This is a genomic window from Ramlibacter paludis (assembly GCF_022012305.1).
GTDB classification, from domain to species: Bacteria; Pseudomonadota; Gammaproteobacteria; order Burkholderiales; family Burkholderiaceae_C; genus Ramlibacter; species Ramlibacter paludis.
The window spans coordinates 218,837-275,461 of record NZ_JAKLTM010000002.1 but is presented as its reverse complement, the minus strand read 5'-3'; the positions used below and the strand labels follow the sequence as shown (position 1 = coordinate 275,461).

Genomic DNA, 56,625 nt, shown 5'->3' with positions numbered 1-56,625 from the left:
GTGGGCGCCTTCGTCGCGACGCTGGGCCTGCCGCAGGTGAACCCGCGCAACGAGCAGCTCAAGGCCTGCCTGGAAGGCGCCTTCGGCGCGGGCTACGACTACACCTACCTCTATCCCGGCATCCAGAAGGTGGTGCAGGCCGCGGGCCGCGTGATCCGCACGCAGGAGGACGAAGGCGTCGTCTACCTGATCGACGACCGCTTCGCGCGGCCGGCGGTGCGCGAGCTGCTGCCGGCGTGGTGGCGCGTCCAGCCGGCACTCGCCTGAGGGTGATTTAATATGTATACTTATTAAATCCCACCAGCCTGCGAGGAGCGCCGCCATGCAATTCCACCAGAACGGTTTCCGCCCCGGCGACCCGCGGGTGGAGGACGCCTCCCCGCTGGCGGCCCCGCACACCGAGGCCGTGCCGGCCGAGGTGGACGTGCTGATCGTCGGATGCGGCCCCGCCGGCCTCACGCTGGCGGCACAGCTCGCGGCCTTTCCCGACATCCGCACCTGCATCGTGGAGCAGAAGGACGGCCCCTTGCAGCTGGGGCAGGCCGACGGCATCGCCTGCCGCACCATGGAGATGTTCGAGGCCTTCGGCTTCGCCGGCCGCGTGCTGGAAGAGGCCTGCTGGATCAACGAGGTCACCTTCTGGAAACCGGACGCCCGCGAGCCGGCCAAGGTGGTGCGCCATGGCCGCGTGCAGGACACCGAAGACGGCCTGTCCGAGTTTCCGCACGTGGTGCTGAACCAGGCGCGGGTGCACGACTTCTACCTGGAGCGGATGCGCCATTCGCCGAGCCGGCTGGAGCCGCACTATGGCCGCCGGCTGGTCGACGTCAAGATCGATGACGCGGTGATGGTGCGACTGGAGCATGCCGGCAGGGAAGAAACGGTGCGCGCGCGCTACGTCGTCGGCTGCGACGGCGCGCGCAGCGCGGTGCGCAAGTCCATCGGCCGGCATCTCGTCGGCGACTCGGCCAACCAGGCCTGGGGCGTGATGGACCTGCTGGCCGTGACCGACTTTCCCGACATCCGCTACAAGTCCGCCGTGCAGTCCGCCGAGGGCAACCTGCTGGTGATCCCGCGCGAGGGCGGCTACCTGGTCCGGCTGTACGTGGAGATGGACAAGCTGGGCGAGGAGGAGCGCGTCGCCGATCGTGGCATCACCGTGGAACACCTGATCGCGAAGGCGCGGCGCATCCTGCATCCGTACACGCTGGAAGTGAAGGAAGTGCCGTGGTGGTCGGTCTACGAGATCGGCCAGCGCATCTGCGACAAGTACGACGACGTGCCCGCGGGCGAGGCGAGGCAGCCGCGCGTTTTCATCGCCGGCGACGCTTGCCACACGCACAGCCCGAAGGCGGGGCAGGGCATGAACTTCTCGATGCAGGACACCTTCAACCTGGGCTGGAAGCTGGCCGCCGTGCTGCGCGGGCAGGCCGCACCTGCGCTGTTGGACACCTACAGCGCGGAGCGGCAGGTGGTCGCGCAGCAGCTGATCGACTTCGACCGCGAGTGGGCGAAGATGTTCAGCGAGCGCGACGTCGACCCGAAGGAGTTCCAGCGCTACTTCGAGCAGCACGGCCGCTTCACGGCGGGCGTGGGCACGCATTACCGGCCTTCGCTGGTCACCGGGGAGGCGACGCACCAGCAGCTGGCCACCGGCTTCGTGATCGGCACGCGCTTCCACTCCGCGCCCGTGGTGCGCATCACCGATGCCAAGCCGGTGCAGCTGGGGCACGCCGGAAAGGCCGATGGGCGCTGGCGCCTGTATGCGTTTGCCGGCCAGGATGCGGCAAGCCTGCACGGGCTCTGCCGCTTCCTCGCGGAGTCGTCGGACTCGCCAGTGCGCAAGTACACGCCCGCGGGCCAGGACGTCGACGCGATCTTCGACCTGCGCGCGATCTTCCAGCAGGACCACCGCGAACTGGCGATCGAAGCGATGCCGGCCTTGCTGCTGCCGCGCAAGGGCCGCCATGGACTGCACGACTACGAGAAGGTGTTTGCGCCCGACTCGAAGAACGGCGCGGACATCTTCGACCTGCGCGGCGTCGACCGCAAGCAGGGCGCGCTGGTGGTGGTGCGGCCGGACCAGTACGTCGCGCACGTGCTGCCGCTGGCGGCGCAGCGCGAACTGGCTGCGTTCTTCGCGGGCTTCATGCTGCCTGCATGAGGCGCGCCGGCCGGCGGAATATGCATCGAACTATTTGTTCGTTCGTTTTTCGCCGCCTTGCCGGGACAATGGCGTCCATGGTTTCCGAAATGCGCTGTCGCGCCTGATCGCCCTCGCGGCGTCCCGTTCCCTCCATTCACTCGGCTCCGATCGCCCCGCGCACGCCGCGGGGCCGGGCCGTCTTTCGCTCCAACAGAACAAAGCATGATCGAACTGCAAGGCATCGTCCAGGCCTACGGCGCCCACGAAGCGCTGCGCGGCGTGGACCTGGAGGTCGCGCCGGGCGAGGTCTTCGGCATCATCGGCCGCAGCGGCGCGGGCAAGAGCTCGCTGGTGCGCACCATCAACCTGCTGAACCGGCCGAAGAGCGGCAAGGTGTTCGTCGGCGGCCGCGAGCTCACGGCGCTGCCGCCCGCGCAACTGCGCGAAGCGCGGCGCGAGATCGGGCTGGTGTTCCAGCACTTCAACCTGCTGTCCTCGCGCACCGTGGCGCAGAACGTCGCCCTGCCGCTGGAGCTGGCCGGCGTCGCCCCGCTCGAGGCGCGCAAGCGGGTGGACGAACTGCTGGACCTGGTCGGCTTGGCCGGCATGCGCGACCGCTATCCGGCGCAGATCAGCGGCGGGCAGAAGCAGCGCGTGGGCATCGCCCGGGCCCTGGCCAACCGGCCCAAGGTGCTGCTGTCGGATGAGGCGACGTCCGCGCTGGACCCCGAGACCACGCGTTCCATCCTCGGGTTGCTGCGCCAGATCAACCGCGAATTCGGCCTGACCATCGTGCTGATCACGCACCAGATGCAGGTGATCAAGCAGGTGGCCGATCGCGTCGCCGTGATCGATGCGGGCCGCATCGTCGAATCGGGCCCGGTGCTGGAGGTGTTCACGCGGCCGCGGCATGCCACCACGCGCAGCCTGATCGAGGAGATCGTTCCGCAGGCGCTGCCCGAGGGCGTGCTGGCCCGCATCCGCGCGCTGATGTCCGGCGGCCCCGCGGACGAGAGCCAGCTGCTGCGCCTGGCCTTCGCCGGCGACGGCGCCGACCGGCCCCTGCTGTCGAACGTGATCCGCGACCACGGCATCGACCTGAGCATCGTGCATGGCCAGGTCGATGAAGTGCAGGGCCAGCCTTTCGCCTCGCTGGCTGTGCTGGCCCGGGGCGCGCGCGAGAAGCTGAATGCCGCGACGGCGCAATTGCGCGGCGCCGGCGTCGTCGTGGAGGAGGTGGCCCATGTGGGATAACTTCACCCCTGCGATGCTGGAGCTGTTTGCCACCTCGCTGTGGGAGACGCTGGTGATGGTGGGCATCTCCGGCATCGCCGGCTCGCTGGTGGGCATTCCGGTCGGCGTGCTGCTGCGGCTGACGGACCGCGGCGGCGTGCTGCAGAACGGCGGCGTCAATCGCGTGGTGGGCGGCATCGTCAATGCGCTGCGGTCCACGCCTTTCATCATCCTGCTGGTGGCGATCATCCCGCTCACGCGGCTGATCACCGGCTCGTCGATCGGAACCGCCGCGGCGGTGGTGCCGTTGACGCTGGCCGCCGCCCCCTTCATCGCGCGGCTGGTGGAAGCCTCGCTGCGCGAAGTGGACCACGGCCTCGTCGAGGCGGCGCAGGCCATGGGCGCGACCACGGCGCAGATCGTCTTCAAGGTGCTGCTGCCCGAGGCCCTGCCCGGGATCGTCGGCGGCTTCACCATCACCCTGGTCAGCCTGACCGGCTATTCCGCGATGGCCGGCGCCATCGGCGGCGGCGGCCTGGGCGACCTCGGCATCCGCTACGGCTACCAGCGCTTCCTGCCGGAAATCATGCTGGCCGTCGTCGTGGTGCTGGTCCTCTTCGTGCAGGCCGTGCAGAGCCTGGGCGACTGGGCGGTGCGCCGCCTGAGCCACAAATGAACGCGTCCTCCCTCTTTCATCTCACAAGGAAAACAAGCATGAACAAGCGTACCCTGCTGAAGACCACCCTGGCCCTGGCCATCGCCGCCACCGCCAGCTCGGGCCTGCTGGCCCAGGACAAGCCGATCAAGATCGGCGCCACCGGCGGCCCGCACGCCCAGATCCTGGAGCAGGTGAAGAAGGTCGCCGAGCGCGACGGCCTGAAGATCCAGATCGTCGAGTTCAGCGACTACGTGCAGCCGAACGCGGCGCTCGCCGCCGGCGACCTGGACGCCAACAGCTACCAGCACAAGCCTTACCTGGACCAGCAGGTGCAGGACCGCGGCTACAAGTTCGTCTCCGCCGGCTACACCGTCAACTTCCCGATCGGCATCTACTCGAAGAAGGTCAAGAGCCTGAAGGACCTGAAGGAAGGCGCGCGCTTCGGCATCCCCAACGATCCCACCAACGGCGGCCGCGTGCTGCTGGTGCTGCAGGACCAGGGCCTCATCAAGCTGAAGCCGGGCGCGGGCCTGAAGGCGACGCCGCTGGACGTGGTCGAGAACCCGAAGAAGCTGAAGATCGTGGAACTGGACGCCGCGCAGCTGCCGCGTTCGCTCGACGACCTCGATGCCGCCGGCATCAACACCAACTACGCGTTGTCGGCCGGCCTGACCCCGGGCAAGGACGCCATCGCCAAGGAAGGCGCCAAGAGCCCTTACGTCAACATCATCGCCGTGCGCGAGCAGGACAAGGACAAGCCCTGGGTCGCCAAGCTGGTCAAGGCGTACCACTCCGAGGAAGTCCGCAAGTTCGTGCAGGACGAGTTCAAGGGCGCGGTGATCCCCGGCTTCTGAGCGGGGAGGGTGGGGTCGCTGATCGCGAACCCACCCTAGGAACGCAAAGCGATCGCCTCCATCACCCGTTCCAGTGCCTGGCCGCCGCCGAAGCTCACCTGCTGCGGCGGGGCGCCGCCGGCGGTGATGCGGATGGCGCAGTACTTCAGCTCGGGGATCTTGGCGACCGGATCGAACTTGTCGTTGGTCACGCGGTTGATCGCGGCTTCGTAGTAGCAGAAGGGCACGAACACGGCGCCGCGCGGCGAGCCGTCGTCGGCGCGGCCGTAGAGCGTGACCTGGCCGCGGCGCGATTCGATCGTCAGCAGCTCGCCGGGCTTCACGCCGAGTTCGGCCAGGTCCAGCGGGTGGATCAGGGCCACGGGATCGGGCTCGATTGCGTCGAGCACGGTCGCACGCCGCGTCATGCTGCCGGTGTGCCAGTGTTCCAGCTGGCGGCCGGTGATCAGCACCATCGGGTAGTCGGCATCGGGCCGCTCGGCGGCCGGGATGATGTCCGCCGGCACGAAGCGGGCGCGGCCGCCTTCGCGCGGGAAGTCCTCCTCGAACACCACCGACTGGCCCGGGTCGCCTTCCTGCATGCAGGGATAGGTGACCGCATGTTCGCGATCGAGGCGCTCCCAGGTGATGCCGCCGATGCTGGGCATGGTGTGCCGCATCTCGTCGAACACTTCCGAGACGTGCTGGTAGTTCCAGTCCAGGCCCAGGCGGCGCGCCAGTTCCTGGATGATCCACAGGTCCTGCTTCGCGTCGCCTGGCGGGTTGACGGCCTGGCGGCCCATCTGCACGAGGCGGTCGGTGTTGGTGAAGGTGCCATCCTTCTCGGGGAAGGCGCTGGCGGGCAGCACCACGTCCGCCAGGCAGGCGGTCTCGGTCAGGAAGATGTCCTGCACGACCAGGTGCTCCAGCTTGGCGAGGGCTTCGCGCGCGTGGTTGGCATCGGGGTCCGACATCGCGGGGTTCTCGCCCATCACGTACATGCCGCGCACCTTGCCGGCATTGGCCGCGTGCATCACTTCCACCACGGTCAGGCCGGGCTGGTCGTCCAGCGAGCCGGGGGCGAGCTTCCAGTGCTGCTCGAAGCGCGCGCGCACCTGCGGCTCCACGACCTTCTGGTAGTCGGGGAACATCATGGGGATCAGGCCGGCGTCGGACGCGCCCTGCACGTTGTTCTGGCCGCGCAGCGGATGCAGGCCGGTGCCGGGGCGGCCGATCTGGCCGGTCATCAGCGCCAGCGCGATCAGGCAGCGTGCGTTGTCGGTGCCGTGCACGTGCTGCGACACGCCCATGCCCCACAGGATCATCGAGCCCTTGCTGGTGGCGTAGGCGCGGGCGACCTCGCGCAGCGTGTCGGCGGGGATGCCGCACAGGGGCGCCATCGCTTCGGGGCTGTAGCCCTCGAGGTTCTTGCGCAGTTCCTCGTAGCCGGTGGTGCGGTCGGCGATGAAGGCCGGATCGGTGAGGCCTTCCTCCACGATCACGTGCATCATGGCGTTGAGCATCGCCACGTCGGTGTCGGGCTTGAACTGCAGGTGCCGCCAGGCCAGGCGCGTGAGGTCCGACTTGCGCGGATCCATCACGACCAGGCGCGCGCCGTTCTTGGCCGCGTTCTTCATCCAGGTGGCGGCCACCGGATGGTTCACCGTGGGATTGGCGCCGATGATGACGATCAGCTCGGCTTGCGTGACGTCCATCACCGGGTTCGACACGGCGCCGGAGCCTATGCCTTCCAGCAGCGCGGCTACCGAGGAAGCGTGGCACAGGCGCGTGCAGTGGTCGACGTTGTTGCTCTTGAAGCCGGTGCGCACCAGCTTCTGGAACAGGTAGGCCTCTTCGTTGCTGCCCTTGGCCGAGCCGAAGCCGGCCAGCGCCTTCGGGCCGTGCGTGTCGCGGATGCCGCGCAGCTTGCTGCCGGCCAGCTCCAGCGCTTCTTCCCAAGTCGCTTCGCGAAACATTTCGTGCACGCGGTCCGGGTCGAAGGTCGCCTTCGGGTCCTTGGGCGCGTCGGCGCGGCGGATCAGCGGCTTGGTCAGGCGCTGCGGATGGTGCGCGTAGTCGAAGCCGTAGCGGCCCTTGACGCACAGGCGCCCATGGTTGGCCGGGCCGTCGCGGCCTTCGACGAACAGGATCTTGTCGTCCTTGACGTTGTAGGTGAGCTGGCAGCCCACGCCGCAATACGGGCAGACCGAAGCGACCTGCTTGTCGGGGACGGGCAGGGCGGCGCCGCGCGCGGGCATCAGGGCGCCGGTGGGGCAGGCCTGCACGCATTCGCCGCAGGCCACGCAGGTGGAGACGCCCATCGGGTCGTCCTGGTCGAACACGATCTTGGCCTGCTCGCCGCGGAAGGCGAGGCCGATGACGTCGTTGACCTGTTCGTCGCGGCAGGCGCGCAGGCACCGCGTGCACTGGATGCAGGCGTCGAGGTTGACGGCGATGGCGGGATGCGAGAGGTCGGGGCCGACCTGGCCGCGCGAGGGGAAGCGCGGCTTGCCGACGCCGAGCTTGGCCGACCACTCGTCCACTTCGTTGTGGCGCGTGTACTCGGCTTCCGGCATGTCGGATTGGAGGAGCTCCAGCACCATCTTCTGCGCCGCCACGGCGCGCTGGCTGTCGCTGGTGACTTCCATGCCGGCCGCGGGCGCGCGGCAGCAGCTCGGGGCCAGCACGCGCTCGCCCTTGATCTCCACCATGCAGGCGCGGCAGTTGCCCACCGCGTCGAGGCCGGGCTTGTAGCAAAGGCGCGGAATCTCCACGCCTTCGCGGTCGGCCACCTGGATCAGCGTCTCGCTGGCCCGGGCCTCGACCTCGCGGCCATTGAGCTTGAAGCGCACGACGGGGGCATCGATGGATGCGAGTTCGGCGCGGGTGACGGCATTCATTGTTTCATCCCAATTCGTGCGGGAAGTACTTCACCACGCAATCCACCGGATTCGGGGCGGCCTGGCCCAGGCCGCAGATGGACGCATCGCGCATCACCTGCGACAGCTCCGCCAGCAGCGGCAGGTTCCACTTCGGCTGCTGGATCAGCGCATAGGCCTTGGCCGTGCCGGCGCGGCAGGGCGTGCACTGGCCGCAGGATTCGTCGCGGAAGAAGCGCATCAGGTTGCGCGCCGCGGCCGTCGCCGTGTCCTTGTCCGACAGCACCACCACCGCGGCCGAACCGATGAAGCAGCCGTGGGGCTGCAGCGTGTCGAAGTCGAGCGGGATCTCGTTCATGCTGGCCGGCAGGATGCCGCCCGAGGCGCCACCCGGCAGGTAGGCATAGAACTTGTGCCCGGCGGCCATGCCGCCGCAGTACTCGTCGATCAGCTCCTGGATGGTGACTCCAGCGGGCGCCAGCTTGACGCCCGGCGAACGCACGCGGCCCGATACCGAGAAGGAACGCAGGCCCTTGCGGCCGTTCGCGCCCTGGCTCGCGAACCAGTCGGCGCCGCGCTCCAGCAGCTCGCGCACCCAGAACAGCGTCTCGAAGTTGTGCTCCAGCGTCGGCCGCCCGAACAGGCCGACCTGCGCCACGTAAGGCGGACGCAGCCGCGGCATGCCGCGCTTGCCTTCGATGGATTCGATCATCGCGGACTCTTCGCCGCAGATGTAGGCGCCGGCGCCGCGGCGCAGCTCGATGCGCGGCAGGCCCGCCGACGGCGGATCGGCGCGCAGGCGATCGAGCTCCTGCTGCAGCATCGCGCGGCAGCCGTGGTATTCGTCGCGCAGGTAGATGTAGATCGCATCGATGCCGACCGCCCAGGCGGCGATCAGCATGCCTTCCAGGAAGCGGTGCGGATCGCGTTCCAGGTAGACGCGGTCCTTGAAGGTGCCGGGCTCGCCTTCGTCGATGTTGATGGCCATCAGCCGCGGCGCGGGCTCCGCGCGCACGATGCGCCACTTGCGGCCGGCCGGGAAGCCGGCGCCGCCCAGGCCGCGCAGGCCGCTGGCCTCGAGCGTGGAAATCACGGATTCGACGTCGCGCTTTCCGCCCAGGCACTGCTCCAGCAGGCTGTAGCCGCCGGAGGCGCGGTATTGCGACAGGCCGACGTAGCCTTCGGGTTCGTGCTGGATCGCGCCATCGCGCACCAGCTCGGCCACCTTCTGCGGGGTGGCGCAAGGCACGGGGTTCTGGCCGACGACGGCGGCCGGCGCCTGTTCGCAGCGGCCGATGCAGGGCGCGGGGATCACCCGCACTTCGCGACCCAGCACCGAGGGCAGCTTCTGCAGCAGCTGCTGCGCGCCCGCGAGTTCGCACGACAGGCCGTCGCAGACGCGGACGGTCAGCGCTTCCGGCGCCTCGTCGCCTTCGCGCACGATGTCGAAGTGGTGGTAGAAGGACGCCACCTCGAACACCTCGGACTGCGCCATGCGCATTTCCTGCGCCAGCGCCGCGAGGTGCGGCGCCGACAGGTGGCCGAAGTGGTCCTGCAGCTTGTGCAGGTGCTCGATCAGCAGGTCGCGCTGGCGCGAGCCGTCACCGAGCAGCTGGCGGACTTCCGCCAGCGCCTGGTCGCCGGGCTTGCGCCCCTTCGGGCCTGCGCGCTTGCGCTCCCGCAGCAGCCCGGGGGCCGCCGCGATGGGGATGATGCGTTTCTGCACAGGCCTCCGATCACAGCAGGCCGGCGGCGCGGGCCCACTGGTACTTCGCGCCCAGCACTTCCACCGGCAGTTCGGTGGAGTAGGCATAGGCCGGGATGCCGTTCTCGTACAGGTACTGGGCGGCCTCTTCGACCTCCACGTCGCCGGCGAGCGAAGCCACCACGGGCTTGATCTTGCCCTTCTCCTTCATCTCGTTGACGATCTGCACCATGTTCTTCGCGAACACCATGGGCGGCGTCACGATGGTGTGCCAGTAGCCCAGGATCAGCGCGTGCACGCGGTCGTCTTCCAGGCCCAGCTTGACCGTGTTGACGTAGGTGATGGGCGGCTCGCCGCCGGTGATGTCCACCGGGTTGCCGGCCGCGCCGAAGGGCGGGATGAACTTGCGGAAGGCCGCGTCCAGGTCGTCCGGCATCGGCTTGAGCAGCTTCAGGCCGTTGTCGACGCAGGCGTCGGACAGCAGCACACCCGAGCCGCCGGCGCCGGTGATGATCACCACGTTCTCGCCCTTGGGCGTGGGCAGGATGGGCACGCCGCGCGACAGCTCCAGCATCTGGCGCAGGCTGCGGGCGCGGATCACGCCGGACTGCTTGAGCACGTCCTCGTAGATCTTGTCGGTGCCGGCGACGGCGCCGGTGTGCGACGCGGCGGCGGCGGCGCCCATGGCGGTGCGGCCCGCCTTGAGCATGATCACCGGCTTCTTCTTCGAGACGCGCTTGGCGACTTCGGCGAAAGCGCGGCCGTCCTTCAGGTCTTCGGCGTGCTGCGCGATGACCTTGGTGTTCTCGTCCTGTTCGAAGAAGAGCAGCAGGTCGTCTTCGTCGATGTCCGACTTGTTGCCCAGGCCGACGATCGCCGACACGCCCATCTTGGCGGAGCGCGAGAAGCCGATGATGGCCATGCCGATGCCGCCGGACTGCGACGACAGCGCCGTGGAGCCCTTGACGTCGTAGGCCGTGCAGAAGGTGGCGCACAGGTTGGCCGGCGTGTAGTAGAAGCCGTAGATGTTGGGTCCCATCAGGCGGATGTTGTACTCGCGCCCGATCTTCTGCAGTTCTTCCTGGCCTTCGATGTTGCCCGTCTCGCCGAAGCCGGACGGAATCAGGATGGCGCCGGCGATCTTCTTCTCGCCGCATTCCTTCAGCGCGCCGGCCACCAGCGGGGCGGGAATCGCGAACACCGCGGTGTCGATCTCGCCCGGCACGTCCTTCACGCTCTTGTACGCGGTCAGGCCCATGATCTCGCCGCCCTTGGGCGTGATCGGGTAGATCTTGCCCTGGTAGCCGCCGTTGATCAGGTTCTTCATGACCGAGTTGCCGATCTTGCCGGCCTGGTCGGACGCGCCGATGACCGCCACCGCCTTCGGCTTCATGATGCGGTTCATCGACTTGACGACTTCCTTCTCGTCCGGGCGATAGCGCGGCGCCTTGGGCGTGAAGTTCACGACGATGCGCACGTCGGCGGCGATGGCGCCGGTCTCGGACGCGAACACCGGGTTCAGGTCCATCTCGGAGATCTCGGGGAAGTCGCTGACCAGCTGCGACACCCGCACGATGGTGGACTGCAGCGCCTCGCGGTTCACCGGCTTGCCGCCGCGCACGCCCTTCAGGATCTCGGCGGCCTGGATGCCGTCGAGCATCGAGGCGGCATCTTCCTGCGTGGCCGGTGCCAGGCGGAAGGTGACGTCCTTCAGCACCTCGACCAGCACGCCGCCCATGCCGAAGGCGACCAGCTTGCCGAAGCTGTCGTCGGACATCGCGCCGATGATCGTTTCCTGGCCGCCCTTGATCATCTGCTGCACCTGCACGCCGACGATCTTCGCGTCCTTCTTGTAGTTTTTCGCATTGGCGATGATCTGCTCGTAGGCGGTGGCGGCGTCGTCGGCGCTCTTCACGCCCACGACCACGCCGCCGGCCTCGGTCTTGTGCAGGATGTCGGGCGAGACGATCTTCATCACCACCGGGAAGCCCATGGAGGAAGCGAGCGTCATCGCTTCCCTCGCGGAGCCGACCACGCCTTCCTTGGGCACGGCGATGCCGTAGGCCTCGCACACCACCTTGCCTTCGGGGGCGGTGAGCGAATCGCGCCCTTCCTTCTTCACCGCGTCGAGGATCGCGCGGACCTTTGCCTTGTCGCCTTGGAAGTTAGCCATGGTTGACTCCTTGAAAATGGTTTAGATGACCTTGGCTGCGCGCAGCTCTTCGACCTGGTCTTTCGAGTAGCCCAGCTGCGCCAGCACTTCCTCGGTGTGCTCGCCCAGCAGGGGCGAGCGCGTGACTTCGGTTTCGCTGTCGGAGAGCTTGATCGGGTTGCCCACCGACAGGTACTTGCCGCGCTTGGGGTGGTCGACTTCGACGACGGTGCCGGTGGCGCGCAGCGCGGGCTCCTCGGCGATCTCCTTCATCGACAGGATCGGGCCGCAGGGGATGTCGTACTTGTTGAGGATCTCCATCGCCTCGAACTTGGTCTTGGTCTTGGTCCACTCCTCGATGCGCGAGAAGATCGTCTTCAGGTGCGGCAGCCGCGCCTTGGGCGTGGCGTAGCTCGGGTCGGTGATCCAGCTTTCCTCGCCGATCACCTTGCAGATCGAGGCCCACACCGGTGCCTGCGTGATGAAGTAGATGTAGGCGTTGGGGTCGTGCTGCCAGCCCTTGCACTTCAGGATCCAGCCCGGCTGGCCGCCGCCCGAGGCGTTGCCCGCGCGCGGCACGGCTTCGCCGAATTCGGTCTCGGGGAACTGCGGGTACTCCTGCAGCACCTTGGTGCGGTCCAGGCGCTGCTGGTCGCGCAGCTTGACGCGGCACAGGTTCAGCACGGCGTCCTGCATGGCGGCCAGGACCTTCTGGCCCTTGCCGGTCTTCTCGCGCTGGAACAGGGCGGTGACGATGCCCAGGGCCAGGTGCAGGCCGGTGCCCGAGTCGCCGATCTGCGCGCCGGTGACCAGCGGGGGGCCGTCGTCGAAGCCGGTAGTGGAGGCGGCGCCGCCGGCGCACTGTGCGACGTTCTCGTAGACCTTGCAGTCCTCGTACGGACCGGGGCCGAAGCCCTTGACCGAGGCCATGATCATGCGCGGGTTGATCTGCTGGATGCGCTCCCAGCTGAAGCCCATGCGGTCCAGCGCGCCGGGCGCGAAGTTCTCGACCAGCACGTCGCACTGCTTGATCAGCTCGATCAGGACTTCCTTGCCCTTGGGGTTCTTGGTGTCCAGCGTGATCGAGCGCTTGTTGTGGTTCAGCATCGTGAAGTAGAGGCTGTCCACGTCCGGGATGTCGCGCAGCTGGCCGCGGGTGGCGTCGCCTTCTCCCGCCTTCTCCACCTTGATCACGTCGGCGCCGAACCAGGCCAGCAGCTGCGTGCAGGTGGGGCCCGATTGGACGTGCGTGAAGTCGAGGATCTTGACGCCGTCGAGTGCTTTGCCCATGTTGTTGGTTCCTGTCGTAGTTTGAAAATCTTTGAAGGGGCTGGAGGCTGGAGGCTAGGGGCTAGGGAGGCGAGACGGGGTGTTTCCCTAGTCTCCAGCCTCCAGCCTCTAACCCCTTGTTTCTCACGCCTTCTTCTTCGCCATCGCCGGATTCAGCGACGTGATGCGGCCGCTCTCGGTGCCGGCGGTCTCGTCGATGATCGCGTTGATCAGCGTCGGCTTGCGCGAGGACACGGCCTCGGCCAGCGCCTTGCGCAGTTCCTCGGGGTTCTTCGCCACCACGCCGACGCCGCCGAAGGCCTGCATCATCATGTCGTAGCGCGCGTTCTTCACGAACTGCGTGGGCGCCATCTCCGGGCCGCCGCTCGCGTTGACGTCGGTGCCCTTGTAGATGCCGTTGTTGTTCATCACGACGACGCACACCGGCAGGTTGTAGCGGCAGATGGTTTCCACTTCCATGCCGCTGAAGCCGAAGGCGCTGTCGCCTTCCACCGCGATCACCTGTTCGCCGGTGACGGCGGCCGCCGCGACGGCGAAGCCCATGCCGATGCCCATGATCCCCCAGGTGCCGACGTCGAGGCGGCGGCGCGGCTCGTACATGTCGACGATGGAGCGGGTGAAGTCCAGCGCATTGGCCCCTTCGTTCACCAGGTAGGCCTTGGGGTTGTCCTTGACCGTGTCGCGGATGACGTTGAGCGCGCTGTGGAAGTTCATCACCGGCGGGTTCTTCGCCAGCGTCTCCGCCATCTTGGTGAGGTTCTTGTCCTTGCGCTCCGCGATGGCGCCGGTCCAGTCGGCCGGCGGCTTGTTCCAGCCGGAGCCCATGGCCTGGTTGAAGGCGGAGATGCAGGAGCCGATGTCGCCGATCACCGGCGCGGCGATCGCGACGTTGCTGTCCGCTTCGGTCGGCGAGATGTCGACCTGGATGAACTGCTGCTTGCCGGCGTCCTTCGACGAGGAGCCGCCCCAGGTCTTGCCCTTGCCGTGCGACAGCAGCCAGTTCAGGCGCGCGCCTACCAGCATCACCACGTCGGCTTCGGCCAGCACGTAGGAGCGCGCCGCGGACGCGGACTGGTTGTGGTTGTCCGGCAGCAGGCCCTTGGCCATGGACATCGGCAGGTAGGGAATGCCGCTCTTCTCGACGAAGGCCTTGATCTCGGCATCGGCCTGCGCGTAGGCGGCGCCCTTGCCCAGGATCACGAGCGGCTTCTTCGCGTTCTTCAGCAGGTCGACGGCGCGCATGACGGCGTCGGGCGCGGGGATCTGCTTGGGCGCAGGGTCCACCACCTTGATCAGCGACTTCTTGCCGGCTTCGGCATCCATCACCTGCGCGAACAGCTTGGCCGGCAGGTCGAGGTAGACCCCGCCCGGGCGGCCCGAGACCGCGGAGCGGATGGCACGCGCGATGCCGACACCGATGTCCTCGGCATGCAGCACGCGGAAGGCGGCCTTGCACAGCGGCTTGGCGATGGCCAGCTGGTCCATCTCCTCGTAGTCGCCCTGCTGCAGGTCGACGATCTCGCGCTCGCTGGAGCCCGAGATCAGGATCATCGGGAAGCAGTTGGTGGTGGCGTTCGCCAGCGCGGTCAGGCCGTTGAGGAAGCCGGGCGCCGACACCGTGAAGCAGATGCCGGGCTTGCCGGTGATGAAGCCGGCGGCGGCCGCGGCGTTGCCCGCGTGCTGCTCGTGGCGGAAGGAGATGACCTTCATGCCCTCGCCCTGCGCCTGGCGCAGGAAGTCCGTGATCGGGATGCCGGGCAGGGCGAAGATCGTGTCGATGTCGTTCAGCTTCAGTGCGTTGATGACCAGGTGGAAGCCGTCGGTCGTGTCGCGATCTTGCGTGTCAGTACTCATGGTCGAAGGGTCCTGGTTGGGAGTGCGAGAATGGTAGAAGTCGGCTTCAGGAAACCCTCTTGACCGCAGTCAAGTTTCGAAGAATCGGCTGCGCCTTCAGGGGAATCCCTCGCATCCATCCATGTCCTCGATCGAAAAGCACCCCGAACGCAACGTCATTCGCGTGCAGCTGGCGCGCAACGTGGCGCTCAAGACGATGTCCGCCGCCCAGATGGCGGAGCTGGAACCCCTGCTGGTGGTGGTGGATTGCCAGAAGGGCGAGGCACTGCTGAACCAGGGCGTGCACGAGATGGAGCAATACTTCATCCTCGACGGCATCCTCAAGCGCGTGGTGAGCAACCAGGAAGCCAAGGAGATGATCCTGCGCTTCGCCGAGGAAGGGCAGATGGAAACCAGCTATGCCGCGTGGCGCCTGGGATCGCCCGCGCCGTACAGCATCGTCTGCGTCACCCGCGCGCGGGTCGCCAAGCTGCCCTTGCGCGACTGGGTCGCCTTCCTCGACCGCCATCCGGGCCTGAAGCAGGCCTTCGAGTACGAGGTGATGCACCACATGAGCGAGATCATGGCGCACACGATCACGCTGCACCTGCTGGATGCGCCGGGCCGGGTGAAGCGCTTCCTGCGCAAGCACCCGGACCTGGAAGAGCGGCTGCCGAAGAAGGAAACGGCGTCCTACCTCAACCTGTCGGCGGAGACACTCAGCCGCCTGAAGGCCCGGGGCAAGATCTAGGTCTTGGCGTAGGTGAACTTGCGGGACACCTTCATCAGGTGCAGCTGGTTGTCCACCTTGCCGATGCCGGCGACGCCGCTGGCCACGCGCGCGGCTTCCGTCTTTTCCTGCTCGTTCACCACGATGCCGCTCAAGGCCACGCGGCCGGCGCGCGAATCGATCTGCACGTCGACGTTGCTGGTGGATTCGTTGGCCTTGAGTGCCGCCCGCACGCGCGCCGACAGTGCAAGGCCGGCCAGCGTTTCGCGCGACTCCTCGGTTTCCTGGAATTCCGGACGCCTGGCGAGTTGCAGGATCGTGTCCACGCAGCTGTCCACCGAAAGCCGGTCGGTGTTCAGCACCATGTCGTAGAGCAGCGGGTCGCCCCAGGTCACGCCGAACTGCGCGTTCATGCGCTGCGCATGCGCGGCGTCGCTGCGGCGCACTTCGGATTCGGCCGCCTCGCGGTCGTCGGTGCCCAGGTTCTCCATCAGCCAGGCCACGCGCTGCTCGAAAGGCCGCGTGACGCGCACGCGCAGCACGTGCCGCACCGGGCGCAGCAGGCAGGTGGCGCCCCAGCCGCGCAGCACCACGTTGCCGCGCTGCGCCTGCGCGAAGACTTCCTCGGCGGTGTAGACGGCGACCTGCTGCTTGTCCGTGGCGATGCGCTCCACGAGGCCGGCCTTGCCTTCGCGCAGCCGGCGGATCAGGCTGGCCGGCACCTGCATGCGGCCGGCGACGTTCTCCACCACCTCGTTGCGTTGCACGGTGAGCCCGCCCGCTTCGGCCAGGCGCAGCGCCACGTCCTTCGCGAGCGAACCCATTTCCTGCGTGAGGGCGATCACCGGCATGCTCGGCTCCTGTTGCGCTATCGGTCGTTCAATCCACCGGCTGCTCGGCGGCGAACGCGGGCGCCTTGGGCTTGCGCACCTTGGCCAGCAAGCGCGAGACCAGCGGCCACACCAGCAGCAGCAGCGCCAGGCCGGTGATGGTGCCCACCAGCGGGTTGGACACCATGATCATCAGGTCGCCCTGCGAGACCAGCATGGCCTGGCGGAACGAGTCCTCGGCCTTGTCGCCCAGCACCAGGGCCAGCACCAGCGGCGCGAGCGGGTAGTCGAGCTTCTTGAACACGTAGCCGATCACGCCGAAGGCCATCATCAGCCACACGTCCAGCATCGCGCTGTGCACGGTATAGGCGCCGATGGCGCAGATCACCACGATCACCGGCGCGATGATCGAGAACGGGATGCGCAGGATGGACGCGAACAGCGGCACGGTGGTCAGCACCACGATCAGGCCGGCCAGGTTGCCGAGGTACATCGAGGCGATCAGGCCCCAGACGAAGTCCTTCTGCTCGACGAACAGCAGCGGGCCGGGTTGCAGGCCCCAGATCAGCAGGCCGCCCAGCAGCACCGCGGCGGTCGGCGAGCCGGGGATGCCCAGCGCCAGCATCGGCAGCAGGGCGCTGGTGCCGGCGGCGTGCGCCGCGGTTTCCGGCGCGATCACGCCTTCCATCTGGCCGGTGCCGAACTTGGCGCCGTCCTTGGACATCTTCTTGGCCAGGCCATAGCTCATGAAGGAAGCGGGCGTGGCGCCGCCGGGCGTGATGCCCATCCAGATGCCGACCAGCGAGCTGCGGATGGAGGTCATCCAGTACTTCGGCAGCTGCTTCCAGGTTTCCAGCACCACCTTCGGGCTGATGCGGGCGCTCTTGCCGGAGAAGGCCAGGCCTTCCTCCATCGACAGCAGGATCTCGCCGATGCCGAACAGGCCGATCACCGCGATCAGGAAGTCGAAGCCGCGCATCAGGTCGGGAATGCCGAAGGTCAGGCGCAGCTGGCCGGTGACGGTGTCCATGCCCACGGCGGCCAGCGCGAAGCCGATCGCCATCGAGGCCAGGATCTTGAAGGGCGAGCCCTTGCCCATGCCGACGAAGCTGCAGAAGGTGAGCAGGTAGACCGCGAAGAATTCGGGCGGCCCGAACTTGAGCGCGAACTTCGCCACCAGCGGCGCGAGGAAGGTGATCATCACCACCGCGACGAAGGCGCCGACGAAGGAGGAGGTGAAGGCCGCCGTCAGTGCCTGGCCCGCGTTGCCCTGCTGCGCCATCGGGTAGCCGTCGAAGGTGGTGGCCACCGACCAGGGCTCGCCCGGGATGTTGAACAGGATCGAGGTGATGGCGCCGCCGAACAGGGCGCCCCAGTAGATGCACGACAGCATGATGATCGCCGAGGTGGGCGACATCGTGAAGGTGAGGGGCAGCAGGATGGCGACGCCGTTGGCGCCGCCGAGTCCCGGCAGCACGCCGATGAGGACGCCGAGCGTGATCCCCACCAGCATCAGGAGCATGTTCATCGGCGTCAGGATGACGCTGAAGCCATGGAACAGGGCGCTGAGTTCGGTCATGGAGTGATGGCCTTGTGCGACGGGCGGCGGGGCTTCAGTAGCCGAGGAAGGCGAGGGGATCGAAGGCGCCCTTGGCGAGCGGCACCTTGAACCAGACTTCGAACAGGAAGAAGAACAGCACGGCGATGATCACCGCGGTGGCGACGCTCTTGGCCTTGTTGAACTTGCCCAGCACGATCATGAAGCCGGCGATGTAGATCGCCGAGGCCACGTAGATGCCGATGAACTGCACCGCCAGCACGTAGACCAGCGCGGGCACCAGCACCATCAGCACGCGGCGCAGCTGCTCGCCGTCGACGAAGATCTCGGTGTTGCGCTTCTTGCCGAACAGGGCCTGGTAGGCCGCGCCGAGCGCGGACACGCACAGGATGAGGCCGATGTAGAAGGGGAAGTAGCCGGCGCCGGGTCCGTCGCTGGTCCAGCCGGAGCCGAGCTTGCGGCTGCCGAACACCACCACCAGGCCCAGCACGAGGATCAGCAGCGCGACCGCTGCCTCGACGGCGAAGGTGGGCACGCCCCGCCGTTCGACGGCGGGCTCCTGTAGCGTTTCCATGGAATCTTGTCTCCGAAGAAAAACCCCCGCGCGCGGCGGGGGTGGGGATGCCTTATTGCGCGAGGAAGCCGGCGCTCTTCATCAGTTCGCGGTGCTGCTGCTCCGCGGTGCCCAGCCACTGGACGAACTTGTCGCCGTCCATGGAGGTCTGGTTGAAGGCGCCCTTCTCCATGTAGTCCTTCCACTCGGGCGTCTCGCGCACCTTCTTCAGCAGGTTGACGTAGAAGTCGGTCTGCTCCTTGGTCACGCCGGCCGGCATGAAGATGCCGCGCAGCATGGTGTAGGTGGTCGGCACGCCGGCTTCCTTGCAGGTGGGCACGTCGCCCCAGGCCTGGGTGTCGGTGATCTTGGCCTTGTAGGGCATGCGCTGGTCGTCGAAGACGCACAGGGCGCGCAGCTGGCCGGCGCGCCATTGCGCCACGGCTTCGATCGGGTTGTTCACGGTGGAGTCGACGTGCTTGCCCACCAGCTGCACCGCGACCTCGCCGCCGCCCTTGAAGGGCACGTAGATGAACTTGGTGCCGGTGGCCTTCTCGATGCCCACGGTGAGGATCTGGTCCTCCTGCTTGGAGCCGGTGCCGCCCATCTTCATCTTGCTCGGGCCGGCGGCCTTGACCGCGGCCAGGTAGGACTTGGCGTCCTTGTACGGCGTTTCGGCGTTGACCCACAGCACGAAGTTGTCCAGCGCCATCATGGACACCGGCGTCATGTCGCGCCAGTTGAAGGGCACCCCGGTGGCCAGCGGCGTGGTGAACAGGTTGGACAGGGTGACGACGATCTTGTGCGGGTCGCCCTTGGCGCCCTTGACGTCGAGGAAGCCTTCGGCGCCCGCGCCGCCGGACTTGTTGACCACCACCAGCGGCTGCTTCATGAGGTTGTGCTTCACCACCACGCCCTGGATCAGGCGCGCCATCTGGTCGGCGCCGCCGCCGGTGCCCGCGGGCACCACGAACTCGACGGGTTTGGTGGGTTCCCACGCGGCCTGCGCTGCGGGCGCGGCGAGCAGGGTGGTGGCAAGGAACGTGGCCGCGGCAGTCGATAGCCGGGTCCTGAGGGTCGCTCGTCTCGTCATCGAATTTGTCTCCTGTGCTTCTGGAATACCCCGGCGCGTTCTTCTCGTGGAACACGTCGCCTGGTGGGGCCGCGACATATGCTCCGACGATCCGGGCCCGATTCTCTTGACTGCGGTCAAGTTTGCGGAATTCAGGGGAGCTTCTAGGGTTTGTCCGGGTCGGGGCTTAAGCAGATGCCGCAAGGCGCAGCGCGCCCCGCTGCCGGGCCATGGATTGCGCGAGCAGCTTCACCAGCGCATACACGGTGTCGATGTGCGGCGTGGGCGTCGCCGCCATGCGCGCGAGCTCCACCACCGAACCCACCAGCGCATCGATCTCGGGACTGCGTCCCGCTTCGATGTCCTGCAGCATCGAGGTCTTGTGGTGCCCCACCTTCTCGGCGCCGGCGATGCGTTTCTCGAGCGGCACACGCATCTGGATGCCCAGGCGCTGCGCCACCTCCTGCGCTTCGCGCATCATGTTGGCGGCAAGCTCGCGCGACAGCGGAAAGCCGCAGATGTCGGCCAATGTCGCATGCGACAGGCCGCTGATCGGGTTGAAGCTGAGGTTGCCCCAGAGCTTGAGCCAGATCTCGCTGCGGATGTCGGCCAGCACCGGCGACTTGAAGCCGGCGCGCGTGAAGACTTCCGCGATGCGCGTCACGCGCTCGCTGCTGCTGCCGTCCAGTTCGCCGAGCGGCAGGCGGTCGCCTTCGATCTGCCGCACGACGCCGGGCGCCTCGAGTTCGGCGGCGGGGTAGACCACGCAGCCGATCACGCGGTCCGGCGGAATGCGGTTGGCGAGCGGCACGCCGGCATCGACCGTGTGCACCTGCCGGCCTTCCAGCGGTCCGCCGTGGCGATGGAAGTACCAGAAGGGGATGCCGTTCTGCATGGTGACCACGGGCGTGTGCGGCCCCAGCAGGCGCGGCAGGCAGTCGGCGACGTCCTGCACCTGGTGGGCCTTGACGGCCAGGATCACCAGGTCTTGTTCGCCCGCTTCCGCGTAGTCATCGGTGGCGCGGATGCCGCGCACCGCGTGGGTGCTGCCGTCGGCCAGCGTGAGCCGCAGGCCGTCGCGCCGCAGCGCTTCCAGGTTGGCGCCGCGCACGAGGAAGGTGACGTCTTCCCCGGCCCGCGCCAGCTGGCCGCCCACGAGGCCGCCGATGGCGCCGGCCCCGATGACGGCGATCCTCATGACCGCCGGGCGGCCTGGCAGCGGGACTTGGCGGCTTCGATGGCGTTGACCAGGAAGTCGGCTTCGTAGGCGCGCAGCAGGTGGGCCTGCTCGCTTTCCAGGTAGGCGCGCACGCCTTGCGCGCCGCTGCCGGGCAGGCGCGCGTAGGTGGCGGCGTCCCAGCTCCAGTTGAGCCCCAGCTCTTCGAAGGCCGCGTTGTAGGCGGCGAGGTGGGCTTCGGCGTGCGGGTCGGCGGGGATGTTGGCGTGGGCGGCGTACATGCGGTTCTCCTGGTGGCGTGGTGCAAATCTAGGCCGCTTCGTCGATAAGCGACAGTCAAACTATTTGATGGTTTCCATTCCTTCGGGCTTATAGTTGCGGGCATGCGCCACGCCACCCTTCGCCAGCTCAAGGTGTTCGAATCGGTCGCCCGCCACCGCAGCTTCTCGCGCGCCGCGGAGGAGCTGCACCTCACGCAGCCGGCGGTGTCGACGCAGGTGCGCAAGCTCGAAGACCATGCGGGGCTGCCGCTGTTCGAGCAGCTCGGGAAGAAGATCCACCTCACGCCCGCGGGCGCGCAGATGCTGCAGTCCAGCCGCGAGATCATCCAGAAGTTCCAGGAGGCCGAGGAGGCGATGGCCCAGTACAAGGGCGTCTCCGGCGGGCGGCTGAACGTGTCGGTGATCAGCGCCGGCGACTACTTCTTTCCCCGCCTGCTGGTGGAGTTCGCGCAGCGGCACCCGGGCGTGACGCTCAACCTCGGCGTGTGCAACCGCGAGGAGCTGCTCGCCCAGATGGAAGCCAACCAGACCGACCTGGCGGTGATGGTGCGGCCTCCCGCGGACGCGGATGCGGACACGGTAGCCGAACCCTTCGCGCCTCACCCTTACGTGGTGATCGCCTCGCCCACGCACCCGCTGGTGGGCAAGAAGCGCATCCCGGTGACGCGCCTGGCCGGCGAGCCTTTCATCGTGCGCGAGAAGGGTTCGGACACCTGGGCCTCCATGGAGGAGGCCTTCGGCGAGCGGCTCGGCGAGCTGACGATCGCCATGCAGATCAAGAGCATGGAAACGATCAAGCAGGCCGTGATGGCCGGCATGGGCGTGAGCTTCCTGTCAGCGCACACGGTCAGCCGCGAGCTGCGCGAGAAGAGCATCGCCGTGCTGGACGTGCAGGGCTTCCCGCTGATGCTGAACTGGTACGTGGTGCACCGGCGCACCAAGCGCCTGCCGCCGGTGGCGCAGGCTTTCAAGGCGTTCCTGCTGAAGGACGGGGCCGGGTTGATCGATGCGGCCATGGGCCTGCCGAAAAGAAAGCCGTAGGGTGGGTTCGCGCGAGCGACCCCACCACGCTAGGACCGCACCAGCACCCGCCACCCTTCCGACGCCACCAGCCCGCGCTGCTTGGCGAACTCGCCGGCGCTCATCTTCCCGCCGCCGTCCGGCCGCAGCTTGAAGATCTCGATGATCCCGCCTTGCGACCACACGGCGATCGACTGCTCGGTCGCGCCGACGATGTCGCCGGGCCGATGGCCGCCCGGCACGAACTTGCCGACCCTGTGCTTGCGCGCGTCGTACACGCGCACCTTCACGCCGGCCAGCTGCGTCCAGGCGCCCGGCGCCGGGTTGCAGGCGCGGATCAGGTCGTAGACGTGGTCCACCGGCGCAGCCCAGTGGATCTGGCACTCGTCGTCGTGCATCCAGCCTTCGTAGGTGGCCTGCGCCTCGTCCTGCAGGTGCTCCACGTGCCGGCCCTGGATCACCATGTCCGCCGCTTCCTGCAGCGCCGCGACGCCGAGCGGGAACAGCTTGTTGAAGTAGACCTCGCCCAGCGTTTCGTCGGGCCCGATGTCGCAGGACTTCTGCAGCACCACCGGGCCTTCGTCCAGGCCGTCGGTGGGACGGAAGATGGTGACGCCGGTTTCCTTCGCGCCCAGCGCGATCGGCCAGCTGATCGACGAAGGACCGCGGTGCTTCGGCAGCAGCGACGGATGGAACTGGATGGTGCCGAAGCGCGGGATGTTCACGAACTCCTGCGGCGCGAACTGCAGCACGTAGGCCATGATGCCCAGGTCGGCATCGAGCGAACGCATGGCCTCCACGGCCTCGGGACTGCGCAGGCTGGCGAAGGTGAACACCTGCAGGCCCAGCGCCTGCGCGTCGGCGCGCAGTGCGTCGGGCTTGGTGCCCGGCTTGTCGGGAACGCAGAAGACGCCGGCAATGGTGTCGCCGCGGGCGATGAAGCCTTCCAGGACGGCCTTGCCGAATTCCTGTTGCCCGATGAATGCGATGCGTGCGATGGTCGTTCTCCCTGATCAACGCAAGAGGAAATAGGCCGCCAGCCCGTACAGCACGACCGCGAAGACCTTCTTCAGCGGCCGGATGTCCATGCGATGCGCCGTTCGCGCGCCCAGCGGCGCCATCGTCATGCTGGCCAGCGAGATGATCACCAGGCCCGGCAGGTACAGGTAGCCGACGGCGCCGGGCGGCATCTGCGGCAGGCCCTGGCCCGCATAGATGTACCCGATGGTGCCCGCCAGCGCGATGGGGAAACCGAGGGCCGACGAGGTGCCGACCGCGTCGTGGATCTTGATGTTGCACCAGGTCATGAAGGGCACCGAAACGAAGGCGCCGCCGGCGCCGACCAGCGAGGACAGCCCGCCGATCACCGTGCCGACGCCGAAGGTCACGGCCGGCCCGGGCAGGGTGCGGCTCGGTTTCGGCTTGCGGTCCAGGAACATCTGCGTCGCCGAGAACGCGACGAAGATCGCGAACAGCACGCCCAGCAGCTTGCCGGGCAGGGCCACCGCGAGCTGCGCGCCGAGCAGCGAGCCGACCAGGATGCCCGGCGCGAGCACCTTCACCACCGGCCACAGCACGGCGCCGCGCTTCTGGTGCGCGCGCACCGAGGACAGCGAGGTGAAGCAGATCGTGGCCAGCGAAGTCGCCACCGCCATCTTCACCGTGATGTCGGCGGGATAGCCCTTGGACGTGAGGATCATGGTGAGGAAAGGCACCATGAGCATGCCGCCGCCTATGCCCAGCAAGCCGGCCAGGAAGCCGGTGCAGGTGCCGATCAGGAGCAGTTCGAGAATGAGTTGGGGCTGCAGCAGCGACATCGTTGTTGTTGGTGCCGCGCTTGCGGCGGCAGCCCGCATTGTCGCAAAAGGAAAACGGGCTGCCGGAAGGCAGCCCGTCGGGTGTGGGTGTCTGCGAGTGCCACCGGACCGCATCCTGAACCGGAGTTCAGGTGGGCGAGGTCAACCAGGCATTGGGTTCATCTGACGCGAGATGATCACGCTTGCCGGCGATGTTCCAAGCCCGCGCTCAAAGAGCATTGGTTCAAGGAAATATAAAGCCCGATACGCACTGCAGACGGGTTCATTCTAGGACGCAAAACGGCGCGCGGTGCAAAGCGGATGTGAAGCCGTGAAAGATTTGAGGGCTTGACAAGAAATGCGCAAGCTCAACTGATTTCTGCGTGGCGGCCGCCACGCGCGCGCAGCGCTAGATCAGGCGACCGTCGTCGCCCAGCGCCTGGTCCAGCCGCACCATCAACTGCGCGAGCCGCACGTCGTCCGCCAGGTTGCGGATGCCCGTCACCGTCTGGTCGTTGCTCGCGAAGCTCGCGGCGTGCAGCACCGGCGCGGGCCGGTCGGCGAGGTCGAACGCGAGGTTCAGCGCCGCCAGCACCGCGATGCGATCGCGCGCCTTCACCTTGCCGGCGTCGCGGATCTTGCACATGGCGGTGTCGACCTTTTCCACGGCCTCCAGCAGGCGCTGCTCGCCGCCGGCGGGGCATCCGAGCAGGTAGCTCTGGCCCATGATCTGCACTTCGAGCTGCTTCATGCGGGCGTGTTCAGGTCGGGCAGGCGTTCGAGCAGGGCGTCGACGCGCGAGCGGGCCGCGGACAGGCGCGACTTGAGCGAGTCGCGTTCCTGCGTGAGCAGCTCCACCTGCTCGGTGAGCAGGGCGTTGGTGCGCTGCAGCTCCTCGTAGCGCACGAGAAGACGCTCGACGCGCTCGACGAAGGGGTCGATCTGGGAGCCACTGGCCATGCGCGGATTGTAGGGTTTTGTGACGTAATCGGCTTTAGAATCAATGCGTTGGTGCTCGCGGTGTGGTTCGCATGCCGCAGTTCAACGGGAAGCAGGAGGCACGTGCGCCACGCGCGCGCAAGCCAACCTGCGCTGCCCCCGCAACGGTAAGCGGAGGGCGGCGCCGCCACCCGCGGCGCCGTCCGCTTCCATCCTCGCAAGCCACTGGGCGCCGCCTGAAACAGCGCGCCTGGGAAGGCGATGGAAGTTCTTCCGCCAGCCCGGATACCGGCCAACGAGGCGGCCGCGCGTTCATCCGCGCGGCCATGGCGCCCAATGCGCCGGCGGGGAAGCCGGCGCGGGCAACCGACGGATCCCTTCATTCAATGCAAAAGAAAGTGCCTTCTCCGCACGCGCGCGCCTGGTTCCTGGCCGCAGCGGCATCCTTGTCCGCGTCCGCCTTCGGGCAGAACGTGGTGCTGCCCGAGGTGCGCGTCACCGCGCCGCGCTTCGCCGACACCGAGCGCACGCTGCCTTACGGCGTGAGCGTGATCACCGCCGACGAAATCCGCGCCAGCGGCGCGAGCAACGTCAACGAAGCCATCATGCGGCTGCTGGGCGTGCCCGGGCGCGCGGACTTCTACGGCGGCGGCGAGTACAGCCTGGACCTGCGCGGCTTCGGCACCACCGCCGACAACAACCAGGTGATCGTGGTCGACGGCGTCCGCATCTCCGAGGCCGACCTGGGCGGCACGCGCCTGGTCGGCATCCCGATCGAATCGGTGGAGCGCATCGAGGTCCTGCGCGGCAGCGGCGCGGTGCTGTACGGCGAAGGCGCCACCGGCGGCGTGATTGTCATCACCACCAAGGCCGGCCGCGGCGTCCAGCAGGCGAACAGCGGCTCGGTGTACGGCGCCGTGGGCAGCTACGGGCTGCGCGAAGCCCGCGCCGATGCGCACCTGGGCACCGGCGGCCTGGTCCTGGACGTCAACGCGCAGAAGCGCAAGACCGACGGCTACCGCGACAACGCCGCCTCCGACGTCGAGGCCTTCAGCGGCACCGCGCAGTGGTCGGGCGACTGGCTGCGCGTCGGCGCGCGCCTGTCGCAGGACGACCTGGACGCACGCCTGCCGGGCGCGCTCAGCACCGCGCAGTACGCGGACAACCCGCGCCAGGCGAGCCGTCCCGACGACTGGGCCACGCTGAAAGGGCAGCGCGGCGCGCTGTTCGCCGCGGCCGAACTGGGCGGCTGGCAGCTGGCCTTCGATGCGGCGCACCGCGAGAAGGAACTGCGCAGCCTGAACGCCGGCTTTGCCTACGACTACGACATAGCGGCCAACAACTACGCGCTGCGGGCGAAGCACGAAGGTACGGTGGCCGGCCTGAAGAACGCTTTCGTGGCCGGCGCCGACTTCGACGACTGGCAGCGCGACGTGCTGGGCGCCTTCGGCGCGCGCGCCAGCCAGCGCTCGCGCGGGTACTACCTGAAGGACGACGTCACGATGGCGACCGGCACGCGCTTCTCGCTGGGCGCGCGCACCTCGCGCATCAGCAAGGACAACACGAGCTCGGGGACGGGCTTCGACGACAGCCCCACGGCGTGGGAGCTGGGCGTGAGCCATCCGTTCAATGCCGCCGTGACCGCCTATGCGCGCATCGGCACGAGCTTCCGCCTGGCCAACGTCGACGAGTTCAACTTCACTTCGCCGGGCCTGGTGCTGCAGCCGCAGACCTCGAAGGATGCCGAAGCGGGCCTGCGCTACGCCTGGGCCGGCGGCAAGCTCGATGCGCGCCTGTACAGCAGCCGCCTGGAGAACGAGATCGGCTTCGATCCCAACGCGCCGGGTCCTTTCGGCTTCCCGGGCGCCAACGTCAACTTCGATCCGACGCGGCGCGAGGGCCTGGAGCTGGATGCCAGCCACGAACTGACGCGTGCCTTCGCGCTGCGCCTGAATGCGGCCTGGCGGCAAGCCACGTTCCGCTCCGGCCCGTACGCGGGCAAGGACGTGCCCCTGGTCCCGCACGCTTCCGTGGCGCTGCGGGCCGACTGGACGCCGCTGGCCGGCCACCGCTTGAGCGGCGGCGTGAACTGGGTATCGTCGCAACATCCGGACTTCGCCAATGCCTGCGCCATGCCCGCCTACGCCACCGCCGATGCGCGCTACGCCTACCAGTTCCGGGCGCTGGAACTTGCCCTGGGCGTGACCAACCTTTTCGACCGCAAGTACTTCACGCAGGCCTTCGGCTGCGCGGCCGGCCAGGTGACGTCCATCTACCCGGAGGCGGGCCGCGCCTTCACCGCCTCGGCGCGCTACCAGTTCTGAGGACGCCCATGGCCATCGCCATTCCGCGCGGCCCCCGCCGCATCGTCTGCCTCACCGAGGAAGCGACGGAGTGGCTTTACCTGCTGGGCGAGGAGGCGCGCATCGTCGGCATCTCCGGCTACACCGTGCGCCCGCGTAGGGCGCGCGAGGAGAAGCCGAAGGTGAGCGCCTTCCTCAGCGCGAAGATCGACAGGATCCTGGAGCTGAAGCCGGATTGCGTCTTCGGCTTTTCCGACCTGCAGGCCGACATCGCCGCCGAACTCGTGAAGAAGGGCGTGCAGGTCACCATCTTCAACCAGCGCAGCGTGGAGGAGATCTTCGCCATGCTGTACCAGGTGGCGGCGATGGTGGGGCGCGCCGACGACGGCTTGCGCCTGCTCGAAGGCATGCGCGCGCGGCTGCTGCAGGTCGAGGCGGCCGGCCGCGCGCTGGCGCGGCGGCCGCGGGTGTATTTCGAGGAATGGGACGAGCCGCACATCAGCGGCATCCGCTGGGTGTCCGAGCTGGCGGGCATCGCCGGCGGCGACGACGTGTTTCCCGAACTGGCGCTGCAGTCGCTGGGCAAGGACCGGATCATCGCGGACGGCGCGGAGATCGTGCGGCGCAACCCGGACATCATCATCGGCTCCTGGTGCGGCAAGAAATTCCGCGCGGAGAAGGTGGCGGCGCGGCCCGGGTGGGAGGCCGTGAATGCGGTGCGCGACGGGCAGCTGTTCGAAATCAAGAGCGCCGACATCCTGCAGCCGGGACCGGCGGCCTTGACGGACGGCGTGGAGCAACTGCACCGCATCGTCGTGGCGTGGAGCAAGGCGCATGCTTAGGCGACTTGCGCTCATGCTGGTGCTGCTGGCCGCGGGAACCGCGCATGCGGCGATCCAGGTCCGCGACGACCGGAACGCGACGGTGTCCTTCGCGGCACCGCCGCAGCGCATCGTCTCGCTGCTGCCTTCGCTGACCGAATTCGTCTGCGCGCTGGACGCCTGCTCGCGGCTGGTCGGCGTCGACGACTACTCCAACTTCCCGGCCGCGGTGCGCAAGGTCCCGCATGTCGGCGGCCTGGAAGATGCGCGCATCGAAGCCATCGTGGCGCTGCGGCCCGACCTCGTGCTGACGCCGACGTCGTCGCGCGCGCTCGACCGGCTGCAGGCGCTGGGCCTGAAGGTGCTGGCGCTGGAGCCGCGCACCTTTGCCGACGTGCAGCGGGTGCTGGGCATCCTTGGCCCCGTACTCGGAACCGCTGACGCAGCCGTTACGTGGCGGCGCATCGAGCAGGACTTGGCCGCGGTGGCCCGCTCGCTGCCGCCGGCGCTGCGCGGCACGCGCGTCTACTTCGAAGTGAGCGGCGCGCCGTATGCCGCAGGCGAATCGTCCTTCATCGGTGAACTGCTCACGCGCATAGGCGCCGCCAACGTCGTGCCGGCCGCGCTCGGGCCCTTCCCCAAGCTCAATCCCGAGTTCGTGGTGCGCGCGGATCCCGAAGTGATCTTCGTCGAGCAGGGCGAGGCCGCCGGCCTGCCGCAACGGCCCGGCTGGCGCGCCATCCGCGCGGTGCGCGAGCAGCGCATCTGCGCCTACGGCAGCGCGCAGGCGGACGTGCTGGCGCGGCCCGGCCCGCGCATGGCGCAGGCCGCGCAGCTGATGGTGCAATGCCTGCAAGGGCGCTTCCCGGAGGCGGCCAGGTGAGCGCCGTGCTGCGTTCGCCCGCGCCGCTCGGCGGCGTGCTGCTGGCAGCCAGCGCCTTGCTCTGCGCGGTGGGCATCGCGGTCGGCAGCCTCGGCTGGGAGCCTCTGATGGATGCGGCCCCGGCCAATCTCGCGATCGTCCGGGACATCCGCCTGCCACGCACCTTGGGCGCCTGGCTGGCCGGCGCGCTGCTCGGCCTGGCGGGCGCGGTCGCGCAAGGCCTGTTCCGCAATCCGCTGGCCGATCCCTACCTCCTGGGCAGCGCTTCCGGCGCCGCGCTGGGTGTCGCCGTGTTGCTGGTCGTGCTGGGACTGACGCCGGCGGCGGGCTGGGTCGCGCACCTGGGCCTCACCGGCGCGGCCTTCGTCGGCGCGACCGCGGCCGTCGCCATCACGCTGGCGCTGGCGCGCGGCGTGCAGCAGACGCTGCGCCTGCTGCTGGCCGGCGTCATCGTCGGCATGGTGTTCGGCGCCTTCGCGGCGCTGGTGATGTTCCTCGCGCCCGACGTGCTGCGGGCGATGCAGGCCTTCCTGCTCGGAACCACCAGCTTCCTGGGCTGGAGCAGCGTGGTCACGCTGGCCGGGGTGCTCGCGCTGGGCCTCGTCGCGGCAGCAGCGTGCAGCCGCGCGCTCGACGCGCTGGCGCTGGGCGAGACCGCGGCGGCCAGCCTGGGCATCGCGCTGGCGCCTGTGCGTATCGCGCTGGTGGCGATCATGGCCCTCGCGACCGGTGCCGCGGTGGCGCACGTCGGCCTGGTGGCTTTCATCGGCCTCGTCGCGCCGCACCTGGTGCGGGCGCTCGTGAAGCCGACGCACCGCTGGCTGCTGCCGCTATCTGCGCTGGGCGGCGGCGTGCTGCTGCTGGCCGCCGACGTGCTGGCGCGCTGGCTGCTGGCGCCACGCGAGCTGCCGGTCGGCGTGCTGACCTCGGTGCTGGGCGGCGGCTACCTCCTGTACCTCATGCACCGGAGGCCGCTATGAGCGTGGCGATCCAGTGCGCCGACCTGCGCGTGGCCCTCGGCGGCCGCGAGGTGCTGCACGGCATCAACCTGCGCCTGCCCGCCGGCCGCTGGACCGCCGTGGCCGGCCCCAATGGCGCGGGCAAGACCACGCTGCTGAAAGCCCTGGCGCAGTTGCTGCCGGCCCAGGGGCGCGTGCAGCTGCTGGAACGCGAGGCGGCGAACTGGCGGCCGCGTGAACGCGCCAGGGCGCTGGCCTGGCTGGGGCAGGGCGAGGGCGGCGCCGAGGACCTGCTGGCGCGCGACGTCGTCATGCTGGGCCGCCTGCCGCACCAGGACTGGCTGGGCGCGGCCAGCGTCGAGGACCATGCGGCCGTGCGCGCGGCCATGGAAGAAACCCAGAGCTGGGACTGGCGCGCGCGGCCGCTCGGCGAACTCTCGGGCGGCGAGCGCCAGCGCGTGCTGCTCGCGCGCGCGCTGGCCGTGCGCGCCCCGCTTCTCCTCATGGACGAGCCGCTCACGCACCTGGACCCGCCGCACCAGGCCGACTGGCTGGCCATCGTGCGCCGGCACGTCGCGCGTGGCGGCACGGCGATCAGCGTGCTGCACGAGATCGGCATGGCGCTGCAGGCCGACGACCTGGTGCTGCTGGCGCGCGGCCGCGTCGTGCACCATGGCGCCTGCAATGACCCGGCCACGCACCGCGCGCTGGAAAGCGTGTTCGGCGAGCGGATCGCCGTGCATGCCGTTGCCGGCCGCTGGGTCGCCTTGCCGCAGGAGGCGCCGCTGCCATGAGGGCGCGCTGCGTCATGGTGCTGGGCACCAGCAGCGGCGCCGGCAAGAGCTGGCTGGCCACGGCGCTGTGCCGCTGGTTCGCGCGCCAGGGCCTGAAGGTGGCGCCGTTCAAGGCTCAGAACATGTCCAACAACGCGCGCGTCGTCGCCGCGCCCGATGGCGGGCTGGGCGAGATCGGCAGCGCGCAGTACTTCCAGGCGCTGGCCGCCCGGGCCGAGCCGGACGTGCGCATGAATCCCGTGCTGCTGAAGCCCGAGCGCGACGACCACAGCCAGGTCGTGCTGCTCGGGCAGGTGGATCCCGCGCTCGGCGCCATGCCGTGGCGCAGCCGCAGCGAGCACGTCTGGCCGCACGTCGCGCGCGCGCTCGATGCGCTGCGGGCGGAGAACGACGTGGTGGTGATCGAGGGCGCCGGCTCGCCCGCCGAGATCAACCTGATGGCCAGCGACTACGTCAACCTGCGCGTCGCCCGCCACGCCGCCGCGCGCTGCCTGCTCGTGACCGACATCGACCGCGGCGGCGCCTTCGCGCACCTGTACGGCACCTGGGCGCTGCTGCCGCCCGAGGACCGGGCGCTGCTCCATGGCTTCGTGTTGAACAAGTTCCGCGGCGACGCCGCGCTGCTGGCGCCCGGCCCGCAGCAACTGCAGGACCTGACCGGCGTGCCCACGCTGGCGGTGCTGCCGATGCAGCGGGGCCACGGCCTGCCGGAGGAGGACGGCATCTTCCACGACGATGGGGGCGCCGCCGGCGGCCCGGTGCGGCTCACCGTGGCGGTGGTCGCCTATCCGCGCATCAGCAACCTCGACGAGTTCCAGCCGCTGCGCAACGTGCCGGGCCTGCGCCTGCGCTGGGTGCGCACGCCGGCGGAGGCGGCCGGTGCCGACTGGATCGTGCTGCCCGGCTCCAAGCACACCAGCAGCGACCTCGCGTGGCTGCGCGCGCAGGGCCTGGACCGGGCCATCGCCGCGCATGCCGAAGCGGGCGGGCGGGTCCTGGGCATCTGCGGCGGCCTCCAGATGCTGGGCGAGGCGCTGGTCGACACCGAGGCGATCGACGGCAACGGTCCCGGGCTGGGCCTGCTGCCGCTGGTGACGCAGTTCGCCGCCCGCAAGACGGTGCGCCATGCCACGGTGCAATTCGGCGCGATGGGCGGCCCCTGGGCGGCGCTGGCCGGGGTGGCGGCGCGCGGCTACGAGATCCACCATGGCCAGACCGCGCAGCATCCGGCGATGGCCCCCGCCCGCGCCGTGCTGCCGGACGGCCTGGGCTGGCAGAACTCGGCGGGCAACGTGCTGGGGGTGTACCTGCACGGCCTGTTCGAGGACGCCGCGGTGCTGCAGGCGCTGTTCGGCGCCGCCGTCCCATCGCTGGAGACGGTCTTCGACGGGTTGGCGGATTGCGTCGAAGCGCATTTCGAGCCCGGGGTGCTCCCCGGGCTGATCGCCTGCTGACGCCGGCGTCCCGGAAGTCAGGGAAAACGCCCAATCCCGCGATTGCGAAAGGCCGCTCGGGGGGTCTATGCTTCGCGCAGCCGTGGCAACCCGCTCGCGGCACGTCTTGGGGGCAAGCCATGTACAAGAAGATCCTGGTCGCCTATGACGGCTCCGATGCCGGCCAGAAGGCCTTGCTGGATTGCAAGGAACTGGCCATGTGGAGCCAGTCGGAACTGCACCTGGTCGCCGTGATGCCTTCGGCCATGAGCTTCGTCGGCCTCGAGGGCGGCGTCTACGACGTCGAGCTCGAGGAGCGCGAGAAGAAGAAGTACCGCGGGGTGCTCGAGGACGGCCTGCGCCGCCTCGAGGAGTCGGGCTGGTCCGCCCGCGGCGAGGTGGTGACCGGCGAAGCCATCGAGGAAATCACCAAGTACGCGCGCAAGATCTCCGCCGACCTCGTGATCGTCGGCCACAAGCACCTGGACAGCTGGGCCGCCCGCTGGTGGCGCGGCTCCATCTCCGGTGCGCTGATCGAGCATGCGCCCTGCAGCGTGCTGGTGGTGATCACGCGCTAGGCCGGGCCTTCGCCATGGCGATGCCTTCCGGCGGGCGCCGGCCGCCCGACCTTTCCGCCGCGCTGCTGCAGTACCGCCGGCGCGCGGACCGCTACGACCTGGAACTGCTGCCCTTCGAGCCGCTGCGCGGCGAGGCCATCGCGCAGCTGGACCTGCATGACGGCGACACGGTGCTGGACGTCGGCTGCGGCACGGGCCTCAGCTTCGAGGCGCTGGAGCAGCGCATCGGCCCGCGCGGCCACATCGTCGGCGTCGATCCCAGTCCCGACATGCTGGTGCGCGCGGTCGAACGCATCACCGCGCACCACTGGCGCAACGTCGAACTGGTGCGCGCCGGCGCCGCCGACGCGCCGCTGCAAGGCCGGGCCGATGCCGCGCTGTTCCACTTCACGCACGACGTGCTGCGCGATCCCGCTGCGCTGGGCCACGTGCTGGCGCACCTGAAGCCGGGCGCCCACGTCGCGGCCACCGGCCTGCAATGGGCGCCGCCCTGGATGGTGGCCACCAACGCCTTCGTGCTCGGCGCCGCGCTGTATTCCGTGTCTTCGCTGGACGGGCTGGACTGCCCCTGGGACCGCCTCGCCAGCCACCTCGACGACGTGCACGTGCAAAGCGCGTGGATGGGCGGCATCTACATCCTGAGCGGCCGGGTGGCCATGCATTGAAAAAGATGAACAACCTCAAGAAACTCGCAACCAGTCTTTTCCTCGTCCTCCTGCTCGCGGCCTGCGGCTCGGTCGCGCCGCCCGCGCCGCCGCCGAAGCTCGTGGTGTTCTTCGTGGTCGACGGGCTGCCGCAGCGCCAGGTCACCGGCTACCGCGACCAGCTGGCGCCCGACGGCCTGGCGCGCTTCCTGGACCGCGGCGTCGCCTTCAGCGAAGCGCACTACGCGCACGCCTTCACGGTAACCGCCGCCGGCCATGCCACGCTGCTGACGGGCGCCTCGCCCGCGCGCCACGGCATCATCGGCAACGAGTGGCGCGACCCCGCGACCGGCGCCGAGGTCTATTGCACCGGCGACACCGCGGCCACCTACATCGGCAATGCCACCAAGCCGCTGGACGGCACCAGCCCGCGCAACCTGAAGGTGGAGACGCTGGGCGACGTGATGCGGCGCGTCGATCCGCGCGCCAAGGTGATCGGCATTTCGGGCAAGGACCGCGGGGCGATCCTGCCGGCGGGCCATGCCGGCACCGCGTACATGTATATGTCCGGCAGCGGGCAGTTCGCTTCGACGACCTACTACATGCCGCGCCATCCCGCCTGGGTCGAGGCCTTCAATGCGGAGAAGCGCGCCGACCGCTACCGCGGCACGGAGTGGAAGCCGCTGCTGCCCGACGCGGCCTACGCGCGTTCGCTGCCCTTCAACCAGGTCGGCCCCAAGGCGCAGCTGCCGCTGCGCACGGACGACTACGCCGCGTTGCTGCGCAGCCCCTTCGCCGACGCGCTGTCGCTGGACTTCGCGCGCGCCGCCATCGCCGCGGAACAGCTGGGACGCGACGACGTGCCTGACCTGCTGGTGGTGAGCCTCTCGGGCCACGACTACGTCAACCACGCCTTCAGCGCCGAGTCGCGCTTCTCGCAGGACCACCTGCTGCAGCTCGATCGCCTGCTGCAGGACTTCTTCCGCGACCTGGATGCGACCGTGGGCCGCGACAACTACGTCGCCGTGCTGTCGGCGGACCATGGCTTCACGCCGGCGCCGGAAACCAGCAAGGCCCGCGGGCAGGAAGGCGGGCGCATCGAAGGCGCGAAGATGCTGCAGCAGGTGAACGCACAGCTGGAAAGCCGCTTCGGCGTGCCGAAGCTGGTGCTGGGCAGCTCCGCCTCGTCCCTGGTGCTGGACAAGGCCTTGCTGGCGCAGCGCGGCCTGGCCGCGGACACGGTGGCGGCTGCGGCGCGCGACGTGCTCGCCGCGCAGGACGGCATCGCCGTGGCGTACACCCGCCGCGAACTGGAGTCGGGCGGCCGGGCCGGCTCGCCCTTCTTCGACGCCATGCAGCGTTCCTTCAACCGCGAGCGCTCGGGCGACGTGCAGTACGCCACCCGGCCCGGCTGGATGTTCGGCACCAGCACGGCCACCCACGGCTCGCCCCACGAGGCGGACACGCACGTGCCCATCCTCCTGTGGGGTCCGCGCTGGATGAAGGCGCAGGCCGTGGCGACGCCGGTGCAGACCGTCGACATCGCGCCGACGCTGGCGCGCCTGCTCGGCGTGCCGGCGCCCGCGGCCAGCGAGGGGAAGCTGCTGCCGCTGGCTGCGCCCTGAGCAACTTCACACAAGCGATACAGTGCGCACACGCGGGCGTCATTTCCGGGCCCCAAGCTGAAAGCCTGGCCGGAAACGCAGCAGGAAAGCGCCTACAGAGACTCGCGCCGGCCACTGTCGATTGGCTGAGCCAGCCGCGCGCACGCTCTGCGGCTGCTGAACTTGCCCGCCGTGCCATCGACGGAACAAGAAAGAGAACCGATGCCCGCCATGCCTCCCGCTCCGGCCGAACCGCCCGAGTATTTCGAGCAGCCCACCCCCCCGGGCAAGCCCCCCCGCCGCAAACTGAGCCGCCGCGCCACCCTGATCGGCAGCGTGCTGGCGCTGGTCGTGGCCGTCGGCCTGGCCTGGCTGGCCTATGACCTGACCCGGCCCGAGCAGCTTTCGTCCGCGCAGCGCGGCGCGGGCGGCGGCCCCGGCGGTGCCGGCGGGCCCGGTGGCGGCGGTGGCGGCGGTGGCTCGGGCGGCGGTCGGGCCGGCGGCGCGGGAGGCCGCGGCGCGACCACCGTCGGCATCGCCGTTGCCGAGGCTGCCGACATCCCCGTCAACATGGAAGCGCTGGGCACCGTGGTGCCGCAGGCCTCCGTGCGGGTGCGGCCGCAGGTGTCCGGCGTGCTGACGCAGGTGCTGTTCAAGGAAGGCCAGGCGGTCAAGAAGGGCCAGCTGCTGGCGACCATCGATCCGCGGCCCTTCGAGATGGCGGTGCAGCAGGCGGTGGGCGCGCGCATGCGGGACGAAGCGCAGCTCGCGGCCGCCCGGGTTACGCTGGAGCGCTTCGAAACGCTGCTGAAGCAGGACTCGATCGCCCGCCAGGAAGTCGACACGCAGCGCGCCACCGTGCACCAGCTGGAAGCCACCGTGGTCGGATCCAAGGCGGCCGAAGGCACGGCACGCCTGAACCTCTCGTACACCCGCATCGTCTCGCCGATCGAAGGCCGCGTCGGCCTGCGCACGGTGGACGTCGGCAACCAGGTGAGCACGGGCGACACCAATGGCGTGGCCCTCGTCACCAAGCTCAGCCCCATCGACGTGGAATTCTCGGTGCCGCAGGACCACGCCAGCTGGCTGCAGCGCAACGCCGGCGCTTTCATGGACGTCAAGGCCTTCGACCGCACCCGCACCACCTTGCTGGACGACGGCGTGTTCGCCTCGCTCGACAACCAGATCGACACGACCACCGGCACCGTGAAGGCCAAGGCGCGCTTCAACAACACGCGCCTGCAGCTCTTTCCCAGCCAGTTCGTCAACGTGCAGCTGCAGCTGCGCACCATCCAGAACGCGGTGGTGGTGCCGGTGACGGCGGTGCGCCAGAGCAGCACCGGCGAATACGTGTTCGTGCTGCAGGACGACCGCACCGTCAAGCTGCGGCCGGTCGTGCGCGGCCAGATGGTCAACGACAAGGTGCAGGTCACCAGCGGCCTGCAGATCGGCGAGAAGGTCATCACCGAAGGCGCGGACCGCCTGCGCGACGGCGCGCGCGTGCTGCTGCCGGGCGACACGCCGGGGCAGGGCATGGGCCAGGGCGGACGGCGCCGCCGCGACGGCGCCTCGGCGCCGCAGGGCGGGGCATCGTCGGCGCTGCCGTCGGCGTCCGAGCCTTTCACCGGCGCCTCGGCGGCCCGCAATGGCGAAACACCGCGCGGACCGCGCGGGCAGCGGGAAGCCGCCGCGCCGGCAGCATCGGCCTCCATGGGCGCCGCGGCGGTGGCCAATGCCGCGCCCGCGGCGGCCTCACCCGCCGGCGGTGGCGACGGCGGTGCGCCGCGCGCCATGCCGCCGGGCTGGGAGAAGCTGACGCCCGAGGAGCGCGCCAAGCGCCGCGAGGAGTTCATGAAGCTGTCGCCGGAAGAACGTGCGAAGCGGCGCGAGGAGTTCCAGAAACGCCGCGCGGCGGCCGAGGCGGGCGGCGCGACCTCCCAATGAGTCCGTCCCGTCCTTTCATCCTGCGGCCGGTCGCCACCGCGCTGCTGATGGTGGCCATCGTGCTGGCCGGCCTCGTCGGCCTGAAGTTCCTGCCGCTGTCGGCGCTGCCGCAGGTGGACTATCCGACCATCCAGGTGCAGACGCTGTACCCGGGCGCCAGCCCGGAAGTGATGGCGCAGACGGTCACCGCGCCGCTGGAGCGCCAGTTCGGGCAGATGCCGGGCCTGGCGCGCATGGGATCGACCAGCGCCGCCGGCGTGTCCATCGTCACCCTGCAGTTCAACCTGGGCCTCGCGCTGGACGTGGCCGAGCAGCAGGTGCAGGCCGCGATCAACGCCGGCGCTTCGCTGCTGCCGGCCGACCTGCCGGCGCCGCCGGTCTATGCCAAGGTCAACCCGGCCGACGCGCCGGTGCTGACGCTGGCCATCACCTCCACGACGCTGCCGCTCACGGAAGTGCGCAACATCGTCGACACGCGCCTGGCGCTCAAGATCAGCCAGGTGAGCGGCGTCGGCCTGGTGACGCTCGCCGGCGGCCAGCGGCCCGCCGTGCGCATCCAGGCCGACAACCGCGCGCTGGCCAACCTGGGCCTCGGCCTGGATTCGGTCCGCACGGTGATCTCGACCGCCAATGCCAACGCGGCCAAGGGCAGCATCGACGGCGCGACGCGCTCGTACACGATCAACTCCAACGACCAGTTGCTGACGGCCAAGGACTACCAGCAGCTGGTGGTGGCCTTCCGCAACGGCGCGCCGATCCGCCTGTCGGACGTGGCGCAAGTGGTCGAGAGCGCGGAGAACGTCAAGCTCGGCGCCTGGGCCAACGAGCATCCGGCCATCATCCTGAACGTGCAGCGCCAGCCGGGCGCCAACGTGATCGCGACCGTCGACGCCATCAAGAAACGCCTGCCCGACCTGCAGGCCGGGCTGCCGGCCGCCATCCAGGTCGAAGTGCTGTCGGACCGCACCACCGGCATCCGCGCCTCGGTCGAGCACGTGGAAATCGAGCTGGTGCTGGCCGTCGTGCTGGTGGTGCTGGTGATCTTCGCCTTCCTGCACAGCCCGCGCGCCACGGTGATCGCCAGCCTGGCGGTGCCGATCTCGCTGATCGGCACCTGCGGCGTGATGTACCTGCTGGGGTACAGCCTGAACAACCTGTCGCTGATGGCGCTGACCATCGCCACCGGCTTCGTCGTCGACGACGCCATCGTGATGATCGAGAACATCGCGCGGCACATGGAAGAGGGCATGCCGCCGATGGAGGCGGCCCTGAAGGGCGCGACCGAGATCGGCTTCACCATCATCTCGCTGACGGTGTCGCTGGTGGCGGTGCTGATCCCGCTGCTGTTCATGGGTGACGTGATCGGGCGCCTCTTCCGCGAGTTCGCGGTCACGCTGGCGATCACCATCCTGATCTCCGCGGTGGTCTCGCTGACGCTGGTGCCGATGATGTCGGCGCGCTGGCTGCGTTCGCGCGACACCGGCTCGGCGCACGGCATAGGCGCGCGCATCCAGCCTTACTTCGACCGCGTGATCCACCACTACGACCGCGCGCTGGTCTGGGTGCTGGCGCGCCAGGGCCTCACGCTGCTGATCGCGCTGGGCACGCTGGTGCTGACGGTGCTGCTGTACCTGCTGATCCCCAAGGGCCTGTTCCCGACGCAGGACACCGGCCAGCTGCAGGTGCGCGTGGAGGCGGCGCAGTCGATCTCCTATCCGAAGATGGCGGCGGTGCAGCAGGACGTCGCCCGGATGCTGCTGGAAAGCCCTTCGGTGCAATCCATCGCCAGCTTCGTCGGCGTCGACGCCGCCAACAACACGATGCTGCACACCGGCCGCATGCTGGTGAACCTGAAGGCCTCGCGCCCCGGCCTGCAGAAGGTGATGGACGACCTGCGCAACCGCGGCCAGAAGGTGGCCGGCGTGCGCCTCTTCCTGCAGCCGGTGCAGGACCTGACCATCGAATCGGAAAGCGGGCCCACCCAGTACCGCTTCGCGCTGGAGGGCTCCGACACCGCCATGGTCGGCGATTGGGCGACCCGGCTGGTCGAACGCCTGCGGCAGGAAAAGCGCCTGGCCAACGTGACCACCGATGCCAATGCCACGGGCGCGGCAATGTTCGTCGACGTGGACCGCGACACCGCGGCGCGCGTGGGCATCTCCGCTTCCACCATCGACGAAGCGCTGTACAGCGCCTTCGGCCAGCGCATCGTCTCCACGATCTTCACCGAGACCAACCAGTACCGCGTGGTGCTGGAGGCGCGGCCCGACCTGGGCGCCACGCCCGACGCGCTGGCCGGCATCCAGATCAAGACCAGCAGCGGCGAGCCGACGCCGCTCTCGGCGGTGGCGCGCATCAGCGAACGGCGCGCGCCGCTGCAGATCACGCACGTCGCGCAGTACCCGGCGGCCACCATCGGCTTCGACACCGCGCCCGGCGTGGCGCTGGGCAACGCGGTCAAGGACATCCGCGCGGTCGCCGAGGAGATGAAGCTGCCCGCCGGCGTGACGCTGACCTTCCTGGGCGCTTCCGGCGCCTACGAGACTTCGCTGTCCAACCAGCTGTGGCTGATCCTGGCGGCGGTGGTCTGCGTCTACATCGTGCTGGGCGTGCTGTACGAAAGCTACGTGCACCCGCTGACCATCCTGTCGACGCTGCCTTCGGCGGGCGTGGGCGCCTTGCTGGCCCTGTGGATCACCGGCAACGGGCTGGGGGTGATCGGCATCATCGGCATCATCCTGCTGATCGGCATCGTCAAGAAGAACGCGATCATGATGATCGACTTCGCCTTGGAAGCCGAGCGGGTGGAAGGCAAGTCGCCGCAGGAGGCGATCCACCAGGCGGCGCTGCTGCGCTTCCGGCCTATCCTGATGACGACGCTGGCGGCGCTGTTCGCGGCCGTGCCGCTGATGTTCGGCTGGGGCGAGGGCGCCGAGCTGCGCCGGCCGCTGGGCCTGGCGATCTTCGGCGGGCTGATCGTGAGCCAGCTGCTGACGCTGTTCACGACACCGGTGATCTATCTCGGGTTCGATAGCCTCGGGCGCCGCTGGCGCCGGGGCGATGGATCCCGGGCCGAGCCCGGGATGACGACACCGTGAACCTGTCGGCCCCCTTCGTCCGCCGCCCCGTCGGCACCGTGCTGCTGACGGTCTGGATCGCGCTGGCGGGCATCGCCGCGTTCTTCAAGCTGCCGGTGGCTTCGCTGCCGCAGGTGGACTACCCGGTGATCTCGGTCTCGGCCAGCCTGCCCGGCGCGAGCCCGCAGACCATGGCCACGAGCGTGGCCACGCCGCTGGAACGGCGCCTTGGCGTGATCGCGGGCGTCAACGAGGTCACGTCCAACAGCGGCACCGGCAGCACGCGCGTGACGCTGCAGTTCGACCTGAACCGCGACATCGATGCCGCCGCGCGCGAGGTGCAGGCGGCGATCAACGCATCGCGCAGCGACCTGCCGTCCACGCTGCGCAGCAACCCGACCTACCGCAAGGCCAACCCGTCGGCGGCGCCGGTGCTGATCCTCGCGCTGACTTCGCCCACGCGCTCGCCCGGGCAGATCTACGACGCGGTGTCCAACATCGTGCAGCAGAAGATCGCCCAGGTGCCCGGCGTCGGTGACGTCGAACTCGGCGGCGGCTCGCAGCCCGCGGTGCGCGTCGAGGTCGTGCCCTTCGCGCTGAACCGCTACGGCATCTCGATGGAGGACATCCGCGCCGCCATCCAGTCCGGCACCGCCAACCGGCCCAAGGGCGAGGTGGAAGTGCGCGGCCAGCGGCTGCAGGTCTACACCGGCACCGGCATGGCCAACAACGGCAAGACCGCCTCGGACTACCGCGGCCTGGTCGTGGCCTGGCGCAACGGTTCCGCGGTGCGGCTGGCCGACGTCGCCGACGTCAGCGACGGTGTCGAGAACATCAACACCATGGGCCTCTTCAACGGCCAGCCGGCGGTGATCGTGCTGGTGACGCTGCAGCCGGGCGCCAACGTGATCGCCACCGTGGACGGCGTGCGCGCGCTGCTGCCGAACCTGCAGGAGGCGCTGCCCAAGGACGTGAAGCTGCAGGTCGCGTCCGACCGCACCCATTCGATCCGCGCCTCGCTGCACGAGGTGGAGCTGACGCTGGGCATCGCGATCCTGCTGGTGGTGCTGGTGGTCAGCATCTTCCTGCGCAGCGCCCGCGCGACCTTCATCCCGGCGGCCGCGACGATCGTCTCGCTGCTCGGCACCTTCGGCGTGATGTACATGCTGGGCTTCTCGCTCAACAACCTGTCGCTGATGGCGCTGACGGTGGCGACCGGCTTCGTGGTGGACGACGCCATCGTGGTGCTGGAGAACACCTCGCGCCACATCGAGGCTGGCATGGACCGCTTCCAGGCGGCGCTGCTGGGCGCGCGCGAGGTCGGCTTCACCGTGCTGTCGATCAGCCTGTCGCTGATCGCCGTGTTCATCCCGCTGCTGTTCATGGGCGGGCAGGTGGGGCGCCTGTTCCGCGAGTTCGCGGTGACGCTGTCGGCGGCGGTGATGATCTCGCTGCTGCTGTCGCTGACCACCACGCCGATGATGTGCGCCTGGCTGCTGCATCCCGAGGGCCACAAGAAGGAGCCGGGGCGGCTCGCACGCTGGTCGGAGCGCGGCTTCGCCTGGGTCCAGCGCAGCTACGAGGTGAGCCTGGACTGGGCGCTGGCGGCGCGCTGGCTGGTGCTGCTGATCCTGGTGTTCATCGTGGCGCTGAACGCCTTCCTGTTCGTGCAGATTCCCAAGGGCTTCTTCCCGCAGCAGGACACGGGCCAGATCAACGGCGGCATCCGCGCCGACCAGAGCATCTCCTTCCAGGCCATGCAGGACAAGCTGAAGCAGCTGGTGGACATCGTGCGCAACGACCCGGCCGTGGACACCGTGGTGGCCTTCACCGGCGGCAGCCGCGCGGGCGGCGGCTTCATGTTCATGAACCTCAAGCGCGGCGGCGATGCCGAAAAAGGCCAGGCCGTGATCGCGCGGCTGCGGCCGCAGCTGGCGAAGGTGACCGGCGTGAGCCTGTTCCTGAACCCGGTGCAGGACCTGCGCATGGGCGGGCGCCAGTCCAACAGCACCTACCAGTACACGCTCAAGAGCGACAACGACGCCGACCTCAAGCTCTGGGCGACGAAGCTGGCCGAGGCGATGAAGCAGGAAGAGGCGCTGACCGACGTCGACACCGACCAGCAGGAGAACGGCGTCGAGACCTATGTGGACGTCGACAAGGACAGCGCGCGGCGCCTGGGCATCACCTCGCGCGACGTCGACAACGCGCTCTACGACGCCTTCGGCCAGCGCCAGGTGGCGACCATCTACGAGGAGCTGAACCAGTACAAGGTGATCCTCGGCCTGGCGCCGCGCTACATCAAGAGCCCGGAGGCGCTGAAGGACGTGTACGTGCCGACCCGGTCGACGACGACCACGGCCTCCACCGGCAGCACCGGCACGACGACCGCCACGACCACCACCACCGGAACCTCGGCGAACCTGTCGCTGCGCGATGCGTCCACCGGCGCCGCCGTGAGTTCGAGCGCGACGACGATGGCGCCGCTGTCGGCCATCGCCAGCTTCCGGCAGCGGCCCACGGCCACCTCGGTCAACCACCAGGATTCCGAGCTGGCCACCACCATCTCGTACAACCTGGCCGAAGGCGCGACCCTGGCCGAGAGCCAGGCCGCGGTGCGCGCGGCGGAAGCGTCCATCCACATGCCGATCAACGTGCGCGGCAGCTTCCAGGGCACGGCGCGCGCGGCGCAGGAGTCGAACCAGCAGCAGCCCTTGCTGATCCTGGCGGCCATCGTCGTCATCTACATCGTGCTGGGCGTGCTCTACGAAAGCCTGGTGCACCCGATCACCGTGCTGTCGACGCTGCCCTCGGCCGGCATCGGCGCCGTGCTGGCGCTGCTGATCTTCAAGATGGACTTCTCCATCATGGCGCTGATCGGGCTGTTCCTCCTGATCGGCATCGTCAAGAAGAACGCCATCCTGATCATCGACTTCGCGCTCGACGCCGAGCGTTCGCGCGGGCTGTCGCCCTACGACGCGGTGCGCGAGGCCTGCCTGCTGCGCTTCCGCCCCATCCTGATGACGACCATGGCGGCCATCCTGGGCGCGCTGCCGCTGGCCATCGGCTTCGGCGAAGGCGCCGAGCTGCGCAGGCCGCTGGGCATCGCCATCATCGGCGGCCTGGTGGCCAGCCAGGTCATCACCCTGCTGACCACGCCGGTGGTCTACCTGCTGCTGGACAAGCTGCGCCGCCGCAGCCCGCTCGAGCGGCAACTGAGCCGGCACGGCGACACGGAACTGCTTCCCCAAACATGAAATCGCGCGCACTTTCCACTCCCATCGCCGCGGCCGTCGCGGCCTCGCTGCTGCTGTCCGCCTGTGGCTCCCTGGCGCCGCGCTACGCAGCGCCCGCGGTCGACACGCCGGTGGCCTTCAAGGAAGGCCGGGGCGCCTGGGTGGCCGCGGCGCCCGCCGATGCACTGGAGCGCGGGCCCTGGTGGGAACTGTTCGACGATCCGGTGCTGAGCCAGCTGGAAGCGCAGGTGGAGGCGGCCAACCAGAACGTGGCCGCGGCCGTGGCCGCCTACGAGCAGGCGCGCGCGCTGACGCGCGAGCAGCGCGCCTCGCTGTTTCCGCAGGTGGGCCTCGACGCGGGCGCCAACCGCAGCGGCCGCGGCGGCGGCGGCGGTTCCGCCAGCAGCTACAAGATCGACATCGGCGCGAGCTGGGAGCCCGACGTGTTCGGCCGCCTGCGCCTGGGCGTGGACAGCGCGCGCTACAACGAGCAGGGCGTGCTGGCGGACCTGGCCGCCGCGCGGCTGGCGGCGCAGGGCGAGCTCGCCGTCGCCTACTTCGGCCTGCGGCTGTCCGACGTCGCGCGCGGGCTGGTCGAGGAAACGCTGGCCGGCTACGAGCGCACCTTGCGCATCACGCGCAACCGCTACGACGCCGGCGTGGTGGCGCGCACCGACGTGCTGCAGGCCGAGACGCAGCTGGCCAATTCGCGCTCCGACCTGCTGGGCCTCGAACGCACGCGGGCGCAGTACGAGCACGCCATCGCCGTGCTGGTGGGCAAGGCGCCGGCCAACTTCAGCCTGCCCGCGCAGAAGGACTGGACGGCGCGGGTGCCGGGCATTCCGCCGGAAGTGCCTTCGGTGCTGCTGCAGCGGCGGCCCGACATTGCGGCGGCCGAGCGCGCGGTGGCGCGGGCCAACGCGCAGATCGGCGTGGCGCGCGCCGGCTACTACCCGAGTTTCGGCATCAGCGGCTCGATCGGCTCCAGTGCCGCATCGATCGGCGACCTGTTCAACGTGTCGAGCCTGGTGTGGTCGCTCGGCATCTCGCTGGCGCAGACGATCTTCGACGCCGGCGCGACCAGCGCCCGGGTCGATGCCAGCAAGGCCGCTCTGGAACAGGTGTCGGCGCGCTACCGCCAGACGGTGCTGTCGGCCTTCCAGGACGTGGAAGACCAGCTGGTCGCGCTGCGCGTGCTGCAGCAGCAGCAGGCGCTGCGGGCCGAAGCGAGCCGCGCGGCCGACCTGGTGGAGCAGCAGGTGCTCAACCGCTACCAGGCGGGGCAGGTCAACTACACCGAGGTCGTCACCGCGCAGGTCGGCGCCTTCAATGCCCGCCGGGCGCTGGTGCAGGCGCAGATCGACCGGCAGCTGGCCGCCGTCGCGCTCATCCAGGCGCTGGGCGGTGGCTGGCGCGGGCTGGGAGTGCCTGTCGCCGGCGGGGGCAATTGAGGAAAGTCAACCCGCCGTCATGCGACCCGGTTAAGGTGGGCGCATGGGCAACGGCAAGTTCGCAATCATCCTCGCGCTGCTGATCTCGGTGGGCGTCGCCGCCTGGCCGAGCGCGACGCAGCGCAGCGTCGCGCACGGCGTCACCGTCGCCGTGACGCCCGGCAACCTCGACGCCGGCAACGGCATCTGGGACTTCGCCATCGCGCTCGAGTCGCGGGGCACCCGCCTGAACGACGAATTGATGGACAGCGTGGTGCTGCTGGGCGACGGCCGCCAGGTCAAGCCGCTGGCCTGGGAAGGCGCCGGGCCGGGCGGCAGCCACCGCGCCGGGGTGCTGAAGTTCGTCGCGTTGAAGCCGCGGCCGAAGGAGCTGGAGCTGCGCATGCAGCGGCCGGGCGAGAAGGCGCCGCGGGTGTTCCGGTTCGCGTTCGGGGAGTGGAGCGTCTGACGCCCCGGGATCAAGCCGTCGGCTCGGTCCCTTGCCCCAGCAGCGCCAGCATGCCGCCCTCCAGCGCCTCCATGTGCTTCGCCAGCTGGGGCGTGCCTTCCTTGGAGATCTTCATGTAGCCCTTGAAGGTGCGCAGCAGCGCCGGCCGGTCGGCGTGGTGCAGCAGCACCGTGGCCAGCGCGGCCTGCAGCACCTGCACCTGCGCGGCCAGCAACAGCTGGTTGTCGAGCATGCCCTGGATGCTGGCGGTGTGCACCTCCAGCGTTTCCTTCAGTTCCTTGTCGTCCATGGGGCATTGTCGCCGTTTACGGCGGCGGTGTTTTCGGCTGGTAGTCGCAGTATTGGATGACCGCGCACTGCCAGCACTTGGGCGTGCGCGCCACGCAGACGTAGCGCCCGTGCAGGATCAGCCAGTGGTGCGCGTCGACCTTGTATTCCTTGGGCACCCGCTGCACCAGCTTCATCTCCACTTCCAGCGGCGTCTTGCCCGGCGCCAGGCCGGTGCGGTTGGAGACGCGGAAGATGTGGGTGTCGACTGCCATCGTCTCCTCGCCGAAGGCGACGTTCAGCACCACGTTGGCGGTCTTGCGGCCCACGCCGGGCAGGGCCTCGAGCGCCTCGCGGTCGCGCGGCACTTCACCGCCATGCTGTTCCACCAGGATTCGGCAGGTCTCGATCAGGTGCTTGGCCTTCATGCGGTACAGGCCGATGGTCTTGATGTACTCCTCCAGGCCTTCGCGGCCCAGCGCCAGGATCGCCTGCGGCGTGTGCGCGGCGTGGAAGAGGCCGCGCGTGGCCTTGTTCACGCCGGCGTCGGTGGCCTGGGCGGACAGCAGCACGGCCACCAGCAGCTCGAACACGGTGCTGAATTCCAGCTCGGTCGTCGGCAGCGGATTGGCTGCGCGCAAGGTGGCGAAAAAGGGTTCGACGTCGCGGTCTCTCATTGGGCGAGTGTAGTTTTGCCCTGGAACTGCCCCACCACCGCGGCGATGATCGCCGCCTTTTCCGAGTCGCGCCGTTGCACCAGCGCGATGCGCCGCTCCTCCGCCTGCGGCAGTTCGACGACGCGCAGCTTGGGGTCGGCCTGCCAGCGCGCGTCGCGCAGCAGCGGCACCAGCGTCACGCCCAGGCCCGAGCGCACCAGCTCCACGATGCTTTCCAGCGCGTTGAGCTCCAGGAACTCCTGCGGCTTGGCCCGCAGCCGCCGCAGCGTCCGCTCCACCAGGTGGCCCGTGTGCTGGGTGCGGTCGAAGCGGATGAAGGGCTGCGCTTCGAGGATGGAGCGCGGCGTCGCCTCGGGCAGCTTGCGCGGCGCCACCAGCACCATCGCCTCGGCATAGAGCGGGGTCCAGGCGAGTTCGGGCCGCGCCGCACCGGGCTCGCGCACCACCAGCGCCGCGTCGAGCTCGCCCGAGCGCACCCGCTCGATCAGCTCGATCGACTTGGCGGCCGACACGTGCAGCTCCAGCGCCGCGTGGCGCGCCTTGAGGGCGAGCGTGGCCTGGAGCAAGGGCCGCACCGCGGACACCACGGCGCCCAGGTTCACCGTGCCGGCGATGCCGCCGGCCGCCGCCGCGGGCGCCAGCAGCTGCTCGTACAGCGCCAGCAGGCGGCGCACCTGCGGCACGAGCGCCCGGCCGGCCTCGTTGAGCACCACGGCCTTGCCTTGCCGTTCGAACAAGGGCCGACGGAGTTCGGACTCGAGCGCCCGCATCTGCTGGCCTACGGCCGCTTGCGTGAGCGCGACGCGGGCGGCGGCCGCGGCAAACGAGCCCTCGGCCGCGACGGCCGAGAAGGTGCGCAGGAGGCGGATGCTGCTCATGCCGCCATCGTAAAGCAATGCTTTAGGACCGCTAAAGCAAGTTTCGCTTTTGCTTTGGCGTGCCGCTTCCTATGATGGCCGGATGAAGAAGCTGTTCGCTCCCCTCCTGCTGGCCCTGGCGGCCGGCCTCGCCATGCCCGCCGCGCAGGCGCAGGGCTACCCCAACAAGCCGATCCGGCTGGTGGTGCCTTTCCCCGCCGGCGGCGCCACCGACATCTTTGCCCGCGCCGTGTCGCAGAAGCTGGGCGAGCGCCTCGGCCAGAACGTGATCGTCGACAACAAGCCCGGCGCCGGCGGCACCATAGGCTCCGACATCGTCGCCAAGGCGCCGGCCGACGGCTACACGCTGCTGCTCGCCACCAGCAGCACGCACAGCATCGGCCCGAGCTTCGGCAACAAGCTGCCTTACGACGCGGTGGCCGACTTCGCGCCCATCGCCCACGTCGGCAATGCGCCCAGCATCATGCTGGTGCCGAACAGCTCGCCCGCCAAGACGGTGAAGGAGTGGGTCGACTACGCCCGCAAGAACCCCGGCAAGCTCAATTACGCCAGCAGCGGCAACGGCACCATCGTCCACCTGACGGCGGAGGCGTTCAAGGCGCAGTCCGGGTTGTTCCTGGTGCACATCCCTTACCGCGGCACCGCGCTGGCGATTCCCGACCTGGTGAGCGGCAAGGTCGACGTGCTGTTCGACTCGCTGCCCAGCGGCCTGCCGCACGTGAAGGAAGGCCGGCTGCGCGCGCTGGGCATCACCAGCCTGAAGCGCTCGCCGCTGCTGCCCGACCTGCCGCCGGTGTCGGACACGGTGCCCGGCTTCGAGTCGGTCACCTGGTTCGGCCTGTACGGCCCCAAGGGCATGCCGGCCGACCTCGTCGCGAAGGTGAATGCGGCGGCCAATGCGGCGCTGCAGGACCCGGACGTGAAGGAGCGGCTCGCGCGCCTGGGCATCGAGCCCGCCGGCGGCACGCCGCAGCAATTCGCCACCATGACCGACCAGGACCGCGCGAAGTGGAAGAAGATCATCCAGGCGCGCGGCCTCACCGCCGATTGAACAGCATGAACCACTTCGACTTCCACAATCCCTACCCGACCACGCGCATCCCCGTCTTCGCGCGCAACGTCGTCTCCACCTCGCATCCGCTGGCCGCGCAGGCCGGCCTGCGCATCCTCTGGCAAGGCGGCAACGCGGTGGATGCGGCCATCGCATGCGCCGCCGCCATGACCATCTGCGAGCCGGTCAGCAACGGCCTGGGCAGCGATGCCTTCGCCATCCTGTGGGACGGCAAGCAGCTGCAGGGCATCAACGGCTCGGGTCCGGCCCCCGCCGGCTGGACGCCGCAGTACTTCGAGAAGAAGTACGGCGCCGCCGCCGCCACGCCGCCCAAGCGCGGCATCGATTCGGCCACCATCCCCGGCGCCGTCGGCATGTGGACCGCGCTGTCGGAGCGCTACGGCAAGCTGCCCTTCGCCGACCTGCTGCAGCCCGCGATCGAGATCGCCGAGCGCGGCTACCTGATGCCCGTGGTCGTGCAGCAGAAGTGGGAGGCGGCGCGGCCGGAGCTGAGCGCGCTGCCCGGCTTTGCCCAGAGCTTCCTGCCGCGCGGGCGCTCGCCCAACGTCGGCGAGCTGTTCCAGTTCCCGGCGGCGGCGCGCGCGCTGCGGTGCATCGCGGAAACGAAGGGCAAGGCTTTCTACGAAGGCGAGATCGCCGAGGCGCTGGCCCGCTTCAGCGCGCAGAACGGCGGCGTCCACACGCTGAAGGACCTGGCGGCCTACCAGCCGGAATGGGTCACGCCGATTGCGCGTGACTACCGCGGCTACACGCTGCACGAGATCCCGCCCAACGGGCAAGGCATCGCCGCGCTGATGGCGCTGGGCATTGCGGAGAAGTTCGACCTGGCCTCCATGAAGGTCGACGGCGCCGACTCGCAGCACGTGCAGATCGAAGCCATGAAGCTGGCCTTCGCCGACGTCTACAAGCAGGTGGCCGAGCGTTCCGCGATGGAGGTGACGACCGAGCAGCTGCTCGACGACGCCTACCTCGCGAGCCGCGCCCGGCTGATCGACATGAAGAAGGCGCAGGCCTTCGGCGCCGGCAACTTCGTCAAGGGCGGCACGATCTACCTGACCGCCGCCGACCAGGACGGCATGATGGTCAGCTTCATCCAGAGCAACTACATGGGCTTCGGCTCCGGCTGCGTCGAGCCGGAGTTCGGCGTCAGCCTGCAGAACCGCGGCCACGGCTTCAGCCTGAAGCCGGGGCCCAACCAGGTGGCCCCGGGCAAGCGGCCCTTCCACACGATCATCCCCGCCTTCCTCACCAAGGGCGGCCAGCCGGTGATGAGTTTCGGCGTCATGGGCGGCAACATGCAGCCGCAAGGCCACCTGCAGACCACCGTGCGCATGCTCGACTACAAGCAGAGCCCGCAGGCGGCCTGCGACGCGCCGCGCTGGCGCTTCAACAGCGGCCTCGAGATCAACGTCGAGCAGCAGATGGACAAGGCGACCGTGCAGGAACTGTCCGCGCGCGGCCACCAGGTGGAAGTCATCAACGACAGCTACCAGGACTTCGGCGCCGGCCAGTTCATCTGGCGCATGGGTCAGCCGGACAAGGAAGGTTACGTGGCCGCCAGCGACTCGCGCCGCGACGGGCTCGCCGCTGGGTTCTGAGCAACGCGGCCGGGGCTTAGTTCGCGTGCATTGTTGCCGTTCGTGGCTGGGCGGTGCGAATTGCAGGGCAACAAAAGTTTCAAGCCGCACGCGACCGATTAGTTGACACACCCTCTTGCGGGGGGATGTCACCATGAAGTCGACATGAGTTTCGACTTCAAGGTCACGCCGGGCCCGCAGCACACCCGGGTGACCCTCGCGGGGGAGGCCACGATGGGCCAATTGCTTTCCCTGCTCCAGGTGCTGCAGGTGGACAGCGCGGCGTGGCCGCGGGAAGCCGTGCTGCTCGACCTGAGCGAGCTGTACACGGACTTCTCGCAGGCCCAGCGGACGCAGTTCCAGCAGGAGGCCGTGCGCATGCTGCACCGCATGCAGTGCGTGACGGTTCGCTGGAACCCCGCGACCTAGCTACGGGCGCAGTCCGGTGAGGTAGTGGCCGAGGTTCTCGATGTCCGCATCGCCCAGGGTGCGGGCGACGCTGGTCATGGTGCCGGCGTCGTTCGTGCGGGTGCGGTCCTTGAAGGCCTTGAGCTGGGCGACGATGTACGCGTAGCCTTGCCCGGCCACGCGCGGGATCTCGTTCTGCCCGAGGAAGCCGCCGAGGTGGCACATGGTGCAGAGCGTTTCCTCCGACTTCGCCTTGCCGAGCTTGGCCTTCGCCTCGTCGACCTTGAAGGTGGATGGCTTCAGCGGCTGCGCCGCATAGAAGTTCGCGATGGCAATCATGTCCTCGCGCGTGAGGTTGGCCGCCATGGGCGACATCAGCGGGTTGCTGCGCCGGCCCTCCTGGTAGTCCTTGAGCTGGATGTAGAGGTAGCGCCAGGTCTGGCCGGCCAGGCTCGGGAAGTCGGCCGAGACGGCGTTGCCGTCCGGCCCGTGGCACGCGGCGCAGACCTGCGTCTTGGCGCGCACGGCCTCCGTGTCCTGCGCCACCGCGGGTGCGAGGCCTGCGAGCAGCGCGCCGGCGAGGAAGACGGCGTGCAACGTCAAGGCTTCAATCCAGCGCGAACACGGCCAGCGTGTTGCCCCGCTTGAAATCGAGCTGGGTGTTGCCGCCGCAGCCCATGGCGACGTACTGCTTCCCCTTCACGCTGTAGCTGACGGGCATGGCGTTGGCGCCGGCGCCGCAGTTGAATTCCCACAGCAGCTGGCCGGTGCCCGCATGCAGCGCACGGAACAGGCCGTTGCCTTCGCCGTAGAACACGAGGTCGCCGCCGGTGGCCAGCGCGCCGCCGATCAGGGGCTGCTCGGTGTCGAACTTCCAGGCCATCTTGCCGGTGTCGATGTTGACGGCCGCGAGGCGTCCCCATTGCTTTTCGCCCTCGATCACCTTGAAGGCGCCGCCCAGCCAGAGCTTGCCGCCCGGGTACTTGCTGGCTTCCACGTGGTAGGTCATGGGCTGGTGCAGGTTCAGCGCGTAGACGTTGCGAAACTTCGGGTGGAAGGCCATCGGCGACCACTCCACGCCGCCGTTGGCGCCAGGCAGCATGCGCGCCCCGTTCGCGGTCGGCAGCACCCACATGTTCTCCTGCGGGATCATCGCCTCGGAGTAGCGAATCAGCTTGCCGGTGGCGCGGTCGTGCACGTACACGTGGCCGGTCTTGCCGCCGTGGAGCACGGCCGGAACCATCTTGCCGCTCGCATCGCGCGCGTCGACCAGGATGGGCGGGCTGACCGCATCGAGGTCCCACACGTCGTGCGCTATGTACTGCGAGTGCCACTTGTAGGCGCCGGTGTCCAGGTCCACCGCCACCATCGAGTCGGTGTAGAGGTTGTCGCCCGGGCGCTCCGCGCCGAACAGGTCGGGCGAGGGGTTGCCCACCACGAAGAAGATCGTGCGCGTCTGCAGGTCGACCGCCGGATTCATCCACACGCCGCCGCCCAGCGTCTGGTAGAAGTTCGGGTCGCGCGCCAGCGACTCGCGTTCGGCCGCGATGTTGCGCTTCATGTTGCGGCCGGTGAGGTCGTTCTCGGCCCACACGCCCTCGTGCCCCTTCTCGGGGATGGTGTAGAAGGTCCACAGCAGCTTGCCGTCCTTCGAGTCGAAGGCCTTCACGAAGCCGCGGATGCCGTACTCGCCGCCGTTGGTGCCGATCAGCACCTTGCCGTCGACGACCGTCGGCGCCATCGTTTCGCTGTAGCCCTTTTCGGGATCGGCGATCTGCGTTTCCCACAGCAGCTGGCCGCTCTTCGCGTCCAGTGCCACGAGCTTGGCGTCCAGCGTGCCCATGAACAGGCGGCCGCCTTCGATCGCCACGCCGCGGTTGTTGGGGCCGCAGCAGAAGGTGGTGATCGGCCCCATCTTGTGCTTGTAGTGCCAGAACTGGCGGCCGCTCGCGGCATCCAGCGCATACACGTGGTTGAAGGCGGTCGTCATGTACATGATGCCGTCCACCACGATGGGCGCGGTTTCCATCGACTCCTTCACCTCGGTCTGGAACAGGAACACCGGGCGCAGGCGCTTGACGTTGCCGGTGTTGATCTGCGAGCCGGGGTAGTAGCGCTGCTGCGCATAGCCGCCGTTGGTGTGCAGCCAGTTGACGTCCTGCCGGTCGGCCGCGTTCAGCATGGCCTGCGAGACGTCCGGGGCCTTGACGATCATGCTGGGGCCGGCGCTGCGCTGGCCCTGGATTTCCTGCGCGGGCGCCGCCGCCGCCAGGGCGCAGAGGCCGAGTGCGGCAAGCCAATGGGGGAGGGGGGGTACGACTTGCATAAAGACTTCTCCTCGTCGGGTGAGTGAAGTCCGGCGCGCAAGCGTCGGGCTGGCCGCTGTTGATCGCGGTCCGGGCCAGTATGATGATTTCGCGTCTCCAAGACAAGGAGGTGGCGCATGGCCTACCGGATCGCCCGCATCGTGCTGGTCCTGCTGCTCGCGGGGCAGGCGCTGGGCGCACTTGCCCAAAAGGGCATGGACAACATCAACATGAACGGCCAGTTGCTGGTGGCCGCGCGCGCCGCCAACCTGGCGCGCACGCGCGAGCTGCTGGCGGACGGCGCCGACGCCAACTCGCGTGACCGCAACGGCGACTCGGCGCTGAACCTCGCTGCCAGCCGCGGCAATGCCGAGCTGGTCGAGGTGCTGCTGGCCGCGAAGGCCGACGTCAATCTTGCGAACCTGGCCGGCGTGACGCCGCTGATGGGCGCCAGCTTTGCCGGCAACGGCGCGCTGGTGCGACGCCTGCTGGCGGCCGGCGCGCGTATCGAGCCGGTGGACCGCATCCGCAAGACCGCCGCGACCTATGCGGCCGCGCAAGGCTGCACCGACTGCCTGCTGGCGCTGTTGCAGGCCGGAACCCACGTCAACGCGCGGCTCGACGCCCAGCTCACGTTGCTGATGTGGGCCGCGGGGCAGGGGCAGGAGGAAACGGCGAAGCTGCTGCTGGAGCGCGGGGCCGACCGCAGCCTGCGCGACGACCGCGGCAAGACGGCGGCGGACATCGCGCGCGACGCGAACCAGCCGAAGCTGGCGCAGCTGCTCGCGCCTTGAGCCGCCTTACTGGTGGCGGACGTTGATCGACTGCAGGTAGCTCACCACGTCGCCGATCTGTTCGTCGGTGAGTTCCTCGCCCCAGGGCGGCATGAACTCCGAGCGGCCCATGCCCTTGCCGCCGAGGCGCACCATCAGCCGCATGTACGCGGCGTTCTTGTCGCTCGCGCGCAGGTTCGCGGGGCGCGGATCGTACAGGCGCGCGGCGCGCCCGTTGCCGTCGGCATTGGGGCCGTGGCAGGTGACGCAGTAGTTGAAGAAGACCAGGCTGCCGCGAAAGACGGTCGCGTCGGGCCCGTCGCGCGCCAGCAGCGGCCGAGCCGTCGTGGTGACCACCTGCGCGTAGGCGCTGCTCAATTGCGCAGCGGCTTGCAGGGACAGCAGCAGCGCCGCGGCCAGCAGGGCCGCACGCTTCACTTCCTGACCTCGACGGTCATCTTCATGTCGGGATGCACCGCGCACTCGACGTCCACCGTGCCGGCCTTGTCCATCACGACCGCCTTCGACTGGCCCTGGCCGTAGGAGCCGAGGTCGAAGCTCTTGACGTCGGAGAGCGAGAAGATGTTGTGGGCGAAGGGATCGTCGTTGACGAAGCGCACGCTGTCGCCCTGCTGCACGGTGATCTTCTTGGTGGAGAAGGCCTTGCCCTTCTGGGTGACGACGTGTTCGCCGGCCTGCGCCTGCCCGATGGACAGGGCGCACAAAGCGAGAGCGAGGGCGGAAATGCGGGTCATGGGAGCTCCGGGGGTGGTTGGCGCAGGTCAGGCCTGCAGGTTGGACAGGCGCTGCAACAGCGCGGAGGAGGTGCCGGCCAGCGAGGTCGAGGTGGTGTCCAGCAGCTGCGCATGGCGGTCGCCGTCGGCCAGCTGTTCGCCCACGGCCTGGGAAGCCTGGTCGATGGAGCGCACGCGTTCCACCTGGCGCTGGAAGCTGCCGCGCAGGCCCTGCACTTCGCGGTGCATGCCTTCGGCCAGCGCCTGGTTGGAGCGCGCGGAGGTGTCGAGCGCGGCGATGCGGCCGGCGCCGGCGTCCATGGCTTCGCTGGTTTCCTGCACGGACTGCGTGGTGGCGGCCAGGCCGCGGGTGATGTCTTCGCTGGCGCGGCGGATCTGCAGCGCGGCCTCCTGCGTGTCTTCGGACAGCTTGCGCACCGAGCTGGCGATCACCGAGAAGCCGCGGCCGGCCGCGCCGGCGCGCGCGGCTTCCACCGCCGCGTTCAAGGACAGCAGGCGGGTGGTGAAAGAGATGCTTTCGATCTGGTCGGCAAAGCGCGCGATCTCGCCGCGGCTGTGGCCCAGCGCCTGCGTGGTCTCCAGCAGGGCGTGCAGGCGGGCGGTGGTCGCGCCGATCTGCGCGGCGACGCCGGCGGCTTCCTCGGCATGGCGGCGCGACATGCTGGCCGATTCCTGGCAGGTGCGATCGAGCTGCTCCACGCCCTGCAAGCAGCCGTCGGCTTCCTGCGTCATGGTCTGCGCGGCTTCCTGGAAGCGCTGCAGCAGCACGCGCAGCGCGTGGTTGGAGCGCTGTACTTCGCCGTTCAGTCCGTCGAGCTCCTGGCCGCCCGAGGCGAGTTCGCCGGCGCTGTGGGCCACTTCTTCCAGCAGCTGCTCCACCGGGGAGAAGCGCCTCTGCAGCCGCCGGTAGAACAGGATGCCCGTCGCGGTGCTGAGGACCGCCGTCGCGAGCAGGGCAAACAGCATGCGCTGGAACAGCGCGGCGCGCTGCTCGCCGGCCATCTGGCGCGCGGCGGCCTGGTCTTCCAGCAGGCTGGTGGAGACGGTGTCGATGCGCTTGAGCGGCTCCGCGATCGCCTGCCGCGCGGCCGTGGCTTCGGCGCGGGCGCCCTTGCGCGCGAGCACGATCACCTGCACGCGCGGCTCCTTGACGTTCTCGACCAGCCGGCCCATTTCCTCGGCGTTGGCGTTGCCGGGCAGCGCCGCGCGCAACGCGGTCACCGCGTCTTCCAGGCGCGCGGCAGCGGCGATCGAAGCGACCGCGGCAGCGCGGACCTTGGCCGGGTCTTCCTCGGCGATGGTGCGGGCGAGCAGGCTTTCGACTTCGACGACGGCCAGCCGCGTGTCGACGGCGGCGCGCGAGCGGGCCTCGTCGGCCGCCTGCGCGCGCTCCACTTCGGAGATCACCAGCCACATGGCGAGCGCCGAGATGCCGGCGACGACCACCACCAGCGCGGTGAGGCTGGTGGCGAACCAGGTGAGCTGGCGTTTCCAGCGCGCGACCGCGCTGCGCGGGCGGCCGCGCCGCTCCGGCGCCTCGCCCCCGGTCGCGGACGCGAAGGGAACGAAGGTGTCCGCCGTGGCGGCCGCCTTGCTCATGGGCTCCCCCCTTTGGCTTCTTGTCTTATTGCGGCAGCTGCGGCGGCACGAAGGCGGCGTGGCGGCCGGTGAGGGCGCGCAGGAAGGCGACCAGGTCCTCCTTGTCGCGCTCCGTCAGGTCCAGCTTGCGCACGTCGGGCGAGCGGTTGCTGGCGTCCTCGCCGCCGCGCGCGTAGTACTCCACCACCTCGCGCAGCGTGGCGGCCGAGCCGTCGTGGAAGTAGGGCGCGGTGTTCTCGATGTCGCGCAGGGTCGGCGTCTTGAACGCGCCCTTCATGGCATCGAGCTTGCGGAAGGCGTAGCGGCCGACGTCGCCGGACTTCAGGCCCACGTTGTGGAAGCCGTTGTCGGTGAAGTTGGGGCCGTTGTGGCAGGCCGCGCAGTTGGCCTTGGCCGGGTCGGTGAACAGCTTGAAGCCGCGGTACTGCGCGGGCGTCAGCGCCGTGCGGTCGCCCGCGACCCAGCGGTCGAAGTTGGAATCGGTGGAGACCAGCGAGCGCTGGAACACGGCCAGGGCCTTGGAGATGCTTTCCTGCGTGATCGCCTCGCCCGGGTAGGCGGCGGCGAACATCTTCTGGTACCCCTCCAGGGCGCCGAGCCGCTCGGCGGACGCCTTGTAGTCGGCGACGCTCAGGTGCCGGTGCGGACCCATCGCGTGGTCTTCCAGCGACTTCTTGCGGCCGTCCCAGGTGAACTGGGTGTTGTAGCCGACGTTCAGCACGGTGGGCGAGGCGCGCGTCATCACGTCCTTGCCGACCGCGGAGGTCTTGCGGCCGTCCGACCAGCCCAGCGTGGGTTCGTGGCAGGAAGCGCAGGACATCCCGGAGGGACCGGACAGCCGCGTATCGAAGAACAGCGCCTTGCCAAGCGCCACGCGCGCGGGCGTGCTGGGGTTCTCGGCGGGCTGGGGAATGGAGGCCGGCAACAGCCAGGCACGGTCGGCGGTGGCGGCGGCGGGAACGCGTTCACCGGAGTCGGCGCCGGCGCAGGCGGCTAGGCCGGCAGCGACGAGCAGCGCTGCGGTGGACGTGGCGAGGACGGAAGCAAGCTTCGACATGGGCAACTCCGGTGGCTGGGAGAAACCGGCTCCTCATGGCCGGGTGCCTGTAACTGTATGCTTCACTAGATACAACTAGCAACAACCGTCCGTTACCCCGGCGCTGCCGCCCGTCGTCAAAGAAAGGCTCGCCCTCCTCCATTTGGAGGGGCTGCACCGTTCACGTGCGCAGTCGCAGCTGCCCCGGCAGCGGCACCGACCGCCGCAGCACGTCCTCGGCCAGCCAAAGCGCGGAGCGCCGGGCGCGCTGCGCCACGAAGGGCAGCGGCATCTGCACGTAGTCGTCGTTGAAGACCTCGAAGCTGTAGTCGCCCTGGTAGCCCAGCGCGTCCAGCTTCAGCACCATGTCGACCAGGTCGGCCGTGTGCACGCCTTCGTTCGGGAAGACGCGGTAGG

At 69.3% G+C, this 56,625-nt stretch carries 50 protein-coding genes and 1 riboswitch (2 of these 51 only partly in view); of the genes, 25 read left to right on the top strand and 25 right to left on the bottom strand.

Annotation, left to right across the window (positions count from 1 at the left end; translation table 11 throughout):
* From LZ009_RS08010 to LZ009_RS07990, 5 genes are all read left to right on the top strand, one after another.
* Positions 1–267 carry the 3' portion of an ATP-dependent DNA helicase gene (locus LZ009_RS08010; RefSeq protein WP_275697380.1) on the top strand. It extends 1,983 nt beyond the left edge of the window, so the window shows 267 of its 2,250 coding nt (coding positions 1,984–2,250); the start codon falls outside the window, past its left edge; its stop codon occupies positions 265–267.
* Positions 268–322: 55 nt separating this feature from the next.
* The gene (locus tag LZ009_RS08005) at positions 323–2,164 is read left to right on the top strand and encodes an FAD-binding monooxygenase (RefSeq protein WP_275697379.1); all 1,842 of its coding nucleotides are present in this window, start codon (positions 323–325) and stop codon (positions 2,162–2,164) included.
* A 204-nt stretch (positions 2,165–2,368) separates the two neighbouring features.
* Complete coding sequence (locus tag LZ009_RS08000; protein ID WP_275697378.1) at positions 2,369–3,400, top strand: methionine ABC transporter ATP-binding protein; 1,032 nt, start codon at positions 2,369–2,371, stop codon at positions 3,398–3,400.
* Complete coding sequence (locus tag LZ009_RS07995) at positions 3,390–4,055, top strand: methionine ABC transporter permease (RefSeq protein WP_275697377.1); 666 nt, start codon at positions 3,390–3,392, stop codon at positions 4,053–4,055. Before LZ009_RS08000 ends, LZ009_RS07995 begins: the two co-directional genes overlap by 11 nt.
* 38 nt (positions 4,056–4,093) lie before the next feature.
* Positions 4,094–4,891 (top strand): MetQ/NlpA family ABC transporter substrate-binding protein, encoded by a 798-nt coding sequence (locus tag LZ009_RS07990; RefSeq protein ID WP_275697376.1) that lies wholly within the window; start codon positions 4,094–4,096, stop codon positions 4,889–4,891.
* A 35-nt stretch (positions 4,892–4,926) separates the two neighbouring features.
* Here LZ009_RS07990 and fdhF read toward each other — a convergent pair whose 3' ends face one another.
* The 5 genes from fdhF to oxc all read right to left on the bottom strand — a co-directional run bounded on the left by fdhF (position 4,927) and on the right by oxc (position 14,750).
* Complete coding sequence (gene fdhF, locus LZ009_RS07985; RefSeq protein ID WP_275697375.1) at positions 4,927–7,770, bottom strand: formate dehydrogenase subunit alpha; 2,844 nt, start codon at positions 7,768–7,770, stop codon at positions 4,927–4,929.
* A gap of 4 nt (positions 7,771–7,774) precedes the next feature.
* Complete coding sequence (locus LZ009_RS07980) at positions 7,775–9,475, bottom strand: NAD(P)H-dependent oxidoreductase subunit E (protein WP_275697374.1); 1,701 nt, start codon at positions 9,473–9,475, stop codon at positions 7,775–7,777.
* A 10-nt stretch (positions 9,476–9,485) separates the two neighbouring features.
* Complete coding sequence (locus LZ009_RS07975; protein WP_275697373.1) at positions 9,486–11,627, bottom strand: acetate--CoA ligase family protein; 2,142 nt, start codon at positions 11,625–11,627, stop codon at positions 9,486–9,488.
* Between the two features lie 21 nt (positions 11,628–11,648).
* A complete protein-coding gene (gene frc, locus LZ009_RS07970) occupies positions 11,649–12,896 on the bottom strand; it encodes a formyl-CoA transferase (RefSeq protein WP_275697372.1) in 1,248 nt (415 codons plus the stop codon).
* 123 nt (positions 12,897–13,019) lie between these two features.
* The gene (oxc, locus tag LZ009_RS07965; RefSeq protein WP_275697371.1) at positions 13,020–14,750 is read right to left on the bottom strand and encodes an oxalyl-CoA decarboxylase; all 1,731 of its coding nucleotides are present in this window, start codon (positions 14,748–14,750) and stop codon (positions 13,020–13,022) included.
* A 121-nt stretch (positions 14,751–14,871) separates the two neighbouring features.
* Here oxc and LZ009_RS07960 point away from each other — a divergent pair, with 121 nt between their 5' ends.
* On the top strand, positions 14,872–15,480 hold the full coding sequence (locus LZ009_RS07960) for a Crp/Fnr family transcriptional regulator (RefSeq protein ID WP_275697370.1): 609 nt from the start codon (positions 14,872–14,874) through the stop codon (positions 15,478–15,480).
* Here the strand turns inward: LZ009_RS07960 and LZ009_RS07955 are convergent.
* From LZ009_RS07955 to LZ009_RS07930, 6 genes are all read right to left on the bottom strand, one after another.
* Positions 15,477–16,310 carry a cytidylate kinase family protein gene (locus LZ009_RS07955; protein WP_275697369.1) on the bottom strand — a complete coding sequence of 278 codons (834 nt, stop codon included), beginning with the start codon at positions 16,308–16,310 and terminating at the stop codon, positions 15,477–15,479. The genes LZ009_RS07960 and LZ009_RS07955 overlap by 4 nt on opposite strands.
* Before the next feature lie 28 nt (positions 16,311–16,338).
* The gene (locus tag LZ009_RS07950; protein ID WP_275697368.1) at positions 16,339–17,868 is read right to left on the bottom strand and encodes a tripartite tricarboxylate transporter permease; all 1,530 of its coding nucleotides are present in this window, start codon (positions 17,866–17,868) and stop codon (positions 16,339–16,341) included.
* Positions 17,869–17,902: 34 nt separating this feature from the next.
* On the bottom strand, positions 17,903–18,421 hold the full coding sequence (locus LZ009_RS07945; protein ID WP_275697367.1) for a tripartite tricarboxylate transporter TctB family protein: 519 nt from the start codon (positions 18,419–18,421) through the stop codon (positions 17,903–17,905).
* Between the two features lie 52 nt (positions 18,422–18,473).
* Entirely contained in the window at positions 18,474–19,493 is a 1,020-nt protein-coding gene (locus LZ009_RS07940) for a Bug family tripartite tricarboxylate transporter substrate binding protein (RefSeq protein WP_275697366.1), read from the bottom strand.
* Positions 19,494–19,659: 166 nt separating this feature from the next.
* Complete coding sequence (locus LZ009_RS07935; RefSeq protein ID WP_275697365.1) at positions 19,660–20,670, bottom strand: 2-dehydropantoate 2-reductase; 1,011 nt, start codon at positions 20,668–20,670, stop codon at positions 19,660–19,662.
* Complete coding sequence (locus tag LZ009_RS07930; protein ID WP_275697364.1) at positions 20,667–20,930, bottom strand: HAD family hydrolase; 264 nt, start codon at positions 20,928–20,930, stop codon at positions 20,667–20,669. The genes LZ009_RS07935 and LZ009_RS07930 overlap by 4 nt, the downstream gene beginning before the upstream one ends.
* 102 nt (positions 20,931–21,032) lie before the next feature.
* On the opposite strand from LZ009_RS07930, the gene LZ009_RS07925 reads away from it, so the two are divergent.
* Positions 21,033–21,971 carry a LysR family transcriptional regulator gene (locus LZ009_RS07925; protein ID WP_275697363.1) on the top strand — a complete coding sequence of 313 codons (939 nt, stop codon included), beginning with the start codon at positions 21,033–21,035 and terminating at the stop codon, positions 21,969–21,971.
* Positions 21,972–22,000: 29 nt separating this feature from the next.
* On the opposite strand, the gene LZ009_RS24280 is transcribed toward LZ009_RS07925, so the two are convergent.
* The 4 genes from LZ009_RS24280 to LZ009_RS07905 form a co-directional block, all read right to left on the bottom strand.
* A complete protein-coding gene (locus LZ009_RS24280; RefSeq protein ID WP_275697910.1) occupies positions 22,001–22,930 on the bottom strand; it encodes a methionyl-tRNA formyltransferase in 930 nt (309 codons plus the stop codon).
* Positions 22,931–22,963: 33 nt separating this feature from the next.
* Positions 22,964–23,767: a sulfite exporter TauE/SafE family protein gene (locus tag LZ009_RS07915; protein WP_275697362.1), complete on the bottom strand. Its 804-nt coding sequence runs from the start codon at positions 23,765–23,767 to the stop codon at positions 22,964–22,966.
* A gap of 388 nt (positions 23,768–24,155) precedes the next feature.
* Positions 24,156–24,497, bottom strand: a complete 342-nt coding sequence (locus tag LZ009_RS07910) for a cell division protein ZapA (RefSeq protein ID WP_275697361.1) — start codon at positions 24,495–24,497, stop codon at positions 24,156–24,158.
* Positions 24,494–24,706 carry a cell division protein ZapB gene (locus tag LZ009_RS07905; protein WP_275697360.1) on the bottom strand — a complete coding sequence of 71 codons (213 nt, stop codon included), beginning with the start codon at positions 24,704–24,706 and terminating at the stop codon, positions 24,494–24,496. The genes LZ009_RS07910 and LZ009_RS07905 overlap by 4 nt, the downstream gene beginning before the upstream one ends.
* 32 nt (positions 24,707–24,738) lie before the next feature.
* A riboswitch (cobalamin riboswitch) is annotated at positions 24,739–24,996 on the top strand.
* 87 nt (positions 24,997–25,083) lie between these two features.
* On the opposite strand from LZ009_RS07905, the gene LZ009_RS07900 reads away from it, so the two are divergent.
* From LZ009_RS07900 to LZ009_RS07835, 14 genes are all read left to right on the top strand, one after another.
* Complete coding sequence (locus LZ009_RS07900; RefSeq protein ID WP_275697359.1) at positions 25,084–27,009, top strand: TonB-dependent receptor; 1,926 nt, start codon at positions 25,084–25,086, stop codon at positions 27,007–27,009.
* Positions 27,010–27,017: 8 nt separating this feature from the next.
* Positions 27,018–27,830 (top strand): ABC transporter substrate-binding protein, encoded by an 813-nt coding sequence (locus LZ009_RS07895; RefSeq protein WP_275697358.1) that lies wholly within the window; start codon positions 27,018–27,020, stop codon positions 27,828–27,830.
* Positions 27,823–28,692 carry an ABC transporter substrate-binding protein gene (locus LZ009_RS07890; RefSeq protein ID WP_275697357.1) on the top strand — a complete coding sequence of 290 codons (870 nt, stop codon included), beginning with the start codon at positions 27,823–27,825 and terminating at the stop codon, positions 28,690–28,692. Before LZ009_RS07895 ends, LZ009_RS07890 begins: the two co-directional genes overlap by 8 nt.
* Positions 28,656–29,672, top strand: a complete 1,017-nt coding sequence (locus LZ009_RS07885) for a FecCD family ABC transporter permease (RefSeq protein WP_430300214.1) — start codon at positions 28,656–28,658, stop codon at positions 29,670–29,672. The genes LZ009_RS07890 and LZ009_RS07885 overlap by 37 nt, the downstream gene beginning before the upstream one ends.
* The gene (locus tag LZ009_RS07880) at positions 29,669–30,445 is read left to right on the top strand and encodes an ABC transporter ATP-binding protein (protein WP_275697355.1); all 777 of its coding nucleotides are present in this window, start codon (positions 29,669–29,671) and stop codon (positions 30,443–30,445) included. The genes LZ009_RS07885 and LZ009_RS07880 overlap by 4 nt, the downstream gene beginning before the upstream one ends.
* The gene (locus LZ009_RS07875; RefSeq protein ID WP_275697354.1) at positions 30,442–31,899 is read left to right on the top strand and encodes a cobyric acid synthase; all 1,458 of its coding nucleotides are present in this window, start codon (positions 30,442–30,444) and stop codon (positions 31,897–31,899) included. The genes LZ009_RS07880 and LZ009_RS07875 overlap by 4 nt, the downstream gene beginning before the upstream one ends.
* Before the next feature lie 119 nt (positions 31,900–32,018).
* Positions 32,019–32,456, top strand: a complete 438-nt coding sequence (locus tag LZ009_RS07870; protein ID WP_275697353.1) for a universal stress protein — start codon at positions 32,019–32,021, stop codon at positions 32,454–32,456.
* 14 nt (positions 32,457–32,470) lie between these two features.
* Positions 32,471–33,121: a class I SAM-dependent methyltransferase gene (locus LZ009_RS07865; RefSeq protein WP_275697352.1), complete on the top strand. Its 651-nt coding sequence runs from the start codon at positions 32,471–32,473 to the stop codon at positions 33,119–33,121.
* 5 nt (positions 33,122–33,126) lie between these two features.
* Complete coding sequence (locus LZ009_RS07860; protein ID WP_275697351.1) at positions 33,127–34,725, top strand: alkaline phosphatase family protein; 1,599 nt, start codon at positions 33,127–33,129, stop codon at positions 34,723–34,725.
* A gap of 201 nt (positions 34,726–34,926) precedes the next feature.
* Positions 34,927–36,648, top strand: a complete 1,722-nt coding sequence (locus tag LZ009_RS07855) for an efflux RND transporter periplasmic adaptor subunit (RefSeq protein WP_346730729.1) — start codon at positions 34,927–34,929, stop codon at positions 36,646–36,648.
* The gene (locus LZ009_RS07850) at positions 36,645–39,746 is read left to right on the top strand and encodes an efflux RND transporter permease subunit (protein WP_275697350.1); all 3,102 of its coding nucleotides are present in this window, start codon (positions 36,645–36,647) and stop codon (positions 39,744–39,746) included. The genes LZ009_RS07855 and LZ009_RS07850 overlap by 4 nt, the downstream gene beginning before the upstream one ends.
* A complete protein-coding gene (locus tag LZ009_RS07845) occupies positions 39,743–42,982 on the top strand; it encodes an efflux RND transporter permease subunit (protein WP_275697349.1) in 3,240 nt (1,079 codons plus the stop codon). Before LZ009_RS07850 ends, LZ009_RS07845 begins: the two co-directional genes overlap by 4 nt.
* Positions 42,979–44,412, top strand: coding sequence for an efflux transporter outer membrane subunit (locus LZ009_RS07840; protein WP_275697348.1), 1,434 nt, complete (start codon positions 42,979–42,981; stop codon positions 44,410–44,412). The genes LZ009_RS07845 and LZ009_RS07840 overlap by 4 nt, the downstream gene beginning before the upstream one ends.
* A gap of 43 nt (positions 44,413–44,455) precedes the next feature.
* Positions 44,456–44,860 (top strand): hypothetical protein, encoded by a 405-nt coding sequence (locus tag LZ009_RS07835; RefSeq protein WP_275697347.1) that lies wholly within the window; start codon positions 44,456–44,458, stop codon positions 44,858–44,860.
* 10 nt (positions 44,861–44,870) lie between these two features.
* Here the strand turns inward: LZ009_RS07835 and LZ009_RS07830 are convergent, their stop codons facing one another.
* The 3 genes from LZ009_RS07830 to LZ009_RS07820 are packed head-to-tail and all read right to left on the bottom strand — an operon-like array spanning position 44,871 to position 46,682.
* Positions 44,871–45,149, bottom strand: a complete 279-nt coding sequence (locus LZ009_RS07830; protein ID WP_275697346.1) for a hypothetical protein — start codon at positions 45,147–45,149, stop codon at positions 44,871–44,873.
* A 16-nt stretch (positions 45,150–45,165) separates the two neighbouring features.
* Positions 45,166–45,804, bottom strand: a complete 639-nt coding sequence (nth, locus tag LZ009_RS07825) for an endonuclease III (RefSeq protein ID WP_275697345.1) — start codon at positions 45,802–45,804, stop codon at positions 45,166–45,168.
* Positions 45,801–46,682, bottom strand: coding sequence for a LysR substrate-binding domain-containing protein (locus LZ009_RS07820; RefSeq protein ID WP_275697344.1), 882 nt, complete (start codon positions 46,680–46,682; stop codon positions 45,801–45,803). The genes nth and LZ009_RS07820 overlap by 4 nt, the downstream gene beginning before the upstream one ends.
* 82 nt (positions 46,683–46,764) lie before the next feature.
* Between LZ009_RS07820 and LZ009_RS07815 the strand changes: the two genes are divergently transcribed.
* The 3 genes from LZ009_RS07815 (at position 46,765) to LZ009_RS07805 (ending at position 49,760) form a co-directional block, all read left to right on the top strand.
* Positions 46,765–47,733: a Bug family tripartite tricarboxylate transporter substrate binding protein gene (locus LZ009_RS07815; RefSeq protein ID WP_275697343.1), complete on the top strand. Its 969-nt coding sequence runs from the start codon at positions 46,765–46,767 to the stop codon at positions 47,731–47,733.
* A 5-nt stretch (positions 47,734–47,738) separates the two neighbouring features.
* Positions 47,739–49,352, top strand: a complete 1,614-nt coding sequence (locus LZ009_RS07810; RefSeq protein ID WP_275697342.1) for a gamma-glutamyltransferase family protein — start codon at positions 47,739–47,741, stop codon at positions 49,350–49,352.
* A 144-nt stretch (positions 49,353–49,496) separates the two neighbouring features.
* Positions 49,497–49,760, top strand: a complete 264-nt coding sequence (locus LZ009_RS07805) for a hypothetical protein (RefSeq protein WP_275697341.1) — start codon at positions 49,497–49,499, stop codon at positions 49,758–49,760.
* Here LZ009_RS07805 and LZ009_RS07800 read toward each other — a convergent pair whose 3' ends face one another.
* Together LZ009_RS07800 and LZ009_RS07795 are read right to left on the bottom strand one after the other, a co-directional pair.
* Positions 49,761–50,342, bottom strand: a complete 582-nt coding sequence (locus tag LZ009_RS07800) for a c-type cytochrome (RefSeq protein WP_430300211.1) — start codon at positions 50,340–50,342, stop codon at positions 49,761–49,763.
* 4 nt (positions 50,343–50,346) lie between these two features.
* Positions 50,347–52,065 (bottom strand): pyrroloquinoline quinone-dependent dehydrogenase, encoded by a 1,719-nt coding sequence (locus LZ009_RS07795; RefSeq protein ID WP_275697340.1) that lies wholly within the window; start codon positions 52,063–52,065, stop codon positions 50,347–50,349.
* Positions 52,066–52,182: 117 nt separating this feature from the next.
* On the opposite strand from LZ009_RS07795, the gene LZ009_RS07790 reads away from it, so the two are divergent.
* Entirely contained in the window at positions 52,183–52,839 is a 657-nt protein-coding gene (locus LZ009_RS07790) for an ankyrin repeat domain-containing protein (protein ID WP_275697339.1), read from the top strand.
* Positions 52,840–52,845: 6 nt separating this feature from the next.
* Here the strand turns inward: LZ009_RS07790 and LZ009_RS07785 are convergent, their stop codons facing one another.
* The 5 genes from LZ009_RS07785 to LZ009_RS07765 all read right to left on the bottom strand — a co-directional run.
* Positions 52,846–53,256 (bottom strand): c-type cytochrome, encoded by a 411-nt coding sequence (locus LZ009_RS07785; protein WP_275697338.1) that lies wholly within the window; start codon positions 53,254–53,256, stop codon positions 52,846–52,848.
* Positions 53,253–53,573 (bottom strand): cupredoxin domain-containing protein, encoded by a 321-nt coding sequence (locus LZ009_RS07780; protein ID WP_275697337.1) that lies wholly within the window; start codon positions 53,571–53,573, stop codon positions 53,253–53,255. The genes LZ009_RS07785 and LZ009_RS07780 overlap by 4 nt, the downstream gene beginning before the upstream one ends.
* A 27-nt stretch (positions 53,574–53,600) precedes the next feature.
* On the bottom strand, positions 53,601–55,172 hold the full coding sequence (locus LZ009_RS07775) for a methyl-accepting chemotaxis protein (protein WP_275697336.1): 1,572 nt from the start codon (positions 55,170–55,172) through the stop codon (positions 53,601–53,603).
* Between the two features lie 25 nt (positions 55,173–55,197).
* Positions 55,198–56,229, bottom strand: a complete 1,032-nt coding sequence (locus tag LZ009_RS07770) for a cytochrome-c peroxidase (RefSeq protein WP_275697335.1) — start codon at positions 56,227–56,229, stop codon at positions 55,198–55,200.
* 160 nt (positions 56,230–56,389) lie between these two features.
* Positions 56,390–56,625: the 3' portion of a sugar phosphate isomerase/epimerase family protein gene (locus LZ009_RS07765; protein ID WP_275697334.1), read on the bottom strand. The gene runs 667 nt beyond the window's last position; only the last 236 of its 903 coding nucleotides appear in the window; its start codon lies off the right edge, out of view — the gene reads right to left on this strand; its stop codon occupies positions 56,390–56,392.

Bases quoted from the DNA above. Each gene is read 5' to 3' on its own strand.
- LZ009_RS08005 (WP_275697379.1), top strand. From the start codon at position 323: ATGCAATTCCACCAGAACGGTTTCCGCCCCGGCGACCCGCGGGTGGAG.
- LZ009_RS08000 (WP_275697378.1), top strand. From the start codon at position 2,369: ATGATCGAACTGCAAGGCATCGTCCAGGCCTACGGCGCCCACGAAGCG.
- LZ009_RS07995 (WP_275697377.1), top strand. From the start codon at position 3,390: ATGTGGGATAACTTCACCCCTGCGATGCTGGAGCTGTTTGCCACCTCG.
- LZ009_RS07990 (WP_275697376.1), top strand. From the start codon at position 4,094: ATGAACAAGCGTACCCTGCTGAAGACCACCCTGGCCCTGGCCATCGCC.
- fdhF (WP_275697375.1), bottom strand. From the start codon at position 7,770: ATGAATGCCGTCACCCGCGCCGAACTCGCATCCATCGATGCCCCCGTC.
- LZ009_RS07975 (WP_275697373.1), bottom strand. From the start codon at position 11,627: ATGGCTAACTTCCAAGGCGACAAGGCAAAGGTCCGCGCGATCCTCGAC.
- frc (WP_275697372.1), bottom strand. From the start codon at position 12,896: ATGGGCAAAGCACTCGACGGCGTCAAGATCCTCGACTTCACGCACGTC.
- oxc (WP_275697371.1), bottom strand. From the start codon at position 14,750: ATGAGTACTGACACGCAAGATCGCGACACGACCGACGGCTTCCACCTG.
- LZ009_RS07960 (WP_275697370.1), top strand. From the start codon at position 14,872: ATGTCCTCGATCGAAAAGCACCCCGAACGCAACGTCATTCGCGTGCAG.
- LZ009_RS07955 (WP_275697369.1), bottom strand. From the start codon at position 16,310: ATGCCGGTGATCGCCCTCACGCAGGAAATGGGTTCGCTCGCGAAGGAC.
- LZ009_RS07950 (WP_275697368.1), bottom strand. From the start codon at position 17,868: ATGACCGAACTCAGCGCCCTGTTCCATGGCTTCAGCGTCATCCTGACG.
- LZ009_RS07945 (WP_275697367.1), bottom strand. From the start codon at position 18,421: ATGGAAACGCTACAGGAGCCCGCCGTCGAACGGCGGGGCGTGCCCACC.
- LZ009_RS07940 (WP_275697366.1), bottom strand. From the start codon at position 19,493: ATGACGAGACGAGCGACCCTCAGGACCCGGCTATCGACTGCCGCGGCC.
- LZ009_RS07935 (WP_275697365.1), bottom strand. From the start codon at position 20,670: ATGAGGATCGCCGTCATCGGGGCCGGCGCCATCGGCGGCCTCGTGGGC.
- LZ009_RS07930 (WP_275697364.1), bottom strand. From the start codon at position 20,930: ATGTACGCCGCCCACGCCAACATCCCCGCCGACCCGCACGCCGAAGCC.
- LZ009_RS07925 (WP_275697363.1), top strand. From the start codon at position 21,033: ATGCGCCACGCCACCCTTCGCCAGCTCAAGGTGTTCGAATCGGTCGCC.
- LZ009_RS07915 (WP_275697362.1), bottom strand. From the start codon at position 23,767: ATGTCGCTGCTGCAGCCCCAACTCATTCTCGAACTGCTCCTGATCGGC.
- LZ009_RS07910 (WP_275697361.1), bottom strand. From the start codon at position 24,497: ATGAAGCAGCTCGAAGTGCAGATCATGGGCCAGAGCTACCTGCTCGGA.
- LZ009_RS07905 (WP_275697360.1), bottom strand. From the start codon at position 24,706: ATGGCCAGTGGCTCCCAGATCGACCCCTTCGTCGAGCGCGTCGAGCGT.
- LZ009_RS07895 (WP_275697358.1), top strand. From the start codon at position 27,018: ATGGCCATCGCCATTCCGCGCGGCCCCCGCCGCATCGTCTGCCTCACC.
- LZ009_RS07890 (WP_275697357.1), top strand. From the start codon at position 27,823: ATGCTTAGGCGACTTGCGCTCATGCTGGTGCTGCTGGCCGCGGGAACC.
- LZ009_RS07885 (WP_430300214.1), top strand. From the start codon at position 28,656: ATGCCTGCAAGGGCGCTTCCCGGAGGCGGCCAGGTGAGCGCCGTGCTG.
- LZ009_RS07880 (WP_275697355.1), top strand. From the start codon at position 29,669: ATGAGCGTGGCGATCCAGTGCGCCGACCTGCGCGTGGCCCTCGGCGGC.
- LZ009_RS07875 (WP_275697354.1), top strand. From the start codon at position 30,442: ATGAGGGCGCGCTGCGTCATGGTGCTGGGCACCAGCAGCGGCGCCGGC.
- LZ009_RS07870 (WP_275697353.1), top strand. From the start codon at position 32,019: ATGTACAAGAAGATCCTGGTCGCCTATGACGGCTCCGATGCCGGCCAG.
- LZ009_RS07865 (WP_275697352.1), top strand. From the start codon at position 32,471: ATGGCGATGCCTTCCGGCGGGCGCCGGCCGCCCGACCTTTCCGCCGCG.
- LZ009_RS07860 (WP_275697351.1), top strand. From the start codon at position 33,127: ATGAACAACCTCAAGAAACTCGCAACCAGTCTTTTCCTCGTCCTCCTG.
- LZ009_RS07855 (WP_346730729.1), top strand. From the start codon at position 34,927: ATGCCCGCCATGCCTCCCGCTCCGGCCGAACCGCCCGAGTATTTCGAG.
- LZ009_RS07850 (WP_275697350.1), top strand. From the start codon at position 36,645: ATGAGTCCGTCCCGTCCTTTCATCCTGCGGCCGGTCGCCACCGCGCTG.
- LZ009_RS07840 (WP_275697348.1), top strand. From the start codon at position 42,979: ATGAAATCGCGCGCACTTTCCACTCCCATCGCCGCGGCCGTCGCGGCC.
- LZ009_RS07835 (WP_275697347.1), top strand. From the start codon at position 44,456: ATGGGCAACGGCAAGTTCGCAATCATCCTCGCGCTGCTGATCTCGGTG.
- LZ009_RS07830 (WP_275697346.1), bottom strand. From the start codon at position 45,149: ATGGACGACAAGGAACTGAAGGAAACGCTGGAGGTGCACACCGCCAGC.
- nth (WP_275697345.1), bottom strand. From the start codon at position 45,804: ATGAGAGACCGCGACGTCGAACCCTTTTTCGCCACCTTGCGCGCAGCC.
- LZ009_RS07820 (WP_275697344.1), bottom strand. From the start codon at position 46,682: ATGAGCAGCATCCGCCTCCTGCGCACCTTCTCGGCCGTCGCGGCCGAG.
- LZ009_RS07815 (WP_275697343.1), top strand. From the start codon at position 46,765: ATGAAGAAGCTGTTCGCTCCCCTCCTGCTGGCCCTGGCGGCCGGCCTC.
- LZ009_RS07810 (WP_275697342.1), top strand. From the start codon at position 47,739: ATGAACCACTTCGACTTCCACAATCCCTACCCGACCACGCGCATCCCC.
- LZ009_RS07805 (WP_275697341.1), top strand. From the start codon at position 49,497: ATGAGTTTCGACTTCAAGGTCACGCCGGGCCCGCAGCACACCCGGGTG.
- LZ009_RS07795 (WP_275697340.1), bottom strand. From the start codon at position 52,065: ATGCAAGTCGTACCCCCCCTCCCCCATTGGCTTGCCGCACTCGGCCTC.
- LZ009_RS07790 (WP_275697339.1), top strand. From the start codon at position 52,183: ATGGCCTACCGGATCGCCCGCATCGTGCTGGTCCTGCTGCTCGCGGGG.
- LZ009_RS07780 (WP_275697337.1), bottom strand. From the start codon at position 53,573: ATGACCCGCATTTCCGCCCTCGCTCTCGCTTTGTGCGCCCTGTCCATC.
- LZ009_RS07775 (WP_275697336.1), bottom strand. From the start codon at position 55,172: ATGAGCAAGGCGGCCGCCACGGCGGACACCTTCGTTCCCTTCGCGTCC.
- LZ009_RS07770 (WP_275697335.1), bottom strand. From the start codon at position 56,229: ATGTCGAAGCTTGCTTCCGTCCTCGCCACGTCCACCGCAGCGCTGCTC.